At 73.0% G+C, this 56,486-nt stretch carries 48 protein-coding genes and 1 pseudogene; 27 read left to right on the forward strand and 22 right to left on the reverse strand.

All coding sequences use genetic code 11. The features are described from left to right. Positions 1 to 107 precede the first annotated feature (107 nt). Entirely contained in the window at positions 108 to 2,540 is a 2,433-nt protein-coding gene (locus ACFCZF_RS19255) for a beta-glucosidase (protein WP_376672662.1), read from the forward strand. A gap of 359 nt (positions 2,541 to 2,899) precedes the next feature. Here ACFCZF_RS19255 and ACFCZF_RS19260 read toward each other — a convergent pair whose 3' ends face one another. Then, the gene (locus ACFCZF_RS19260; RefSeq protein ID WP_376672663.1) at positions 2,900 to 4,222 is read right to left on the reverse strand and encodes an ROK family protein; all 1,323 of its coding nucleotides are present in this window, start codon (positions 4,220 to 4,222) and stop codon (positions 2,900 to 2,902) included. A gap of 183 nt (positions 4,223 to 4,405) precedes the next feature. Between ACFCZF_RS19260 and ACFCZF_RS19265 the strand changes: the two genes are divergently transcribed. The 4 genes from ACFCZF_RS19265 to ACFCZF_RS19280 are packed head-to-tail and all read left to right on the forward strand — an operon-like array spanning position 4,406 to position 9,013. Next, positions 4,406 to 5,722 carry an ABC transporter substrate-binding protein gene (locus ACFCZF_RS19265; protein WP_376672664.1) on the forward strand — a complete coding sequence of 439 codons (1,317 nt, stop codon included), beginning with the start codon at positions 4,406 to 4,408 and terminating at the stop codon, positions 5,720 to 5,722. A 14-nt stretch (positions 5,723 to 5,736) separates the two neighbouring features. Beyond that, positions 5,737 to 6,732: a carbohydrate ABC transporter permease gene (locus ACFCZF_RS19270; protein WP_375910223.1), complete on the forward strand. Its 996-nt coding sequence runs from the start codon at positions 5,737 to 5,739 to the stop codon at positions 6,730 to 6,732. Positions 6,733 to 6,760: 28 nt separating this feature from the next. Further along, positions 6,761 to 7,600, forward strand: coding sequence for a carbohydrate ABC transporter permease (locus ACFCZF_RS19275; protein ID WP_375910383.1), 840 nt, complete (start codon positions 6,761 to 6,763; stop codon positions 7,598 to 7,600). Positions 7,601 to 7,657: 57 nt separating this feature from the next. Beyond that, on the forward strand, positions 7,658 to 9,013 hold the full coding sequence (locus tag ACFCZF_RS19280; RefSeq protein WP_376672665.1) for a GH1 family beta-glucosidase: 1,356 nt from the start codon (positions 7,658 to 7,660) through the stop codon (positions 9,011 to 9,013). Between the two features lie 99 nt (positions 9,014 to 9,112). On the opposite strand, the gene ACFCZF_RS19285 is transcribed toward ACFCZF_RS19280, so the two are convergent. Then, positions 9,113 to 10,132, reverse strand: coding sequence for a LacI family DNA-binding transcriptional regulator (locus ACFCZF_RS19285; RefSeq protein ID WP_376672666.1), 1,020 nt, complete (start codon positions 10,130 to 10,132; stop codon positions 9,113 to 9,115). A 388-nt stretch (positions 10,133 to 10,520) separates the two neighbouring features. Here ACFCZF_RS19285 and ACFCZF_RS19290 point away from each other — a divergent pair, with 388 nt between their 5' ends. The 3 genes from ACFCZF_RS19290 to ACFCZF_RS19300 all read left to right on the forward strand — a co-directional run bounded on the left by ACFCZF_RS19290 (position 10,521) and on the right by ACFCZF_RS19300 (position 13,521). Further along, positions 10,521 to 10,991 (forward strand): phosphopantetheine-binding protein, encoded by a 471-nt coding sequence (locus tag ACFCZF_RS19290; RefSeq protein ID WP_376672667.1) that lies wholly within the window; start codon positions 10,521 to 10,523, stop codon positions 10,989 to 10,991. Between the two features lie 16 nt (positions 10,992 to 11,007). Then, complete coding sequence (locus tag ACFCZF_RS19295) at positions 11,008 to 11,757, forward strand: nucleotidyltransferase domain-containing protein (RefSeq protein WP_376672668.1); 750 nt, start codon at positions 11,008 to 11,010, stop codon at positions 11,755 to 11,757. Between the two features lie 360 nt (positions 11,758 to 12,117). Next, complete coding sequence (locus ACFCZF_RS19300) at positions 12,118 to 13,521, forward strand: MFS transporter (RefSeq protein WP_376672669.1); 1,404 nt, start codon at positions 12,118 to 12,120, stop codon at positions 13,519 to 13,521. A gap of 42 nt (positions 13,522 to 13,563) precedes the next feature. Here ACFCZF_RS19300 and ACFCZF_RS19305 read toward each other — a convergent pair whose 3' ends face one another. The 4 genes from ACFCZF_RS19305 to lnt form a co-directional block, all read right to left on the reverse strand. Next, the gene (locus ACFCZF_RS19305) at positions 13,564 to 15,549 is read right to left on the reverse strand and encodes a helix-turn-helix domain-containing protein (protein WP_376672670.1); all 1,986 of its coding nucleotides are present in this window, start codon (positions 15,547 to 15,549) and stop codon (positions 13,564 to 13,566) included. A 100-nt stretch (positions 15,550 to 15,649) separates the two neighbouring features. Next, positions 15,650 to 16,450 carry a 3-hydroxybutyrate dehydrogenase gene (locus ACFCZF_RS19310; protein WP_376672671.1) on the reverse strand — a complete coding sequence of 267 codons (801 nt, stop codon included), beginning with the start codon at positions 16,448 to 16,450 and terminating at the stop codon, positions 15,650 to 15,652. A gap of 55 nt (positions 16,451 to 16,505) precedes the next feature. Next, positions 16,506 to 16,985 (reverse strand): NUDIX domain-containing protein, encoded by a 480-nt coding sequence (locus tag ACFCZF_RS19315; RefSeq protein ID WP_376672672.1) that lies wholly within the window; start codon positions 16,983 to 16,985, stop codon positions 16,506 to 16,508. Between the two features lie 67 nt (positions 16,986 to 17,052). After that, positions 17,053 to 18,666, reverse strand: coding sequence for an apolipoprotein N-acyltransferase (lnt, locus tag ACFCZF_RS19320; RefSeq protein ID WP_376672673.1), 1,614 nt, complete (start codon positions 18,664 to 18,666; stop codon positions 17,053 to 17,055). 220 nt (positions 18,667 to 18,886) lie between these two features. Between lnt and ACFCZF_RS19325 the strand changes: the two genes are divergently transcribed. Beyond that, entirely contained in the window at positions 18,887 to 19,969 is a 1,083-nt protein-coding gene (locus ACFCZF_RS19325) for an O-antigen ligase family protein (RefSeq protein ID WP_376672706.1), read from the forward strand. 75 nt (positions 19,970 to 20,044) lie between these two features. Here ACFCZF_RS19325 and ACFCZF_RS19330 read toward each other — a convergent pair whose 3' ends face one another. Both ACFCZF_RS19330 and ACFCZF_RS19335 read right to left on the reverse strand, forming a co-directional pair. Beyond that, positions 20,045 to 20,587: a hypothetical protein gene (locus ACFCZF_RS19330; RefSeq protein WP_375910317.1), complete on the reverse strand. Its 543-nt coding sequence runs from the start codon at positions 20,585 to 20,587 to the stop codon at positions 20,045 to 20,047. Between the two features lie 79 nt (positions 20,588 to 20,666). After that, positions 20,667 to 21,452, reverse strand: a complete 786-nt coding sequence (locus ACFCZF_RS19335) for a glutamate racemase (RefSeq protein ID WP_376672674.1) — start codon at positions 21,450 to 21,452, stop codon at positions 20,667 to 20,669. A 39-nt stretch (positions 21,453 to 21,491) separates the two neighbouring features. Here ACFCZF_RS19335 and ACFCZF_RS19340 point away from each other — a divergent pair, with 39 nt between their 5' ends. Then, positions 21,492 to 22,700, forward strand: coding sequence for a glycosyltransferase (locus tag ACFCZF_RS19340; RefSeq protein WP_376672675.1), 1,209 nt, complete (start codon positions 21,492 to 21,494; stop codon positions 22,698 to 22,700). Between the two features lie 21 nt (positions 22,701 to 22,721). Here ACFCZF_RS19340 and ACFCZF_RS19345 read toward each other — a convergent pair whose 3' ends face one another. After that, positions 22,722 to 24,032 carry a TerD family protein gene (locus tag ACFCZF_RS19345; RefSeq protein ID WP_376672676.1) on the reverse strand — a complete coding sequence of 437 codons (1,311 nt, stop codon included), beginning with the start codon at positions 24,030 to 24,032 and terminating at the stop codon, positions 22,722 to 22,724. Between the two features lie 296 nt (positions 24,033 to 24,328). Between ACFCZF_RS19345 and ACFCZF_RS19350 the strand changes: the two genes are divergently transcribed. From ACFCZF_RS19350 to ACFCZF_RS19365, 4 genes are all read left to right on the forward strand, one after another. Further along, the gene (locus ACFCZF_RS19350) at positions 24,329 to 24,769 is read left to right on the forward strand and encodes a DUF6643 family protein (protein ID WP_376672677.1); all 441 of its coding nucleotides are present in this window, start codon (positions 24,329 to 24,331) and stop codon (positions 24,767 to 24,769) included. Positions 24,770 to 24,811: 42 nt separating this feature from the next. After that, positions 24,812 to 25,639 carry an MOSC domain-containing protein gene (locus ACFCZF_RS19355; protein ID WP_376672678.1) on the forward strand — a complete coding sequence of 276 codons (828 nt, stop codon included), beginning with the start codon at positions 24,812 to 24,814 and terminating at the stop codon, positions 25,637 to 25,639. Between the two features lie 222 nt (positions 25,640 to 25,861). After that, positions 25,862 to 26,467 (forward strand): hypothetical protein, encoded by a 606-nt coding sequence (locus tag ACFCZF_RS19360; RefSeq protein WP_376672700.1) that lies wholly within the window; start codon positions 25,862 to 25,864, stop codon positions 26,465 to 26,467. A gap of 108 nt (positions 26,468 to 26,575) precedes the next feature. Next, positions 26,576 to 29,014, forward strand: coding sequence for a right-handed parallel beta-helix repeat-containing protein (locus tag ACFCZF_RS19365; RefSeq protein ID WP_376672679.1), 2,439 nt, complete (start codon positions 26,576 to 26,578; stop codon positions 29,012 to 29,014). A 52-nt stretch (positions 29,015 to 29,066) separates the two neighbouring features. Here the strand turns inward: ACFCZF_RS19365 and ACFCZF_RS19370 are convergent, their stop codons facing one another. Then, positions 29,067 to 31,316, reverse strand: a complete 2,250-nt coding sequence (locus ACFCZF_RS19370; protein WP_376672701.1) for a hypothetical protein — start codon at positions 31,314 to 31,316, stop codon at positions 29,067 to 29,069. A 498-nt stretch (positions 31,317 to 31,814) separates the two neighbouring features. Here ACFCZF_RS19370 and ACFCZF_RS19375 point away from each other — a divergent pair, with 498 nt between their 5' ends. Further along, entirely contained in the window at positions 31,815 to 32,636 is an 822-nt protein-coding gene (locus tag ACFCZF_RS19375) for a DeoR/GlpR family DNA-binding transcription regulator (protein ID WP_376672680.1), read from the forward strand. A 118-nt stretch (positions 32,637 to 32,754) separates the two neighbouring features. Beyond that, positions 32,755 to 33,228: an SRPBCC family protein gene (locus tag ACFCZF_RS19380; protein WP_376672681.1), complete on the forward strand. Its 474-nt coding sequence runs from the start codon at positions 32,755 to 32,757 to the stop codon at positions 33,226 to 33,228. 94 nt (positions 33,229 to 33,322) lie between these two features. Here the strand turns inward: ACFCZF_RS19380 and ACFCZF_RS19385 are convergent, their stop codons facing one another. Further along, a complete protein-coding gene (locus tag ACFCZF_RS19385; RefSeq protein WP_376672682.1) occupies positions 33,323 to 34,447 on the reverse strand; it encodes a PLP-dependent cysteine synthase family protein in 1,125 nt (374 codons plus the stop codon). Positions 34,448 to 34,817: 370 nt separating this feature from the next. On the opposite strand from ACFCZF_RS19385, the gene ACFCZF_RS19390 reads away from it, so the two are divergent. Beyond that, on the forward strand, positions 34,818 to 35,141 hold the full coding sequence (locus ACFCZF_RS19390) for a hypothetical protein (protein WP_375910347.1): 324 nt from the start codon (positions 34,818 to 34,820) through the stop codon (positions 35,139 to 35,141). A 184-nt stretch (positions 35,142 to 35,325) separates the two neighbouring features. Next, on the forward strand, positions 35,326 to 35,874 hold the full coding sequence (locus tag ACFCZF_RS19395; RefSeq protein ID WP_376672702.1) for an ATP-binding protein: 549 nt from the start codon (positions 35,326 to 35,328) through the stop codon (positions 35,872 to 35,874). 543 nt (positions 35,875 to 36,417) lie between these two features. Here ACFCZF_RS19395 and ACFCZF_RS19400 read toward each other — a convergent pair. Further along, a pseudogene (locus ACFCZF_RS19400) lies at positions 36,418 to 37,105 on the reverse strand (ABC transporter ATP-binding protein); the annotation flags it as partial. After that, positions 37,102 to 37,386 carry an SHOCT domain-containing protein gene (locus tag ACFCZF_RS19405; RefSeq protein ID WP_376672703.1) on the reverse strand — a complete coding sequence of 95 codons (285 nt, stop codon included), beginning with the start codon at positions 37,384 to 37,386 and terminating at the stop codon, positions 37,102 to 37,104. The gene ACFCZF_RS19405 and the pseudogene ACFCZF_RS19400, both read right to left, overlap by 4 nt. 219 nt (positions 37,387 to 37,605) lie before the next feature. Between ACFCZF_RS19405 and ACFCZF_RS19410 the strand changes: the two genes are divergently transcribed. Next, positions 37,606 to 38,004, forward strand: a complete 399-nt coding sequence (locus ACFCZF_RS19410; RefSeq protein ID WP_376672683.1) for a VOC family protein — start codon at positions 37,606 to 37,608, stop codon at positions 38,002 to 38,004. A gap of 18 nt (positions 38,005 to 38,022) precedes the next feature. On the opposite strand, the gene ACFCZF_RS19415 is transcribed toward ACFCZF_RS19410, so the two are convergent. Further along, positions 38,023 to 39,261 (reverse strand): ROK family protein, encoded by a 1,239-nt coding sequence (locus ACFCZF_RS19415; protein ID WP_376672684.1) that lies wholly within the window; start codon positions 39,259 to 39,261, stop codon positions 38,023 to 38,025. 40 nt (positions 39,262 to 39,301) lie between these two features. Beyond that, positions 39,302 to 39,952 (reverse strand): alpha-ketoglutarate-dependent dioxygenase AlkB, encoded by a 651-nt coding sequence (locus tag ACFCZF_RS19420; protein ID WP_376672685.1) that lies wholly within the window; start codon positions 39,950 to 39,952, stop codon positions 39,302 to 39,304. Positions 39,953 to 40,077: 125 nt separating this feature from the next. On the opposite strand from ACFCZF_RS19420, the gene ACFCZF_RS19425 reads away from it, so the two are divergent. Continuing rightward, on the forward strand, positions 40,078 to 41,211 hold the full coding sequence (locus tag ACFCZF_RS19425) for a methyltransferase (protein WP_376672704.1): 1,134 nt from the start codon (positions 40,078 to 40,080) through the stop codon (positions 41,209 to 41,211). Between the two features lie 77 nt (positions 41,212 to 41,288). On the opposite strand, the gene ACFCZF_RS19430 is transcribed toward ACFCZF_RS19425, so the two are convergent. Together ACFCZF_RS19430 and ACFCZF_RS19435 are read right to left on the reverse strand one after the other, a co-directional pair. Then, positions 41,289 to 42,149, reverse strand: coding sequence for a ketose-bisphosphate aldolase (locus tag ACFCZF_RS19430; protein WP_376672686.1), 861 nt, complete (start codon positions 42,147 to 42,149; stop codon positions 41,289 to 41,291). Between the two features lie 86 nt (positions 42,150 to 42,235). Beyond that, positions 42,236 to 43,117, reverse strand: coding sequence for an SIS domain-containing protein (locus ACFCZF_RS19435; protein ID WP_376672687.1), 882 nt, complete (start codon positions 43,115 to 43,117; stop codon positions 42,236 to 42,238). A 143-nt stretch (positions 43,118 to 43,260) separates the two neighbouring features. Here ACFCZF_RS19435 and ACFCZF_RS19440 point away from each other — a divergent pair, with 143 nt between their 5' ends. Beyond that, a complete protein-coding gene (locus tag ACFCZF_RS19440; protein WP_376672688.1) occupies positions 43,261 to 44,040 on the forward strand; it encodes a DeoR/GlpR family DNA-binding transcription regulator in 780 nt (259 codons plus the stop codon). A gap of 75 nt (positions 44,041 to 44,115) precedes the next feature. On the opposite strand, the gene ACFCZF_RS19445 is transcribed toward ACFCZF_RS19440, so the two are convergent. After that, positions 44,116 to 45,093 (reverse strand): hypothetical protein, encoded by a 978-nt coding sequence (locus ACFCZF_RS19445; RefSeq protein WP_376672689.1) that lies wholly within the window; start codon positions 45,091 to 45,093, stop codon positions 44,116 to 44,118. Between the two features lie 207 nt (positions 45,094 to 45,300). Here ACFCZF_RS19445 and ACFCZF_RS19450 point away from each other — a divergent pair, with 207 nt between their 5' ends. From ACFCZF_RS19450 to ACFCZF_RS19460, 3 genes are all read left to right on the forward strand, one after another. Continuing rightward, positions 45,301 to 45,546 carry a heavy-metal-associated domain-containing protein gene (locus ACFCZF_RS19450; RefSeq protein WP_376672690.1) on the forward strand — a complete coding sequence of 82 codons (246 nt, stop codon included), beginning with the start codon at positions 45,301 to 45,303 and terminating at the stop codon, positions 45,544 to 45,546. 77 nt (positions 45,547 to 45,623) lie between these two features. Beyond that, positions 45,624 to 47,888, forward strand: coding sequence for a heavy metal translocating P-type ATPase (locus ACFCZF_RS19455; protein WP_376672691.1), 2,265 nt, complete (start codon positions 45,624 to 45,626; stop codon positions 47,886 to 47,888). 366 nt (positions 47,889 to 48,254) lie between these two features. Next, complete coding sequence (locus tag ACFCZF_RS19460) at positions 48,255 to 48,938, forward strand: phosphatase PAP2 family protein (RefSeq protein WP_376672692.1); 684 nt, start codon at positions 48,255 to 48,257, stop codon at positions 48,936 to 48,938. Positions 48,939 to 48,957: 19 nt separating this feature from the next. Here the strand turns inward: ACFCZF_RS19460 and ACFCZF_RS19465 are convergent, their stop codons facing one another. The 4 genes from ACFCZF_RS19465 to ACFCZF_RS19480 form a co-directional block, all read right to left on the reverse strand. Then, positions 48,958 to 49,410 carry a phospholipase gene (locus ACFCZF_RS19465; protein WP_376672693.1) on the reverse strand — a complete coding sequence of 151 codons (453 nt, stop codon included), beginning with the start codon at positions 49,408 to 49,410 and terminating at the stop codon, positions 48,958 to 48,960. 356 nt (positions 49,411 to 49,766) lie between these two features. Further along, entirely contained in the window at positions 49,767 to 50,528 is a 762-nt protein-coding gene (locus ACFCZF_RS19470; RefSeq protein WP_376672694.1) for a cupin, read from the reverse strand. Next, a complete protein-coding gene (locus ACFCZF_RS19475) occupies positions 50,522 to 51,451 on the reverse strand; it encodes a PmoA family protein (RefSeq protein ID WP_376672695.1) in 930 nt (309 codons plus the stop codon). The genes ACFCZF_RS19470 and ACFCZF_RS19475 overlap by 7 nt, the downstream gene beginning before the upstream one ends. Continuing rightward, on the reverse strand, positions 51,448 to 52,563 hold the full coding sequence (locus ACFCZF_RS19480) for a Gfo/Idh/MocA family protein (protein ID WP_376672696.1): 1,116 nt from the start codon (positions 52,561 to 52,563) through the stop codon (positions 51,448 to 51,450). The genes ACFCZF_RS19475 and ACFCZF_RS19480 overlap by 4 nt, the downstream gene beginning before the upstream one ends. A gap of 233 nt (positions 52,564 to 52,796) precedes the next feature. Here ACFCZF_RS19480 and ACFCZF_RS19485 point away from each other — a divergent pair, with 233 nt between their 5' ends. From ACFCZF_RS19485 to ACFCZF_RS19495, 3 genes are all read left to right on the forward strand, one after another. Further along, entirely contained in the window at positions 52,797 to 53,366 is a 570-nt protein-coding gene (locus tag ACFCZF_RS19485; protein ID WP_376672705.1) for a Dps family protein, read from the forward strand. Positions 53,367 to 53,480: 114 nt separating this feature from the next. Beyond that, positions 53,481 to 54,545 carry an ABC transporter permease gene (locus ACFCZF_RS19490; protein ID WP_376672697.1) on the forward strand — a complete coding sequence of 355 codons (1,065 nt, stop codon included), beginning with the start codon at positions 53,481 to 53,483 and terminating at the stop codon, positions 54,543 to 54,545. Positions 54,546 to 54,725: 180 nt separating this feature from the next. Continuing rightward, positions 54,726 to 55,928 (forward strand): cysteine desulfurase-like protein, encoded by a 1,203-nt coding sequence (locus ACFCZF_RS19495; RefSeq protein ID WP_376672698.1) that lies wholly within the window; start codon positions 54,726 to 54,728, stop codon positions 55,926 to 55,928. Positions 55,929 to 56,486: the final 558 nt, after the last annotated feature.

Here is a 56,486-nt window from a genome sequence, read left to right on the forward strand (position 1 = left end):
ACCCCCTCCCCCTCGGCTCGTGCCCCCCAGCGACCCCCGCACACCCCCCCCGGGGGCAGCCCCCCCCCGGGCCCTTCCACGAGAGAACACGAGAGAAATGGGGGGGAATGAACGACGAGACACTCGATCGGCTCATCGACAGGCTGAGCCTGGAGCAGAAGGTGCGCCTGCTCACCGGCGCGACGACATGGCGCACCGCCGGCGAACCCGGCATCGGGCTGCGGGAGATGGTGACCTCGGACGGGCCCGCCGGGGTGCGCGGCGAGGCATGGGACGAGCGGCGCACCTCGGCCCTGCTGCCCTCCGCCTCCGCCCTGGGCGCGATGTGGGACGAGGAACTGGTCGAGCGGCTCGGCGGCCTGCTCGCCACCGAGGCCGTCCGCAAGGGCGTCGACGTGGTGCTGGCCCCCACGCTCAACCTCCACCGCAGCCCGCTGGGCGGCCGGCACTTCGAGTGCTTCTCCGAGGACCCGGAACTGACCGGCCGTACCGGGGCCGCGCTGATCCGGGGCATCCAGGCCCTCGGGGTGGCGGCCACCGCCAAGCACTACGTCGGCAACGACTCCGAGACCGACCGGCTGACCGTCGACGTCCGGGCGTCCGACCGCACGCTGCGAGAGGTGTACCTCGCGCCCTTCGAGGCGGCCGTCGAGGCCGGGGTGTGGCTGGTCATGGCGGGTTACAACGCGGTCGACGGCACCACCATGACGGCCAGCCCGCTCCTGGCCGAACCGCTCAAGGGGGAATGGGGATTCGACGGGGTCGCCGTCTCCGACTGGGCGGCCGTGCGCTCCACCGAGGAGACGGGCCGCGCCGCCCTCGACCTGGCGATGCCTGGCCCGGACAGCCCCTGGGGCGTGTCCCTGGTACGGGCGGTGAAGGACGGCCGGGTCGCCGAGGAGGCGGTCGACGAGAAGGTGCGGCGGCTGCTCCGGCTCGCCGGCCGGGTGGGTGCGCTGGAACCGCGTCGCTCACGCCGGGTACCGGTGACGGCGTCCCGCGACACCCGGGCGTTGCTGCGCCGCGCCGTCGGTGCCGGCTCGGTCCTGCTGCGCAACAGCGGCGTCCTGCCGCTCGACCCCGCCGGGCTGTCCAGCGTCGCGGTCGTCGGCGTGCACGCCGCGTCCCCGCGCGTCCAGGGCGGCGGCAGCGCGGGCGTCTTCTGCTCCGACGTGGTCACCCCGCTGGCCGGCATCCGCGCCCGGCTGCGGGGCCGGGCCCGGGTGGTGTACGAGCCCGGCCCGGCGCCGGGGGCCCCGCCCGCTCCCCTCGGCACCGACCGGTGCAGCGACCCACGCTCGGGCGCCCCCGGCGTGCTCCTCAGGGTGCTGGACGCGGCGGGGCGTGAACTGCGCGCGGAGCACCGGCTGTCGGGTCGGCAACTGGAGCCGGACCTGCCCCCGGGCGCCCACACGGTGGAGATCGCCGCCGTGCTGCGGCCCCATCGGGCGGGAGAGTGGACGTTCGGCGTCGGGGGCTTCGGACGCATGACGCTCACCGTCGACGACCACCTGCTCCTGGACGGGGAGTTCCCCGGTGACACGGACGACCCGGCCGTCGTCCACGTCAACCCGCCCGTGCACACGGCGCGGACGGTACTGACCACCAAGCGGCCCCTGCTCGTGGTGGCGCGGCGCGAACTGGTGTCCGGCCGAGGACGCGCCACCGTCGTCGCCGCCGCGCCGCCGGAACCGGACCCGACGACCGCGCTGGAGGACGCGGTGCGGGCGGCCCGCGACGCCGACGCCGCGATCGTGGTCGTCGGCACCACCGAGCACAGCGAGACCGAAGGGTACGACCGCGCCGGACTGTCGCTCGGCGGGCACCAGGACGAACTGGTCCGCGCTGTCGCCGCCGCGAATCCGCGCACGGTCGTGGTCGTCAACAGCGGCGGGCCCGTCGAGCTGCCCTGGCGCGAAGCGGCGGGCGCCGTGCTGCTCACCTGGTTTCCGGGCCAGGAGGCCGGCGCGGGGCTGGCCGACGTGCTGTTCGGCCTCACCGAGCCCGGCGGCCGGCTCCCCACCACCTGGGCGGCGACGCTGGCGGACGCACCCGTCACCCGCACCCGGCCGGTCGACGGCCGGCTCGACTACGCCGAGGGTCTGCACATCGGCCACCGGGCGTGGCTGCGAGCCGGACGCGAGCCCGCCTACTGGTTCGGCCACGGGCTCGGCTACACGACGTGGGCGTACGCGGCAGTGGAGGTCCCCACTCAGGTCGCTTCGGGTGAGCCGTTCACCGTTCGGGTGGAGGTTCACAACACCGGTGCCCGCGCCGGGCGCGAGGTCGTACAGGTCTACCTGGCCCGCCCCGGTTCGGCGGTGGAGCGCCCCGTCCGCTGGTTCGCGGGCTACGCGGCCGTGCGGGCGTCAGCGGGCCGGACCGCGAGCGCCGAGGTGGTGGTGCGCCCGCGCGCCCTGCGGCACTGGTCGGAGGCGGACCACCGCTGGACCACGGAGGCCGGGCCCTACCGGCTCATGGTGGGCAGGTCGTCGGGCGACATCCGTTGGGAGAGGACGGTCACGGTCAGCGGCTCCTGACGGGGGCCCGGGCAGCGCGTGCCCGGTGCTGTGGCGCTGGGCCGAGGCCTGTGCGGTGCCGTGAGGACCGTCCCGGGGCGCCGTCGCACCCTCGGCTGTTGCGTGGGCAGCATGCCTCTTGGCTCGCGGTGAGGGCCGCGCCGGGACCGTGGCGCATGACGCCGGTCTCGGCGTGCGCAGGTCTCGGCGTGCGCAGGTCTCGGCGTGTACAGGTCTCGGCATGCGCAGGTCTCGGCATGCACCGGTCTCGGCGTGCGCAAGTGCGGCGTGCGCAGGTCTCCGCCGAGGCAGCGCGGGGCACGGGCAGCGGCCGGTCCGGCTGTCCCTGGAGCACGCCGCCACTGAGCGACCCGCGCCGCTCACCGCATCGAGCGCTCCCGCAGGGCCGTCCGCCACGCTGGATCCGGTTCCACCGGTTCCGCTTCCTCCGGCCGACCGCCACGAGCGAAGAAGGCGGCGAGCGGCAGGATCGCGGCCCCTACGGTGACGGCGTCCGGCCCCAGGGTGCCGAGGTCGATGCGAACGTGGGCGGCCGGGTAGGTCAGGGCGTAGGCGGTGGCGTGGGATGTCACCGAGTCCAGGAAGCGCCGGCCGAGCTGCAGTCCGGCCCAGCCGCCGACCAGGATGCGTTCGGGCTGGAAGAGGTTGATCAGGTCGGAGAAGCCCGCGCCGAGGTACTCGGCGGTCTCCTCCAGAACGGCCAGCGCCGTGGCGTCGGGTTCCGGGTCGGCCCCCGACCCGTCCGGATCCGGGTACGCGGCCGCCAGCATCGCGGTGAGCGCGGTCTCCTCGTCCGCGCCCACGGGTGGCCGCCCGCCCGCCTCCGCCCAGCGCTGGAGCAGGGCCTCCGCCCCCGCGTACGCCTCCAGGCAGCCCTGCGCGCCACAGCGGCACCGGCGCCCACGCACCCGTACCGTCAGGTGCCCCCACTCCACGGCCCGGCCCGGTCGCATGTCGTCCCCGACGACGCAGGCGCCGACACCGGAGCCGAAGAGCACCACCGCCGCGCTCTGCGCACCCCGGCCCGCGCCGAACCACATCTCCGCCTGGCCCAGCGTCTTGGCACCGTTGTCGATGTAGTACGGCACGGTCTCGGGCAGGATCCGGGACGCGCGCAGCAACCGCTCCAGCGGAACGGCGTCCCAGCCGATCGTCTGGCCGTGCACGACCGCACCGTCCTCGGCGGTCCTGGCGACGATGCCCGGCACGCCGATCCCGACACCGAGCAGCCGCTCCGCCGCGATGCCGGCCTCGTCCAGGACCTCGAGGATGCCCTCGCGCAGATGCGTCATGACGACGCCGACGTCGTAGCGGTCGACGCGGCGCGGCCCCTTGGTCTCCAACGGTCTCTCGACCCGGGCCAGCTCGGTGAGGGCGAGGTCGAAGAGTTCGATCCGCACCCGGGTCTCGCCGATGTCGACGCCGATCATGTATCCGCTCCGCGCGCTGACGCGCAGCAGCGTGCGGGGACGGCCACCGGCGGAGTCGACGCTTCCGGCCTCCTCCACCAGTCCTTCGGCGACCAGCTCGGAGACCACGTTGCTGACCGAGCCGGAACTCAACCCGGTGACCGGCCCCAGCGAGAACCTGCTGAGCGGCCCGTCGAAATACAACCGTTGCAATACCGCGGTGCGGTTCTCCCGCCGCAGGTCACGCACTGTACGCCCGTTGCGCACCTTCACCCTCGCCCCCTCGTTCCGAAGTCCTCACCGCAACTTACATGTGGCCGGGCCCTTGACGCGACCTTCACTTGAGGTTTAACTCACATCCTAAATTAAGCCGTGGGGGGCTTCGGGGAACGCGGGGCGTTGCTCCAACCCCCCTCCGCGGGCGACCCCGTCACTTCCCGGAAGGCCTCTGGAGTCATGCGCAGAATCAGAGCCGCAGCCGTCGGCGCCGTCACCCTCTCGTTCGCCCTCACCGCGGCTGCCTGCGGCGGGGGATCGTCCGGCACGGAGGGTTCCAACGAGCAGCCGAAGACCCTCACCTACTGGGCCTCCAACCAGGGCGCGAACCTGGAGGTCGACAAGAAGGTCCTCCAGCCGGAACTCGACAAGTTCGAGAAGGAGACCGGCATCGAGGTGAAGCTGGAGGTCGTGCCCTGGGGAGACCTCCTCAACCGCATCCTCACCGCCACCACCTCCGGCCAGGGCCCCGACGTCCTGAACATCGGCAACACCTGGAGCGCGTCGCTGCAGTCCAGCGGCGCTCTCCTGCCCTGGGACGCGAAGAACTTCGAGGCCATCGGCGGCAAGGACCGCTTCGTGGAGTCCGCGCTCGGCTCCACCGGCGTACAGGGCCAGGACCCGGCCGCCGTACCGCTGTACTCCATGGCCTACGCGCTCTACTACAACAAGAAGATGTTCGCCGACGCCGGCATCGAGAAGCCGCCGGCGACCTGGGAGGAGCTGGCCGAGACCGGCAAGAAGCTCTCCAAGGACGGCAAGTGGGGGCTCGGCGCCGAGGGCTCCAACCTCTCCAACAACATCCACCAGGTCTTCGTCCTCGCCAAGCAGCACGGCGCGGACTTCTTCACCCCCGAGGGCAAGGCCGACTTCACCTCCGACGGCGCCGTCGCGGCGGTGAAGCAGTACGTCGATCTGATGGCCAAGGACAAGATCGTCGCGCCCGGCAACGCCGAGTACGCGCAGAACCAGTCCCTGAGCGACTTCGCCAAGGACAAGACGGCCATGGTGCTGTGGCAGACCGCGTCGGCCACCTTCAAGTCGCAGGGCATGAACGAGGACGAGTGGGGCGTCGCGCCCGCCCCCGTGCAGTCCGGCGAGCCCGGCCCGGGCAAGGCCACCAACTCCATGGTCGCCGGCATCAACATGGCCGTCTTCAAGAACACCAAGAACATCGACGGCGCCAAGAAGTTCGTGAAGTTCATGACCAGCGACGAGGAGCAGGTCATCCTCAACAAGGCCTACGGCTCCATCCCGCCGGTCAAGGCCGCCCAGCAGGACCCGGCCTTCAACACCCCCTCCCTCACCGTGCTCCGGGAGACCCTCGCGACCAGCGCCACCGCACTGCCGCAGGTCCCCGAGGAGTCGCAGTTCGAGACCGTCGTCGGCACCGCCGTCAAGGAACTCTTCGCCGACGCCGCAGCCGGCCGTGCGGTGACCACCGAGTCGGTGCGGGCCAAGCTCGAGAAGGCCCAGCAGCAGATGCCCAAGAAGTGAGCGCGGACACCGCCATGACTACCACCGCTGCCCTCAACGCAGGCGAGCGGACGGCACGGAAGAACGACCCCGGAGCGGCGCCGCGCAAGCGCCGCTCCGGGCGGCTGCGCCGCATCGGCCTGCCGTACCTGCTGCTGCTCCCCGCGATCCTCCTCGAACTACTGGTCCACCTGGTGCCGATGGTGATCGGCATCGTCGTCAGCTTCAAGGAACTGACCCAGTTCTACATCCGCGACTGGGGCACCGCGCCCTGGGCCGGCTTCGACAACTACGCGATGTCGGTCGACTTCGACGCCCCGGTGGGCGAGGCGCTGCTCAACTCGTTCCTCACCACCTGCCTGTTCACGGTCCTCTCCGTCGGCCTGTGCTGGCTCCTTGGCGTGGCCGCCGCGATCTTCATGCAGGAGTCGTTCCGCGGCCGGGGCTTCCTGCGCACGATCTTCCTCGTCCCGTACGCGCTGCCCGTCTACGCCGCCGTCATCACCTGGTCGTTCATGTTCCAGCGGGACAACGGGCTGGTGAACCACGTGCTGCACGACCAGCTCGGGCTCACCGGCAGTCCCCCGTTCTGGCTGATCGGCGACAACAGCTTCATCGCGCTGCTCGTCGTCTCGGTGTGGAAGGGCTGGCCCTTCGCCTTCCTCATCATCATGGCCGGACTGCAGAACATCCCGAGGGACGTCTACGAGGCCGCCGCCCTGGACGGCGCGGGCGTCTGGCAGCAGGTCCGCCGCATCACCCTGCCGGCGCTGCGCCCCGTCAACCAGGTCCTCGTCCTGGTGCTGTTCCTGTGGACGTTCAACGACTTCAACACGCCCTTCGTCCTGTTCGGCAAGGCGGCGCCGGAGGCCGCGGACCTCATCTCCATCCACATCTACCAGTCCTCGTTCCAGACCTGGAACTTCGGGACGGGCTCCGCGATGTCGGTGCTGTTGCTCCTGTTCCTGCTCGTGGTGACGGGCGTCTACCTCTGGCTCACCTCCCGAGGAAGGAAGGCCACCGATGCCTAGCCCCGCCGTCCGCCGGCCCCGTTCCCCGATGGCCGCTCCGCGGTCCTTCCTGTGGAGCCGTCGCGTCTTCCTGACCCTGCTCACCGTCTTCGTCCTGCTGCCGGTGTACGTGATGATCTCCAGCTCGCTGAAGCCGCTGGAGGACGTGTCGGGCAAGTTCGAGTGGTTCCCCTCGGGTCTCACCGTCCGCCCGTACTTCGACATCTGGGAGACGGTCCCGCTCGCCGACTACTTCATGAACTCGCTGATCGTGGCGGGCGCGGCGACCGTCTGCTCCGTCACCATCGCCGTGTTCGCCGCCTACGCGGTCAGCCGATACTCCTTCCGCGGCAAGCGCGTCTTCACGGTGACCGTGCTGTCGACCCAGATGTTCCCCGGCATCCTGTTCCTGCTGCCGCTGTTCCTCATCTACGTCAACATCGGCAACGCCACCGGGATCGCGCTCTTCGGCTCCCGGGGCGGCCTGATCCTCACCTACCTCACCTTCTCGCTGCCCTTCTCCATCTGGATGCTGATCGGCTACTTCGACTCCGTGCCCAGGGACCTCGACGAGGCGGCCAAGGTGGACGGCTGCGGACCGCTCGGCGCGCTCTTCCGGGTGATCGTGCCCGCCGCGATCCCCGGCATCGTCGCCGTCGCCGTCTACGCGTTCATGACCGCCTGGGGCGAAGTGCTCTTCGCCTCGGTCATGACCAACGACACGACCCGCACCCTCGCCGTCGGCCTCCAGGGCTACTCCACCCAGAACGACGTGTACTGGAACCAGGTCATGGCCGCCTCACTCGTCGTCAGCCTCCCCGTCGTCGCCGGCTTCCTGCTGCTCCAGCGCTACCTCGTCACCGGCCTCACCGCCGGCGCCGTCAAATAGCCGCCCGGGCCGTGACCCCCGCCCCACTCCCACCCGACCAACCCAGAGAGGCCCTCTGTGTCCGAATCGCCTGACCTCGCCGCCTTCCCCGCCGACTTCACCTGGGGCACGGCCACCTCCGCCTACCAGATCGAGGGCGCCGTCGCCGAGGACGGCCGGGCACCGTCGATCTGGGACACCTTCTCCCACACCCCCGGAAAGATCGACAACGACGACCACGGCGACGTGGCCTGCGACCACTACCACCGGTGGCCCGAGGACATCGCCCTGATGAAGCGGCTCGGCGCCGACGCCTACCGCCTGTCCGTCGCCTGGCCGCGTGTCGCGCCCGGCGGCGACGGGCCGGTCAACGCGGCCGGACTCGACTTCTACGACCGGCTCGTCGACGGCCTCCTCGACGCGGGGATCACCCCCAACATCACCCTCTACCACTGGGACCTGCCCCAGGCGCTCCAGGACCGCGGCGGCTGGACCGTGCGCGAGACCGCGGAACACCTCGCCGACTACGCCTCCGTGGTGGCCGGCCGCCTCGGCGACCGCGTCACCCAGTGGGCCACCCTCAACGAACCCCTGTGCTCCGGCTGGATCGGCCACCTGGAGGGCCGGATGGCCCCCGGCCTGACCGACCTGACCGCCGCCGTACGCGCCTCGTACCACCTTCTCCTCGCGCACGGCCTCGCCACTCGGGCGGTCCGCGCGGCGGCACCGGGCGCACAGGTCGGCCTCGTCACCAACCACTCCACCGTCGAGGCCGCCTCGACCCGCCCCGAGGACATCGCGGCGGCCACCCGCATGGACGGCCACACCAACCGCTGGTGGCTCGACCCGGTCTACGGCCGCGGCTTCCCCGCCGACATGCGCGAGCTGTACGGCGTGGAGCTGCCGGAGCGTCCCGGCGACCTGGACACGATCGCCGCGCCCCTGGACTGGCACGGCCTCAACTACTACTTCCCGGCGACCGTCACCGACGACCCCCAGGGCCCCGTCCCGTACGCCCGTGAGGTCCGGCTGCCCGACGTACCGCGCACCGGCATGGACTGGCAGATCGACGCCGGCGGCCTGGAGGCGCTGCTGCTGCGCCTGACCGACGAGTACGGAGTCCGCAAGCTGTACGTCACCGAGAACGGTTCCGCGTTCACGGACACCGTCTCGCCCGACGGCGCCGTCCACGACCCCGACCGGGCCCGCTACCTGGAGCAGCACGTGGGCGCCTGCGCCCGGGCGGTCCGCAAGGGCGCACCGCTGGCCGGCTATTACGCCTGGTCCCTGCTCGACAACTTCGAGTGGGCCTACGGATACGACAAGCGTTTCGGCCTCGTCCACGTCGACTACGCGACGCAGGCCCGGACCGTCAAGACGAGCGGCCTGCGGTACGCGGAGATCATCCGTGCCCACCGTGAGTCCGGCGCCTGACCGCGCCGATACCCGGTGCCCTGCCGCCGGCCCTCCCGCGCGGGCACCCGGCGGCAGGGTCGGGCGGTATCCGTCCGGCGGAAGGCTCGCCGGGTCAGGTCAGGCGGACTCTCGTACGACCAGCTCCGGTTCGAAGACGAGGGTACGGGGTTCGGTACGGGTGCCCTGGACCTGCTCGTCCAGCATCCTGGCCATGGCCGCCGCCATGTCCTCCACCGGCTGGCGCACGGTGGTCAGCGGTGGCCTGCACGTCACGGCGATACTCGAGTCGTCGAACCCGACGACGGCTACATCCTCCGGTATCCGCCTGCCCAGTTCCCGCATGACCTGACAGGCGCCCTGGGCCATCAGATCGTTGGCCGCGAACACGCCGTCCACAGCGGGGTGGTCCCGCAGCAGCGTGGCCATGGCCACCGCCCCGCTGTCCAACGTGAAGACACCTTCCGCCGCGGGAGGGCGGTCGTGCCCGGCGCGGGCCAGGGCGTCGTGGAATCCGGCGAGGCGTTCTTGGCCGGCTCTCAGATCCGGCGGAGCGCCGATCACCGCGATACGGCGGCAGCCGCGAGCCAGGAGATGTTCCCCGGCCAGGCGTCCCCCCGCGTAGTGGTCCAGATCGACGCAACTGACCGGTGTCGCCCGGGTGGGACGCGCGAACAGCACCGTGGGGACGTGGGCGGCCAGGAGCATGTCCGCCAGCGGGTCGTCCGGTTGCACGGAGACCACCAGCGCGCCGTCCGCACTGCCCTGCCGCACGTAGTCGACCACCTGCGTCCGGGCCGCCTCCGACTCGGCGAACAGCAGCACCGGTTGCATCATGCGTGCCCGGAGATACCCCACGACCCCGTTGACGACACGGCCGAAGAACGGGTCGGCGAACACGCGGCCCGCGAAGGCGTCGCCTGCGCCGGAGACGATGAGGGCCACCGTCCCGGTGCGTCGGGTGACCAACGCCCTCGCTGCGCGGTTCGGCGTGTAACCCGTGCGTTCGATCGCGCCGCGGACCAGGTCCTGGATGCTGGGATCGACGTTGCGCACGCCGTTCACGACCCGCGACACGGTGGCGCGGGAGACCCCCGCCTCCCGCGCGACATCCTCCAGCGTCGGGGCCTGCCTGTTCATAGGGGGAACTCTAACGCCGGGCACTCGCACGGCCACGGAGCGGCAGGCCCCGCTACGGCGTGCGCCCGACGCCGACCGAACGACCCGGCGCGGGACCGCCTGTCCGGACCCGAGGAAAGCACGACAGGGCCCTGTGCGACTCTCCCAGCCTTGACCGGTGCACCCCGCCGGGTGAGCGCCTGCGCTACACCGCCACCGGCTGGCCGCCGCTTCCACGGAAAGATCGTAATCAACCTCTAGCGCAAGACGACGGCCGGCCCCTGGGGCCCATTGGGCCGCTCCGAACCGCCCCGTTCATTTCAGCGACGCCGACTGGGCCGAGTACCAGCAGTGTCACCACGCCGCTGGGGGGCGCGGGCTGCCGTGCGACGTAGAGTCCGGCCTCGGTGTGGGTCGACATGCTCGGGAAGGAACTGGCCGTGGCCTGACAGCCGGGCCGGGCACCGGCGCGGAGGAGCTGCGCCGCTTCGCCGCAGGCGCTCTGCCGACGTACGCGGTGCCGGCGCACGTCTTCGTGCTGGACGAGCTGCCCAGGACCCGCAACGGAAAGGTCCGCAAGGAACGTCTGCCCTCGCTCCGGGACGTCGTCCCTTCGGACGGCGCTGCCCGGGTAGGGGTCGAGGCAGGGCTCGTCCGGGCCGTCTCGCAGGTTCTGGGCGAACCTACGGTCGACCGTAGCCGTTCGCTGCTGGAACTTGGCGCGACCTCGCTCCACATACTGCGTGTCTGCTTCGCCCTGGCCGAGGAGACGGGCGCCGACTTCGACGTCAATCTCCTCTTCCTCGGTGACTCCCTGGTACAGATCGCCCGGGACATCAGCGCCGCGACCACAGACCGCGACGCACAAGCCGGTACATGACGACAAGGAGGACGGCGTGACCGCCATCGACTGGAAGCGGGAACTGAAGCCGGCGCTGGAGAAGTGGGACCCGTATCCGGAGGCCGCGGTGCTGGTGGGCAGCCACGCCCGGGGGGAGGCCACCGCCTGGTCGGACATCGACGTGGTGTGCGTCGGCCAGGGCCCCGGCTACGTCTTCGAACTCACCGAACGCGGTCCGATGTCCTGGAGTTTCGCCACCTTCGACGAGCACCGCGCCAACATGATGAACCCCCACTCCTGCGGACAGGTGGTGCCCGCCTGGCGTGACGCCCACGTGCTGCACGACCCGCAGGGGCGTGCCGGAGAACTCGTGGCCTTCGCGAAGGCGTGGGACTGGGACCTCCTCGACCCCGCGCCGGAGGTGTGGGCGGCCCGGACGGTCTACGGCTATGCCGAGGAGGTGATGAAGCTGCACCGCGCCATCGCACTGGAGGACTGGGTGAACGCCCGCGTACAGGCGTCCATCCTGGCCGTGCACCTGGCTCCCGTCGTAGCCGGCGGCACCCGGACGTTCTTCACCTCCGAGAACCATCTGTGGCACCTGCTCGCGGAGCGACTCGGCGTCGAATGGGGCAAGCTCCAGGAGGCAGCACTGGCTACGGAGGGCGAGGCGCCCGCGGTGAGTTCAGCCGCCGCCATCGAGCTGTTCCGTCGTGCCTGCGCCCTCTTCGAGGCGAGCATGACGCCCGACCAGCGGACCGTCGTCCGGTACGCGCTCGAAGCGGGCGGACGGGGGCGGTCCTGAGCCGACTCTGCATCGTCAGGGTGCTGCCGGGCTCCAGCAACGGCAGTACCAGGCGCTGGCCGGGGACGTCCTGGAGGACGGCCAGAATGGCCTCGGTGCCGCGGGCCGGTCAGCCGCGGTACCTCGATGCGGCGCCCCTCAGCACCGCACCGTCAAACCATCCTGAACCACGCGTCCTGGACGGCACTCGTTTCGACCACCACTGGGAACCCTGAACCGCTCTTCCACGAGTCGGCATGGTGGCCAAGCGCATAGCCGACCCTCGAACTATGTTGCCCCACCACATGTGCTCCTGACCTGCGGATTCCTACGGTATGGCGACACGCAACCGTCCCCGCAGATCCCCAGGAAGTGGTGCCGATGTCGTCGCCCGCAACCGCTCCACCAGCACAGAACAAACTCAAGCGCATCGTCGCCGCGTCCCTCATCGGCACCACCATCGAGTGGTACGACTTCTTCCTCTACGGCTCCGCCGCCGCTCTCGTCTTCAACAAGCTGTTCTTCCCGGACTCCGACCCGCTGGTCGGCACGCTGCTGTCGTTCCTGACTTACGCCGTCGGGTTCGCCGCGCGTCCGCTGGGGGCGCTGGTGTTCGGGCACTACGGTGACCGGCTCGGGCGCAAGAAGCTGCTGGTGCTGAGCCTGTTGATGATGGGCGGGGCGACCTTCGCGATCGGGCTGCTGCCCACGCACGCGACCATCGGTACGGCCGCTCCCGTACTGCTGACCGTGCTGCGACTCGTCCAGGGCTTCGCGCTCGGCGGTGAGTGGGGCGGGGCCGTGCTGCTGGTGTCGGAGCACGGGGACGCGCGGCGGCGCGGGTTCTGGGCGTCGTGGCCGCAGACCGGGGCGCCGGCGGGGCAGTTGCTGGCGACCGGCGTGCTGTCGCTGCTGACGGCGGTGCTGTCGGACTCCGCGTTCAACAGCTGGGGCTGGCGGATACCGTTCCTGCTCTCCGGAGTGCTGGTCATGGTCGGTTTGTGGATTCGTCTGTCTGTCGACGAATCCCCCGTCTTCAAGCAGGCGTTGGCGCAGGCCGAGACGCGCAGGGCGAAGGCCGAGCCGCTTCCGATCGTCGCCGTGCTGCGGCACCACTGGCGTGACGTGCTGATCGCGATGGGCGCGCGGATGGCGGAGAACATCAGCTACTACGTCATCACGGCCTTCATCCTCGTCTACGCCACCACCGCCGCCGACGTCTCCAAGCAGAGCGCGCTCAACACGGTACTGATCGCCTCGGCCGTGCACTTCGCGGTCATCCCGGCCTGGGGGGCGCTGTCGGACCGGATCGGCAGGCGTCCGGTGTATCTGCTGGGCGCGGCCGGTGTCGGGCTGTGGATGTTCCCGTTCTTCATGCTGATCGATACCGGTGACTTCGGCAGCCTGCTCCTCGCGGTGACCGTGGGCCTGGTGATGCACGGCGCGATGTACGCGCCCCAGGCGGCGTTCTTCTCCGAGATGTTCGCGACCCGGATGCGCTACTCGGGTGCGTCCATCGGCGCACAGTTCGCCTCCGTCGCGGCCGGCGCCCCCGCGCCGCTGATCGCCACCGCACTGCTGGACAAGTACGACAGCTCCACCCCGATCTCCCTCTACGTCATCGCCGCGGTCTTCCTGACGCTGATCGCGGTGGGTGTGGCGAAGGAGACCCGCCACCGGGACCTCAACGAGGTCATGTCCTCCCCGAAGGACACGGACAGGGACGGGGACATGAAGGAGGCGGAGGGGAGTGCCTCCGGAGCGCCGGGAACGCGCGCCCTCTGACCTGCCCTGCCACCGGCCCCCGTACGCCCGTGCGTACGGGGGTCAGTGCTGTGCCGGGGTCGACAACCGGTGCAGTCTCAGAGCCAGCTGTATCTCCAGTGCGCGGTCGGGGCTCTGCCAGTCGTCGCCCAGGAGGCGGCCGACGCGTTCGAGGCGCTGGGCGACCGTGTTCACGTGGACGTGCAGGGCGTCCTTCGTGCGGGCGGGGCTCATGCCGCAGGCGAAGTACGCGTCGAGCGTGCGCAGGAGTTCGGTGCCGCGCCGCTCGTCGTAGGCGACGACCTGGCCGATGGTGCGCTCGACGAAGCCGGAGACGTTCTGGTCCCCGGCCAGCAGCAGTCCCAGGAATCCGAAGTCCTCGGCGGCCGCGCCGTCCCCGGAGCGGCCGAGCAGGCGCAGGGCGTCGAGGCAGCGCCGGGCCTCGATGTAGGCGGCGGCCACGGCGTCGGGGTGGGCGGCGAGATCCTCCACGGGGGCGGAGGCGCCGACGGTGACGGCCTCGTGGACGGCCGTGCCCAGCTGGCGGGCGGTGCGGCGGGCCAGGTCGGTGGCACCGTCCCCCGCGGTCAGGGGCAACAGCAGTACGGTGCCGCCGTCACGGGCGGCGGCCAGGCCGTGCCGGGTCGCCGCGAGGTGGGAGGCGGCGGCCCACAGGCGTCTGCGCGCGTCCGCCTCCTGATCGGCGTCGGACGCGGTGGCGTCGAGACGGGCGGCGAGTACGACCTGGGTGGCGTCCAGGTCGGCGCGCAGCCGTCGGGCACGGTCGCCCAGCAGGCGCGGGTCGCGGTCGCGGGCGTCGAGCAGGTCGTCCAGCAGCTCGCCGCGTACGCGCTGTTCGGCCTCGGCGGCGGAGCGCCGGGCGAGCAGGAGGAGGGAGGTGACCATCGAGGCGCGCTCCAGGGTGAGCTGGTCGACGGGGTCGAGCCCGGGGTGGCCGCGCAGGACGAGGGCGCCGAGCAGCTCGTCGCCGGCGGCGACGGCGGCGATCCAGTCGTCCTCGTGCCGCACCGCGTGCCCCTCGGCGCGGGATGTCTCCAGGGCGCGCGGCGGTGCCGCGCCGGCCTCCGTGAACTCGACGGTGCCGGCCAGGAGCTGGGAGACGGCGGCGGCCACGTCGTGGACACCACCGCCGCGCAGGACGAGCTCGGCGAGCCGGTCGTGGACGTCGGAGGCGCGCTCGATGACGCCGCTGCGGTCCCGGATGATCTCGTTGGCCCGCTCCAGGCCGGCGAGGGCCGAACGGGTCTCGGCGAGCAGGTTCGCGGTGTCGATGGCGGCTGCCGCGAGAGCGGCGAAGGAGCCGAGCAGGGCGATCTGCTCGCGTTCGAAGACGCGGGCGCGCCGGTCCGCGGCGAAGAGCACGCCGATGACGTGGTGGCCGAGCATGAGGGGCACACCGAGGATGGCGACCAGGCCCTCGTCGCGTACGCCCGCGTCGATGGTGCGGGTGTGCTGGAAGCGGGCGTCCTTGAAGTAGTCGTCGGTGACGTAGGGGCGGGCGGTCTGGGCGACGAGGCCGCCGAGCCCCTCCCCCATGCCGAGCCGCAGCTGCTGGAAGCGGGCCGCGACCGAGCCCTCGGTGACGCGCATGTAGGTGTCGCCGCGGGCCGTGTCGTTGAGGCTGAGGTAGGCCACGTCGGTGCCGAGCAGCGAGCGGGCCCGTTGCACGATGGCGCGCAGGACCGCGTCCAGGTCACGCAGACCGGCGAGGTCGTGGGCCGTCTCGAACAGTGCGGACAGCTCGGCCTCGCGCCTGCGCCGGCCCTCCAGTTCGGAGCGCACGCGCAGGGCGAGGTTCTTCGCCTGTTCGAGCGCGGTGATCCGCTCGGCCGGTCCTCCCTCGGCGCGGGCGAGCAGCACCGGCTGCTCGTAGGCGTCGGCGGACGCGCCCCGGGCCAGCAGCTCCAGGAACGGCGTCTCGACGGCGGCGGCCGGGTCCACGGCATCGCCGGCGTCGTCGGCGTCGCCGACCGGCGCTCCGGCATCGTGGGCGAAGCGGTCGGCGGACTGCACGTGATCGCGGGACATGCTCACAGGATTCCCCATCGCACGGTCGTCCCGGCAGCCCTGTGGAAAACCCCGGCCGCCGAGGGCACCACCCGGCTCGGTGAGCGGGCCGCCACCCTGGTCAGTGCGCGGTCCAGCCGCCGTCCAGGACGAGTGAGGTGCCGGTGACGAAGGACGCCTGCGGGCCGCACAGGTAGGCCACGGCGTCGGCGACCTCCTCCGGTTCGATGAGCCGGCGCACGGCGCTGTCCCGCAGCAGTACGTCGGTCAGCACCTGCTCCTCGGGGATGCCGTGGGCCCGGGCCTGGTCGGTGATCTGCTTCTCGACGAGCGGGGTACGCACGTAGGAAGGGTTCACGCAGTTGGAGGTGACTCCGTGGGCGGCGCCTTCGAGGGCGGCGGTCTTGGACAGTCCCTCCAGCCCGTGCTTGGCGGAGACGTAGGCCGCCTTGTAGGGCGAGGCACGCAGGCCGTGGACGGAGGAGATGTTGACGATGCGGCCCCAGCCCTGCCCGTACATGTGAGGCAGGGCGCCGCGGATGAGGCGGAAGGGGGCCTCCAGCATCACGGTGAGCACGGTGTGGAAGACGTCCGGCGGGAACTCCTCGATGGGCCGCACCAACTGCAGCCCGGCGTTGTTGACAAGGACGTCGGTGCCGGCGGCGACGAGCTCGGCGGCGTCCAGGTCGGTCAGGTCCAGGACGTGGGGTTCGACGCTGCCCGCGAGGCCCCCGCAGCTCTCGGCGAGCGCGTCAAGCCCGGCGGAGTCCCGGTCGACCGCTCTGACCTTGGCCCCGGCGGCGGCCAGCCGCTGTGCACAGGCACGGCCGATACCGCCGGCGGCGCCGGTGACGAGGGCGGTGCGGCCGCCGAGGTCGAGCGGGGAGGCGTGGGGGGCCGGGAGGACACTGGGCGAGGTCATATCCCCGACCCTAGGCAGCCTCCACCGCACCCCCCATGTGGGCACGCCCCATACTTCAGATGGAACCAGTGGGGTCGAACCATGTGGGGGCGTCGGACAGCGCCTGCTTGACCCGGTCCTGCCCGAAGTCCCTGAGGTCCGGCAGGGCGTCCACCGCGAACCAGCCCACGTCCAGCGACTCGTCGTCGTTGACCCGGGCCTCGCCGCCGACGGCCCGGCAGCGGAAGGTGATGTCCATGTACTGGCAGACGTCACCGTTGTCGTACTTGACCGGGTTCAGCGCCTGCACGAGGACCACCCGTTCGACGACGCACCGTACGGCCGTCTCCTCCTCGACCTCGCGCACGGCGCAGGCGGCGGGCTGCTCCCCCGGTTCCGGGATGCCGCCGATCAGTGACCAGCGCCGGTTGTCGGCACGCCGGTTCAGCAGCACTCTCCCCTCGTCGTCGAAGACGACGGCGGTGACTCCGGGGAGCCACAGCAGCTGGTGACCGGCCGAGGCGCGCAGGTCGCGGATGAAGTCGGGAGTAGCCATGCGCACGACCCTAACGGGCCGGTCGGGCCACTAAGGCGAGGCCGCGGGGTGTGCGGCGGGCGTACGGCTACACGCCACGGGCGCGTCGCCCGCGCACACCGGCACCGACGGCCCAGCCGATCCCGCCGGCCGCGACCAGCACCAGGGCGATCTCGGGCACCACGCCCAGTCGGGTGGCGGGCGTCTCGGAGGAACGCAGGGGCACCTCCTGGACCAGGGAGTCCGCCACGAACATGCCGGTCCGCTGGGTGATCCTCCCGTCCGGCATGATGATCGCACTGACACCGCTGGTCACCGGCACGGTGACGGTCCGGCTGTGCTCGACCGCGCGGATGCGGGACATGGCGAGCTGCTGGTAGGTCATCTCACTGCGGTCGAACGTCGCGTTGTTGCTGGGTACGGAGATCATCTGGGCGCCGTCGATGACCTCTGAGCGCACCGCCCAGTCGAAGGCGGCCTCGTAGCAGGTGACGAGCCCGACCTTGGTGCCGGCCATGGTGAACACGCCCGGTTCGGTGCCCCGGCTGAAGTCCTGGCTGACCATGGAGGTCCACTCGTCGTTGATCGCCCCGATGAGCGAGCGCAGTGGGAGGTACTCGCCGAAGGGCTGGATCTGCCGCTTGTCGTAGGTGTCGACCGGGCCCTTGTCGGGGTCCCACAGGATCTGTTCGTTGAGCAGCTTGCCGTCGCGTTCCACGACGGCGCCGACCGAGATGGGCGCGCCGATCGCCTTGGCGGCCCGGTCGATGACCGCGCGGGCGTCGGGGTTGGCGAACGGGTCGATGTCCGAGGAGTTCTCCGGCCAGAGCACGAAGTCGGGCCGGTCGACCTTGCCTGCCTTGATCTCGGCGGCCAGGCGCCGCGTCTCGCGCGCGTGGTAGTCGAGTACGGCCCGCCGCTGGGCGTTGAAGTCGAGGCCCGCGCGCGGCACGTTGCCCTGGATCACGGCGACGGTCGCGGTGCCGTCCTCCGCCTTGTCGCTGACCAGTGGCCGGGCGGCCACGGCGCCCACGACGGGTACGGCCACGCTGAGGAGGGCCACCGCCGCCGCGCTCCGCCGTACCTCCCGGGTGCGGCGCGCCAGGGCGGCCAGGCGCACGGCCTCGTAGAGGCCGAAGCCGCACAGGACGACGGCGAACCCGAGCACCGGTGTGCCGCCGACCGCGGCGAGCGGCAGGAACACGCCGTCCGCCTGCCCGAACGCGATCTTGCCCCAGGGGAAGCCCTCGAAGGGCACACGCGCGCGGGCGGCCTCTCCCGCGATCCACAGCGCCGCCGCCCACACGGGCCAGGCCGGCAGTTTCGACACGGCGGCGACGCCCGCGCCGACCAACGCGACGAAGAGCGCCTCGATCGCGACCAGGGCGAGCCAGGGGCCGGGGCCGACCTCCACGCCGGTCCACACCAGCAGCGGCAGCAGGAAGCCGAGGCCGAAGAGGTAGCCGAGGCCGAGACCGGCCTTCCAGCCGCGGCCGCGCAGCACCCAGCCGAGGACGGCGAAGGCGGGCGGGGCCAGCCACCACAGGGTGCGCGGCGGGAAGCTGACGTAGAGCAGCACTCCGGAGAGCGCGGCGGCGGCGGCCGGGAGGAGGCGCAGGAGCCGCGCGGCGACGCGCGAGGCGCGCGTGGCCTGCGACTGCGTCCGGTCCGACTCGCCGACGGAGGTTGCGGTGGCTGTCACCCCCCGGAGTGTACGGCGGGTGACCGCGCCGCCGACAGCACGGTCGGAGGTCGCCGCGCGGCCCTGGCGGCCGGTGCCGCATCGTTTCGGCACATCCGGGTGCCGAGCGGTCCACAATCCACCGACCAGCCGTTACGGTGTGCCGGAGCCTCAGTCGTCGGCCCGACCCGGCCGGGTGGCCGGGGCCCGTCAGGTCGGGGGCGACGCGGGCGGGGGACGCGTGGGTTCGAGGGGGACGACGGCTGCGGCCGGTCCGGACGCGGACGGCGGCAGACGCAGCGGTGCGGACACGGCGGGTGTGGTGATCCTCGGGGCCTGCGCCTCCTGGTCGCTGATCACGGCCGCCGCGGGGGGAGGGCGCCCGGAGGGCGTGCTGCTCGCGGTGCTGGCCGTGGCCGCCGGTTACGCCGCGGGACGGATCTGCGGGGCGCTCCTACCGGTCGCCGCCCCTTGCGGCGCGGCGCTGGCCGGGGTCGCCCTGACGGTGGCCGTCCCGCACCTCGCGCCCGGGCCACGGATCACCGCGCCGCTCGGAGACGCCGGTGCGACCGCCGCCCTGCTCGCGTTGTCGGCCGGCGCCGCGTGCTGCGGGGCCTGGGCGAGTCCGGTGCCGGCCGTGCGGGTCGCGCTGCGGCTGCTGGCCGCCGGGATCGCCGTGACCGCGGCCGTCCTGGGCTCGGCCGTCGGCTGCGCCGTCTGTGCGGTGGTGCTGCTGTGCTCGCTCGCCGCGGGCCGCGTGCGCCGCCGTGGTGCCGGGATCGCGGGGCTGGGTCTGGCCGCGGGCCTGGTGACCGGCCTGACCTGGGCGGTCCTCGGAAGCTTTGTGCCGGTCGGCCTGGCCGCCTCCCTGGAGGGGCAGCTGACCGCTCATCGTGTGCGGCTGTGGGGCGACGCGCTGGACCTGCTGCGCGGAGACCTCGCGCTCGGTGTGGACCCGGGTCGTTTCGGGTCGCTGAGTCCGACCGCGGCACAGTCCTCGGTGACCGACGGCAGACCCCACTCGGCGGTGTGGCAGCAGGCGGCCGAACAGGGCGTCGTAGGTGTGGTCCTGCTGGGCGCGGCCTTCGGCTGGATGCTGTACGCGCTGTGGCGCTCGTCGCGGCCCACGCCGGTCGTTCTCACCGCGGGCGTGGCCCTCACCGGGCTCGCGGCGATCGCGGCCGTCGGCAACGCGCTCAGTTTCACCGCGGTGTCGGTGGGCGCGGGGCTCCTCGCGGGACTGGCCACGGCCCGCCCCGTCGCCGACGACGCGCCGGCGCGCGCGAGCGGCGTACGACCGCGGGGCGACCGGATGCCCCGGTGAGGGCTGGGCGCTTCGGTGCTGGTGGGGGTGCGGCCGGGCCCGGTACCGCACGCGGTTCGGTGGCGCACCGCGCCCTCAGTGCGCCGGGCCGGGAGCCTTCGGGCGCAGTCGGTCCTTGATGACCTGGACGGCCGCTTCGGCGTCGTCCACGGTGATCGTGAAGGTGTGGCCGTCCCACAGGCGCAGGACCACGCCCTCCCCGCGCCGTACGACGACCGCGGTGCCCTTCTCCGGCCGCCAGCGGTAGCCCCAGCCGCCCCAGTGGCGCGGGGTGACGCACGGGGCGAACTCGGCGCCCGCGACGTGCGAGAGGGGGATGCGGCGACGGGGCACGCCGATGTGGCCGCAGCGCACTTCGAGGCATTCCTCGTCGACTCTCAGGGCGACGTGCACGAACGCCAGCGTGCCGAAGAGGACCAGCAGTCCCGCCGCGATGCAGCCGACGACCGCCATGGCCAGCGGGGCGACGCCGGACTCCCAGGCCGATTCGACGGCCAGCGCGATGCCGAGCGCCATGCAGGCGGCGCCGATGAGCGCCAGGAGCCACTGGACCCGGTTGGTGGCACGTCCGGTCCAGACGTCCGGCTGGGGGGTGGTCTCGCCGTGGCGATGCCTCATGGACAAGAGGTTACTCACGTTTCGCTGCGCGGGTACCTCGTCGCACGGTGTGACTGGGCCGACCGGGCGTGCCCGCCGGTCAGCGCGCGGGTGTGACCGCTCGCAGGAGCCGGCCCTCGTCGTAGGCCAGCGCGGGCGCGGGCAGCGTGCCCTCGCGTCCGCTCAGCAGCACGGTGAGGGTGCCCTCGGCCGGGGCCCCTGGGTCGGGGCGGGCGCCGATCCGGCGCAGCGCCTGGGCGGCGACCGCACCGGCGGAGCCGTGCAGGACGAGGCGCGGGGCGCCGGGGCGCTGAACGGCGGCGCGGATGCGTTCGGCGACCAGTTCGTAATGGGTGCAGCCCAGGACGACGGTCGTTACCGCGTCGGGCGTCAGGGCGGCCGCGGCGGCGACCGCAGCGGCGATCGCGCTCTCGTCCGCGTACTCGACGGCGTCGGCGAGCCCCGGGCACGGCACCTCGGTGACCGTCGCGTCGCCGGCGAACTCCTCGATGAGACCGCGCTGGTAGGGGCTGCCGGTGGTGGCGGGCGTCGCCCAGATCGCCACGGGACCGCCACCGGCCGCGGCGGGCTTGATCGCCGGGACGGTGCCGATGACCGGCAGCGTGGGCTCCAGCCGGGCGCGCAGCGTGGGCAGCGCGTGCACGCTGGCGGTGTTGCAGCCGACGATCAGGGCGTCCGGATTGTGCGCGGCGGCGGCCTCGGCGACGGCGAGGGCCCGCCCGGTCAGGTCCTCGGTGGTGCGCGGGCCCCAGGGCATGCCGTCGGGGTCCAGGGAGAGGATGAGATCGGCGTCCGGTCGCAGGCGCCGTACCGCGGCGGTGGCCGCCAGCAGACCGATTCCGGAGTCCATGAGCGCGATCTTCACCCGGCCACCATAGACGATGCGCCGCTGCGGGCCCGTGTCGTGGGGCAGACTGCGCACGTGAGCGCCGATGCGTGGACCTCCCCCGTGACCGTCGTGTCCGCCCTGTCCCTGGCCGCCTGGCTGTGGCTGCTGCTCGCCCGGGGCTTCTTCTGGCGTACGGACGTCAGACTGCCTGCCCTGGAGGAACCCGGCGCCTGGCCCTCCGTGTGCGTCGTCGTCCCGGCGCGCGACGAGGCGGCGGTCCTGCCGGCGAGCCTGCCGTCGCTGCTGGCCCAGGACTATCCGGGGCGGGCGGAGGTCTTCCTGATCGACGACGGCAGCACGGACGGCACGGGTGAGCTGGCGTGCGAGCTGGCCCGGCGGCATGAGGGCCTGCCCCTCACCGTGGCCTCGCCCGGGGAGCCGCCCGCCGGCTGGACGGGCAAGCTGTGGGCGGTGCGGCACGGCGTCGACCTGGCACGCGCGCGTGAGCCCGAGTACCTGCTGCTGACGGACGCCGACATCGCCCACGCGCCGGACAGTCTGCGCCGGCTGGTGGCCGCTGCCCGCACGGGCGGTTTCGACGTCGTCTCGCAGATGGCCCGGTTGCGGGTGGAGAGCGTGTGGGAGCGGCTCGTGGTGCCGGCCTTCGTCTACTTCTTCGCGCAGCTGTACCCGTTCCGGTGGATCGGCGGAAAGGGGGGAACGGCGGCGGCCGCGGGCGGCTGCGTGCTGCTGCGCGCCGAGACCGCCGAGCGGGCGCGGATCCCGGACGCCATCCGGCACGCCGTCATCGACGACGTGGCCCTCGCCCGGGCGGTCAAGGGCGGCGGCGGCCGCGTCTGGCTGGGTCTGGCCGACCGGGTGGACAGTGTGCGTCCGTATCCGCGGTTGCACGACTTGTGGCGCATGGTCTCGCGCAGCGCGTACGCGCAACTGCGGCACAACCCGCTCGTGCTCGCCGGAACGGTCGCCGGCCTGGCGCTGGTGTATCTGGTGCCGCCGGCGTCGCTGGTCGTGGGTGCGGCGACGGGGAGTTCGGCGGCGGCCGTACTCGGCGTCGCCGCCTGGTTGGTGATGACGGGGACGTACGTGCCGATGCTGCGCTACTACCGGCAGCCGCTGTGGCTCGCTCCGCTGCTGCCGTTCACCGCGTTCCTGTACCTCCTGATGACGGTCGACTCGGCGGTGCAGCACTACAGGGGGCGCGGTGCGGCCTGGAAGGGCCGCACCTACACCCGTCCGGACGCCGTGCCCGAGAAGGGCTGAGCGCCCCGGCCGGCAGGGGGTTCACTTCCGGCCGGGGGTCCAGTTCATGCCCCACCCGTAGGCGTAGTCGACCGTTCGCTGCGGGCTCACGCCGCGTTCGGGCACCAGGTAGCGGGCCTCGCGCTGGACGACCAGGTCGCTGCCGGTGTTGGTGATCAGCGCGAGGGCGCACACCGTCGAGGGCACCGTGCACTCGTCGAGCGAGAAGTCGATCGGGGCGCCGTACTGCGGCTGGAGGGTGACCGTGGCGTGCAGGTCGGCGAAGGAGCGGGCCCCCTCGTAGATGGTGACGAAGACGAGGACGCGCCGGAAATAGTGCTTGTGGTCCAGGTTGACGGTGAGGTTCTCGCCGCTCGTCACGGCGCCGGTGCGGTCGTCGCCGTCGAGGTGGATGAACGGCGGTTGGTGCAGGGATCCGAAGGCGTTGCCGAGGGCCTGGACGACTCCCTTGCTGCCGTCGGTGAGTTCGTACAGACAGCACAGGTCGAGGTCGAGGTCGTCGTGCATGGCGACCGGGCGGCCGAGCTTGCGGGCCCAGCCCGAGAACTGCTTGCGCACCTGCCAGTTGAGGTTGACGCGCATGGCGCCCGAGGTGCCGCCCTGCTTGGTCAGCGAGACGGAGGGTGCCGCCTTGGTGAGCGTGACCTTGGTCAGGCGGACCGGCTCCGCGGCGGGCGCCGACGGGGGCGGGGCGGCGGCCGGCCGCGTCGTGGGAGGGGTCGGCCGCGTCGTGGGAGGGGCCGAGGGTGCCGGCGGCGGCACGGTGACCGCGGGGGCGGGCGGCGCCGGCGGGGCGGCCGGGGCCGCCTGCTGCGGCTCGTCCACCGAGATGCCGTAGTCCGTGGCCAGGCCTTCGAGCCCGCTGTCGTAGCCCTGGCCGACGGCACGGAACTTCCAGGCGCCCTGGCGGCGGTAGAACTCGCCGAGCACGAAGGCCGTCTCCACGGTCGCGCCCGGGTTGTCGAAACGTGCCGCCACCGTGTTCTGCGCGGCGTCGCGGACCTCGATGTACAGACCGGGGACCTGCCCGAACGAACCACCGTCCGAGGAGGCCGCGAGGATCACGGTCTCGATCGCGGGCTCCACGCGCGCGAGGTCGACCAGCAGGCTGTCGGTCACCCGGCCGCCGGCGTCCCGCTTGCCCTCGTGGCGGACCGCGCCGGAGGAGTGCGCCGACTGGTTGTAGAAGACGAAGTCCGCGTCGGAGCGCACCTTCCCACCCACCAGGAGCAGGGCAGAGGCGTCCGCGTCGGGCACGCCGGGACCCGAACGCCAGCCCAGTTCGACCCGCAGCGCCGTCGTCGGCACCGGGGTGTTCGATCCTTTCGACATTGGCATGTCCGCCCCCATCACGTGTCACCGAACCGGGCTGCGTCCCGGCGGTTCGCCAAGTTTTACGCGCCCAACCTATTCCCCCCGTCACCCGCCCCTGACGAGGAGTGCGGCAAGACGTCCGGACAACCGCCGGTAACCCGCCCGGAACTCGGCCTTTACCGCAAGATCGCGTTTCGCGACGCCCCATTTTGCCAAGTTCGCTCGCATTGGGGATCCCAGGTCACTGCGGACACGGAAAACAACCCTCTTATCGGTCTCCCCAACCAGCACATCGTGGGCTTAACTTATGTGCCATGACCTCCCCCCGCTCCACTTATGGCGGCGGCTATTACTCCGCCTCCTTCCCGGACACCCCGATCTACGACTCGCTCGTGGCCGAGCGGGGCACCCCGCAGATCGCCCCGATCCGGGTCCCCGCCGCGTACGACGCGCCGGGCAGCCACCTGCCCGCGCTCCCGTCGGCTCTGCCCGCCCTCCCGGCGGGCCCGTCCCAGCCCTCCTACGGCTACCCGCAGCAGGTGCCACAGCCCGCCCCGCTGCAGCAGGCCCCCGCCGCGTACATCCCGCACCAGGCGACCGCGCCGCGCGGGTACCCCGGTCCCCATCAGCCGCAGCAGCACCGCCCGGCCGCGCCCGGCCCCGCGGGATACGAGGCGATGCGCCCCGCGGCCCCCCGGCCGGCCCCGGCGCCGTATCAGGACCCGTACAACCAGCAGCAGTACCGCGGCTACTGAGCCGTCCGCGGCGTTGTCGGTGCCGCCTGGCACGATGACCTCATGGGAAACGCGCGGCTGCAGTCGATCCACGTCCATCCGGTCAAGGCGCTCCGGAGCCTGGCGCTCCGGGAGGCCGTCGTGGAGCCCTGGGGGCTGACCGGAGACCGCCGCTGGATGCTGATCGACGACGGGGGAAAGGTCGTCACACAACGCCGGCAGCCGCGCCTCGCCCTGGCCGCCGCCGAGTTTCTGCCCGGCGGCGGCGTCCGGCTGTCCGCGCCCGGCCGGGAGCCGCTCACGGTGCCGGTCCCTCGCGCGGTGGGCACGGTCGTGGTGCAGATCTTCCGCGACAAGGTCGATGCGCTCCCCGCGGAGGGGGACGCCGTGCACGCCTGGTGCAGCGCCTTCCTCGGTACGGACGTGCGACTGGTGTACCTGGACGATCCCGCCACGCGCCGGCCCGTGGACCCGCGGTACGCGCTCCCGGGCGAGACCGTCTCCTTCGCCGACGGCTTTCCGCTGCTGCTCACCGCCACGGCCTCCCTGGACGCCCTCAACTCCCTGATCGCCGAGGGCGAGCACGCAGACGAGGGCCCGCTGCCCATGAACCGCTTCCGGCCGAACGTGGTCGTCTCCGGCACCGACGCGTGGGCCGAGGACGGCTGGTCGCGCGTCGCCGTCGGCGAGGTCGACTTCCGGGTCGCCAAGCCGTGCGGGCGGTGCGTGGTGGCGACGACCGACCAGGGCACCGCCGAGCGGGGCAGGGAGCCCCTGCACAGCCTCGGGCGGCACCGCCGCCTCGACGGCGGGCTGGTCTTCGGACAGAACCTGATCCCGGTCGGCCGCGGCACGATCCGGGTCGGCGACCCGGTGCGGATCGTCGAGTGAGATGCCGATACCTCCGGGGGCGGGTTCCGGACAGGGGCGAATACCCCGGGAACCGGGTCCGCGGCCCGCGCGTTGGGCTTTGTGAGACGTTCATGAGAAACAGACGTTCATGAGAAACCCGGCCGCGAGCCCCGTCGAAAGGCGATGACGCGCTCTCCCGGACCGGCCCGCGCATGGACGGCTCGACCGGGGGCGGTACGGAGCGGGAAGGGGGTGCGGATGGTGCGGGCGATCAGCGGGCTGTGGCGCTGGCGGCACAATCCGCTGTGCCGCGCGACCGACCTCGCCGAGGCGTGGGTGGCGCTGGCGGGGCTGCTGTTGATCCTGTCCGTGGCACCCCTGGTCGGCGCGCGCGTGGGCGGCGCGGCGCAGGACGCCATGCAGCGGTCGGTGCGCGACCAGCACGAGTCCCGGCACCGGGTGACGGCCACCGTGGTCCGCGCTCTGAAGCGTCCGCCGGTGACCGTCGACCCCGACGGCGCGCCCGCCGGGGGACTGCGCAGCCGTGTCCTCGCCGACTGGACCGCGCCGGACGGATCGAGACACGAGGGCGCCGTCGTGGCGAGCATCGCCGACCCGGGCCCCGGCGACCGCTTCGCCATATGGACGGACGGACAGGGCCGGACGGTGGCCCGTCCACTGGACTCCGCGACCGCGACGACGCACGCCGTGCTCGCCGGGTTCGGCGCCGCCGTCGTGGCCGCGGCCCTGGTCGAGGCCGGCCGACGGATCGTCGTGTGGCGCATGGTCCGCCGCAGGTACGCCCGCTGGGAGCGGGAGTGGGACCGGGCGGGCCCGGACTGGGGCAGGACCGGCGCGGGCAGTTGACGGGCTTCCGCCTCCGGTCAACTCACCACCTGTGCGCACGCTACGGTGGACCGGCCGAACCCAATCGGCGACGACCCGCGTACGACGAGGTGGGGGCACAGCAACGCCATGGCACAGGGCACGGTCCAGGTGACGCACACCGGCACCTCGCGGTGGCGGCGCCGCACAGGTGAGTACGCATCGCTCGCCGCCGCCCTGGAGGCCGCGGCCGACGGTGACGTCCTCACCGTCGCCCCCGGGACCTACCGGGAGAACCTCGTCGTCCAGCGGGCGGTGACCCTGCGCGGGCCCGAGGGAGCCCAGGGTTCGGTACGGATCGCGCCGGTCGACGGCGTACCGCTGACCGTGCGCGCCTCGGCGGTGATCCAGGATCTGCACGTGGAGGGCCAGGACGCGGCGGCGCCCGCGGTGCTCGTGGAGGACGGGACGTCGGAGCTGCTGGATCTGCGGGTGGTCACGCGTTCCGCGTCCGGGATAGAGGTGCGCGGCAACGCGCGGCCGACGGTGCGGCGTTGCACCGTCGACAATCCGGCGGGTGTCGGCATCGCCGTTCTCGACGGTGGGGGCGGCGTGTTCGAGGAGTGCGAGGTCGTCTCGGCCGGTCAGGCGGGCGTCGCGGTGCGCTCCGGCGCACACCCCCGGCTGGAGCGCTGCCGGGTCCACCACGCCGCGGGTTCCGGCCTGACGGCCACGGGCGAGGGGTCCTCGCTGGAGGCCGTGGGCTGCGAGGTCTACGAGGTGCGGGGCAGCGGCGTGCAGGTCACCGGCCGGGCCACCGCGCACCTGACCGACTGCGACGTGCACCGCACCACCGGTGACGGCGTCACGCTCGACACGGACGCGGTGCTCACGCTCGCCGACTGCCGTATCCACGACATCCCGGAGAACGCGGTCGACCTGCGCTCCCGTTCCGTCCTCACCCTGACCCGCACGACCGTGCGGCAGTTCGGCCGCAACGGCCTGTCGGTGTGGGACCCGGGCACGCGGGTGGACGCCAACCAGTGCGAGATCTTCGACAGTACCGGCGACTATCCGGCGGTCTGGGTCAGTGACGGCGCCACCGCGGTGCTCGACTCCTGCCGGGTGCACGACGTGCCGGACGCGCTGTTCGTCCTGGACCGCGGTTCGCGCGCGGACGTCGTCGACAGCGACCTGTCCCAGGTGCGCAACACAGCGGTCTCGGTGAGCGACGGCGCCACCGCGCAGCTCGACGACTGCCGCATCCGGGACGCGGCCACGGGCGCCTGGTTCCGCGACCACGGCAGCGGCGGCACCCTGAACAACTGCACCCTGGACGGCAACCGCACCGGCGTGATCGTCACCAAGGGCGCCGACCCCACCATCGAGCGCTGCACGGTCGACTCCCCCTCGGAGGCCGGCGTCTACGTGTCGGCCGGCGGCCGCGGCAGCTTCCTGAACTGCCGGGTGACCGGCAGCGCCGGCTACGGCTTCCATGTGATCGACGGCTGCCGTACGACGCTGCGGAAGTGCCGTACGGAGCGGTGCGCGCGCGGCGGGTACGAGTTCGCGGACGGTGGCCCGGACACGGCATACGACTCCGGTCCACTCGTCGAGGACTGCACCAGCGACGAGAGCGGCGGTCTGGCGCCGCCCCCCGCGCCGGAGCCCGTCGTGCAGACGGTGAGCCGGTCCCCCGGCCTGCTGGGCTCGATCCCCGGGCAGCGCAGCACCGAGCAGGAGCCCCTGATCGCGGGCGCCGCGCCCGAGGAGCCGGCGCGCACCTCCAAGGACGTCCTCGGCGAACTGGACGCGCTGGTGGGCCTGGACAGCGTCAAGCGCGAGGTCCGGGCCCTGACCGACATGATCGAGGTGGGCCGGCGCCGGCAGCAGGCGGGCCTGAAGGCCGCGTCGGTCAAACGCCACCTGGTCTTCACCGGCTCCCCCGGCACCGGCAAGACGACGGTCGCCCGGCTGTACGGCGAGATCCTCGCCTCCCTCGGCGTACTGGACAAGGGGCACCTGGTCGAGGTGTCCCGGGTCGACCTGGTCGGCGAGCACATCGGCTCCACGGCGATCCGCACCCAGGAGGCGTTCCAGCGGGCGCACGGCGGCGTGCTGTTCATCGACGAGGCGTACGCGCTCTCTCCCGAGGACGCGGGCCGCGACTTCGGCAAGGAGGCCATCGACACGCTGGTGAAGCTGATGGAGGACCAGCGGGACTCGGTCGTGGTGATCGTCGCGGGCTACACGGCGGAGATGGAGCGTTTCCTGTCCGTCAACCCGGGTGTGGCGTCCCGCTTCTCGCGGACCATCACCTTCGGCGACTACGGCGCCGAGGAGCTGCTGCGGATCGTGGAGCAGCAGGCCGACGAGCACGAGTACCGGCTGGCGCCGGGCGCGGCCGAGGCGCTGACGAAGTACTTCACGGCGATCCCGAAGGGCCCGGCCTTCGGCAACGGCCGTACCGCGCGGCAGACCTTCGAGGCGATGGTGGAGCGGCACGCGAGCCGGGTCGCCCAGGTCTCCGACCCCAGCACGGACGACCTGACCCTGCTGTACGCCGAGGACCTGCCGGAACTGCCGTAGACGGACCCACCGGAGCCGCGGCGGAAACTCCGGTGGGTACGGTCCGTACCTCTCAGCAGTCTTCGGGTCCGCCGTCCGCGGCCGGGACGGGTGCCGTCCGGCCGGTGTGGCGCGGTGCCGGTACCTCCGGGCGCAGCCGGGCCAGCAGCCGCTGCCGCTCCTCGGCGAAGGCCGGGTCGGCCTGGTAGTCGGAGTGGCCGAGGAGCGGCGCGGGCAGCGGGTGGAGTTCGGTGCGGCCGTAGGTGAGCGGGTCCTTGAGGGGTGCGCGGTCGACCGCGGGGCCCGAGTCGCCGGGCAGCCGCATCGGGCCGCCGATGGGGTCGGTGCGCCGGTAGAGGTTGCGCCAGCAGTCGACCTCCTCGTGCAGCGAGGAGAGCTCGGCCGGTCCGAAGTGGGCCGGGAACCAGCGGCCGTACAGCCGCTCCAGCGGGGAGCCGTAGGTGAGCAGGGCGACCCGTTTGCGGGCCGACGGCTCCAGCTGCCAGGCCGCCGCCGCGGCGAGGACGCTGCCCTGCGAGTGCCCGGAGATGACCAGCCGCCCGCCGGTGGCCCGGGTCCAGGTCGCCATGCGCCAGGTCAGGTCGGGCACCGCGCGCTCGGCGTAGCAGGGCGGTGCGAAGGGGTGGGCGGCGCGCGGCCAGAAGGTGCCGACGTCCCACAGGATGCCGATCGTGCGCCGCGCGGAGGCGTCCTTGTAGGCGCGCCTGCCCCAGGTGACGAACAGTATGAAGCCGAGGCCGATGAGCCAGGAACCCAGCGCCTGCGCGGTCTGCGCGGCGCCGTGCACGACGGCGTACGTCCCGCGCGTGGCGTCGCCGGGCACCTGGTCGGTGGTCAGGGCTCCCACCAGGGCTCCGGCGCCCAGCAGCAGGGTGGCGGCGGAGGTGATGGCGACGAGGAGGGGGGCCCGATCGGTGAGGGTGGCCAGGGCGCGGGTGAGCGCGATGCGCCGGGTGCGTCCCGGGTCCCCGGCCTCCCCGGGGTGATCGCCCTCCACGGCCTCCCGTTCGGCGCGGGCGAGGCGCCAGGTGCGCCGGGCGAGCGCGGCGCAGAGCAGCAGGACGACGACGAGCAGCGGCGGGATGACGGACGCCTGCCAGGTCAGCAGGACGGGCGGGCCGTCGATCGAGGTGCCGGTACCGTCCAGCCAGTCCGACACCCGCTGGGAGACACCGCCGGACATGACGCCGCCCAGCGCGCAGGCCAGCATGGCGACGGCGGGGCCGCCGAGGCCCCGGATCGCGGCACGGGCGTCGGGGAGGCCGCGGTGGAGGCTGTGGGCGACCACGGCGAGGACGATGACCAGCAGACCCTGGACCAGGGCGATGCCGCCGAAGGTCATGTCCCCCGGCAGCCGACCGCCCGACGCCCACTCCGGGCGGGTCCAGCCGCCGTACAGCAGGGCGAGGACGAACAGGACGAGGGCGGCGAGCGGCAGGCGTCGTACGAGGTGCTCGTCGAGTGTCCGGTCGAGGCGGTTCTCGCTGCGGCCCCGGCGGCAGACCACCGCGACCACGGCGACCGCCCCGGCGGCCAGCACGGCCTCCAGGGCCCAGCCCAGCGCGTCGAGCAGGGCCGGTCCGCCCGGCCGGCGGTCGAAGCGGGCCGCCGGTGCGCCGACCGCCGCGGCGACCGTCAGCAGCGCGGCGGCGGTGTGCGCGGCACGCAGCCGGGCCACCAGACGGCGTCCGTACCAGAACCCGGGCCGGCCGAGGGCGGTGCGGGCGGCGTCCTCCTCGGGGTCGGCCTCCCGGTCCATCGGCTGCTGGGACTCGTACGCCCGCCAGGTGCGCAGCGACAGGTACCACAGCAGGCCGGTGAGCGCGGCGGGCACGGCGGCCGCGAGGGCGAGCCTGCGGCCGGGCGTGCTCCACCAGCCGCCGTCCGACATCACCGGCGACAGAAAGCCCAGCCAGGAGTGCCGTTCGGCGCACGCGCGCGTACCCGCGCACTGCCAGGCGACGAGGTCGAGGGCGACCTCGCAGGCCGCGGCGACCAGCAGCACCGTCAGGGTCAGTCCGACGAGCCGCACCAGCAGTCCGTACAGGCGGACCGTCCGGGTCCGGCCGTGCGCGGTGGGCCGCATCCAGTGGGCGAGGTTGACCACCATGAACGGCAGGAGCAGCAGCCACAGGGCGCGGGTGCCGTTGCCGGAGGTGAGGTTGCACCAGACGTAGGCCTCGGGCACCGGCCGGCCCCGGTAGTCCTCGGGGCGGGACTCGGCGTCGGCGTCCTCGGTGCGCCGGAAGACGGCCGCGATGTGGTCGCCGGTGATCCGCACGGTCCGCGGGTCGTCCAGCATCTCGGCGGGTGTCGTGCCGCCCACTCCGTGGACCAGGAGTTCCAGGGCGGTGCCGGTTCTCCCGCCCGTCTCCTCTGTTCTGTTCGTTCCGCCTGTTCCGCCTGTTCCGCCTGTTCCGCCTGTCTCGTCTGTTCGGGCTGTTCCGGCTGTTACGTCGTTCGGTCCGGGGGCGTCCTGTCCGCCCGTCCCGGCCCGATCCTGCGCCTGTTCCACTGTCCGCACTCCCCCGTGACGCGCCGTCGGCTCTGTCCGTGCGGGCACAAGGATCTCCGCTGAGCGGGCGGCGTGCACCCCTCGGCACGGAATCTCCCCGAACCGTGCGACAGGTGACACCGGGACGGGGCGGAAGTGACATGTGCGCGGCGGACAGGCGGTGGCGCGGCCCGTGTCGGGGCGTGCGAGGATGGGATGTCCACGCACCGGAGCGGGAGAACTCCTCGTCGTAGCGGGTGCGCCGGGCATGTCGGGCGGTTTCGCGGCGAAAGGACCGAAGCGTACGTGAGTGAGAATCCGAACCTCCTCGCGGAGCAGCGGCGCGCCCTGATCCTCGACGAGGTGCGCCGCCGGGGCGGAGTCCGGGTCAACGAGCTGACCCGCAAGCTCGGCGTGTCGGACATGACGGTCCGCCGCGACCTCGACGCCCTGTCCCGGCAGGGCGTGCTGGAGAAGGTGCACGGCGGCGCGGTCCCGGTGGTCGAGGCGAGCACCCACGAGCCGGGGTTCGAGGCGAAGTCGGGTCTGGAGCCGACCGCCAAGGAGGACATCGCACGGGCCGCGGCGGACCTGGTCGCGCCGGGAGCCGCGATCGCCCTGTCGGGCGGTACGACCACGTACGCGCTGGCGCACCGGCTGCTGGACGTGCCGGACCTGACGGTGGTCACCAACTCCGTGCGGGTGGCGGACGTGTTCCACGTGGCGCAGCGCACCTCGGGGGCGCGGCAGGGTGCGGCCACGGTGGTGCTGACGGGCGGGGTGCGTACTCCCTCCGACTCGTTGGTGGGCCCGGTCGCCGACCAGGCGATCGCGACGCTCCACTTCGACGTGCTGTTCCTCGGCGTGCACGGGATATCGGCCGAGGCCGGCCTGTCGACGCCGAACCTCGCGGAGGCCGAGACCAACCGGCGGCTGGTGCAGTCGGCGCGGCGTGTCGTGGTGGTCGCCGACCACACCAAGTGGGGTGTGGTGGGCTTGAGTTCGTTCGCGGCACTGGAGCAGGTGGACACCCTGGTGACCGACGCCGGCCTGCCGGCGGACGCCCGCGCGGAGATCTCGGAGCACCTGGGGCTGGTCGTGGCGGGCGAGCCGGAGACGGCAGACTGATCCCGGCGGACGCCGGCGCGCACCCCTGGCCCCGCTGACACCCGGCGTACCTCCGGCTATCGTGGCGCCTCCTGGCCGATCGTCCGCATTCGCGGCTTCGCTCAAGGGGGTTGCGACCATGGCTCGCCGTCTGCGTCCGGTGGGTCTCGACTTCGTCGAGACGGCTCCGGTACGCCTGGTCTTCGCGCGGGAGATCTCCGCCGCCCCGGACGCGGTCTTCCGCGCGCTGGCCGAGGACGTACCGGGCTGGACCGCCTGGTTCTCGGCGGTGACGTTCGCCCGGCCCATCGGTGAGGGCGCTGGTCGCGAGATCCGGCTCAGGGGCGGTACACGCTTCGTGGAGACGGTGCTGGCGGCCGAGCGGCCCGAGGTGTACGCCTATCGCGTCGACGTCACCAACGCGCCCGGCGCCCGGGCCATGGTCGAGGAGTGGCGGCTGGCGCCGGCCGGGACCGGCACGCGCGTGCGGTGGACGTTCGCCGCGGACGGCACGGCGCCGTTCCGGTTCGTGCTGAACCGCGCGCGTCCGGGTCTGGGGCGGGCCTTCCGGGACGCGGTCACCTCGCTGGACCGGCGGCTCACCCGCCCGTAGCGCGCGGCCGAACCGCCCGCCGCGTGCGGCCGAACCGCCCACCGCGCGCGGCCGAACCGCCCACCGCGCGCGGCCTGCGCCTCGTCGCCCCGGGTCAGCCGGGCCAGGTGCCCGTGTGCAGCAGGGACTCGATCGCCGCCGTGTACGGGCCAATGTCGAGGCCCTGTTCGGCGAGCCAGGCGTCCGAGTAGTACTTGTCGAGGTACCGGTCCCCCGGGTCGCACAGCAGCGTCACCACGCTGCCCCGGCGTCCCTCGGCCACCATCTCGGCGACGATCTTCAGCGCGCTCCACAGTCCGGTGCCCGTGGAGCCGCCCGCCTTGCGGCCGATGGCCTGTTCCAGGGCCCGGACGGCGGCGACGCTCGCCGCGTCCGGCACCTTCATCATGCGGTCGATCGCGCCGGGCACGAAGCTCGGCTCCATACGGGGCCGGCCGATGCCCTCGATCCGGGAGCCGCGGTCGCAGGAGACGTCCGGATCGCCGGTGGTCCAGCCCTCGAAGAAGCAGGAGTTCTCCGGGTCGGCGACGCAGACGCGGGTGTCGTGCTGCATGTAGTGGACGTAGCGCGCGAGGGTCGCCGAGGTGCCGCCGGTGCCGGCCGTGGCGACGATCCACGCCGGTTCGGGGAACCGCTCCAGCCGCAGCTGACGGAAGATCGACTCGGCGATGTTGTTGTTGCCGCGCCAGTCCGTGGCACGTTCGGCGTAGGTGAACTGGTCCATGTAGTGGCCGCCGGTCTCGGCCGCGAGGCGTGCGGACTCCTCGTACATCCGGCGGGAGTCGTCCACGAAGTGGCAGCGTCCGCCGTGGAACTCGATCAGGCGGATCTTCTCGGCGCTGGTCGTGCGCGGCATGACGGCGATGAAGGGGACGCCGATCAGCTTCGCGAAGTACGCCTCGGACACGGCCGTCGAGCCGCTGGACGCCTCGATCACCGGGCGGTCCGGCCGGATCCAGCCGTTGCACAGGCCGTAGAGGAAGAGTGAGCGGGCGAGGCGGTGTTTGAGGCTGCCGGTGGGGTGGGTGGACTCGTCCTTCAGGTACAGGTCGATGCCCCACCGCTCGGGCAGCGGGAAGAGGAGCAGGTGGGTGTCGGCCGAGCGGTTGGCGTCGGCCTGGACCTTGCGCACGGCTTCTTTCAGCCAGGCGCGGTAGGCGGTGTCGCTGTGGTCGACGTCGAGGGTGGCGCCGGTGCGGGTCTGCTGGGGGGTGCTCACGACGGGGCTCCTTAGGCTGCGCGCCGACGGCGCGTCGCGCGGCCGACGCCTCGATCATAAGCACCTTCCATACGCTTCTCACCTGCATAAACACACCTTTGGGGAGTCCAAAGGCTGCCCTGGGGCCCGGTGTCCGGCCCGATGCCCGGCCCGGTGTCCGGCCCGGTGGGGGCGCATTCGCGCGAGTGCTCCGGTCGCCACCGGAAAGGGCGGGTGCGTACTGGTGCTCGGCGCGTGGTGCGGGCAGACTGCCAGCGGGCGGGACCGGGTTCCCGCCGCGGGCGCACACTGCAGCACGACACGAGCCGGCCGGTACCGGGCCCAGCGAGGTGCACGGTCCGGCAACCGACGCGCACGAGGGGGCGACGGCATGGCGGAGCCGGAGTTCAGGGCCACGGGGGTGCGGATCGGCAAGCGGCTGCGTTCACTCACCCGGGCCGGAACGGTCCGGATCAGCGGTGGCCGAGTGGAGTTGCTCACCAGCTACGGCAGTGAGATCGACAGCGCTCCGGTGCAGGCGGTACGCGCGTCCCGGCCCTGGTTCGCCCCGGAGGGCCGGGCCCTCGCCGACCTCAACGGCGAGCGGTACCTGCTGACGCTCGGCGAGCGGGACCCCGCGCCGGGCGAGCCGGGTCCGCCCGCGGCTCGCCGCTTCATCGAGGCGGTGCGCAGGGCGGCCGGGCACCGCGGTTGAGATGTCCGTAAGTTGCGGTGCCTCACCCCTTGCGTCACGCTGGTCTCACGTCACTCTGGGTTTACCGGCGATAACGCTGCGAACCAGCCCGCCGGCCATGACAGCAGGCGGCGATGCGCCGCGTGCGCCCTGCTGGATCCGAACTCCGTGTTCTTCCGGACCTCTATGTCGGGGAGTCGCAGCCGTGATCAGTCACCCAAGCAGACACTGCACGGTGGAGCTCCAAGCCCTGCCGTCGCGGATCGGCCAGGTCCGCAGAATCGTATCTGCGCAATTGCGCTACTGGCATATGGATTCCCTGATCGACCGAGCCGCGCTCGGCGTGACGGAGTTGTTGACCAACGTCCACCTGCATGCCCGGCCCGACAAGACGTGCATCGTGGAGATAGAGCTGGTCCTGGACCGGCTCACCGTCTCCGTGCGCGACCACGATCCGCGTCTGCCCGTGGTGGACGACGCCGAGCCGCTCGCGACCTGCGGGCGCGGGCTCTCGATGGTGGCCGCGATGAGCGAGAGCTGGGGTGCCCGGCCGGACGGCGAGTCCGGCAAGGTCGTCTGGTTCACGCTCCCGACGGCCGTCACAGCCGCGCCGGTCACCGCGCCACCCGCCTCCGCGCGCCCGCCGCGACGCCTGGTCGAGGAGGTGCCGGCCGCCGCGTTCGCGGAGGTCGAGCACGCGGTCGACCTGGGCAGACCCCAACCCGCTCCCGCCCGGTCGGCCGTTGCCGGCTGACCGGGCGGTGACCCTTCGCTGCCGCGGGCCGTGCGGTCGGGTACCGGTCTCGCCGCCGGCGCGCGGTCCGGCGCCGGATCCGGTCGGCGCCGGGTTTCGGTTGGCGCCGAGTTCCGGTCGGCTCCGGGTTTCGGTCGGCTCCGGATTACGGTCGGCTCCGGTCTGCGCCGGCCGGGCCCGGCGACGCCTATCGGCCATCCTCGACCGCCAGTTGGGCCGGTCGACGGTCATCGCCGCCCGCTGGACGCGCCCGGCGCCAGGTACCGGCCGTCGCCCTCCGGCGACCTGACGCGCGGAGCCTGAGCCTGACCGGGGACCGGGGCTCCGCTTCTGTCGCCGACCCACCGACCGCCGACAGACGGGCGGCGGCGTCCGGAACGCACCCATGAGGCCATCGCCACCCGGGTACCCGCCGGGTGGGTCGGCCGCCGGGACGGCAGCGTGGGCAGCCGACGCGATCCCGCTCGGTCGCCGTCGAGTGAGCGGGTCGGCGACCGGGCGGGAGGCAGCATGTGCCCGTCCCGTTCGGTCATCGTCGAGTGCCGCGTGGGCTGCGGCGACGGGGTCGTGGGTGACCATGACGACCGTGCGGCCCGTCTGCCGCACGGTGCGGCCCAGGAGTCCCAGCACCTCGCCGCCGGAGCGGGAGTCGAGGTTGCCGGTGGGCTCGTCGGCGAAGACCACGTCCGGCCGCCCGGCGAAGGCGCGGGCCACCGCGCCCCTCCCCCAGTGCCTGAACGGCGCCTGAACGGCCTGGGGGGACCCCCAGCTGCTGTCCGCCGGAGAGTTCGGCGGGCCGGTGGTGGAGGCGGTCGCGCAGTCCGACGACGTCGATGAGGGCCTCGACCCACTCGGTGTCGCCCCCGCGGCCCGCGAGGTCGAGGGGGAGGGTGATGTTCTCGGCGACGGTCAGCGTCGGCACCAGATTGAACGCCTGGAACACGAAGCCCACGCGGTCGCGGCGCAGCAGGGTGAGGCGGCGGTCGTCGAGGGTGCTCAGGTCGGTGTCGCCGATGCGGGCGGTGCCCGAGGTGAGGGTGTCCAGTCCTGCGGCGCAGTGCATCAGGGTGGACTTGCCGGAGCCCGAGGGCCCCATGATGGCGGTGAAGCGGCCGGCCGGGAAGTCCACGCTGACCCCGTCCAGGGCGCGTACGGCGGTGTCGCCACCGCCGTACACCTTCACGGCGTCGACGACCCGGGCGGCGGCCCGGACGGTGGTCGTCGTGGTCATGCCGCACCGCCCTTGCCCGTACGACCGAACTGCTCGTCCAGCACGGACAGCCGGCGCCAGTACTCGTCCTCGTCGATCTCCCCGGAGGCGAAGCGGTGGCCGAGGACGCTGATGGGTGAGTTGTCGTCGACGGTGGTCGGGCGGCCGGGACCGCGGCGGCCGCGCCAGACGGTGCGGCGCAGCAGGGTGACGCCGCCGGCGATGACCAGCGCCCAGATCACCGGGAAGAACAGGATCCACGGGCCGGGCCCGCCGTCGCCGAAGTGTGCCAGGGTATCCATGTCGTCCAACTCCTCGGTAGCGATGTCCTTGGTGACGTCCGTGGTGTTGTCCTGACGTCGTCCTTGTTCGTGCTTCCGAGCGTCCTCCCGGGGCGGGGCCGGGTCGTCGTACGGCCAGCGGCAGTGTGCGTACCTCGCGGGGAGTACGCGCACGTTCCGCTCCTGCTTCCGGGAGCCGGCCTCGCCCATCGGGATCGCCCAGTACGTAGGCTCGGGGCCATGCTGAGACTCGGTATCCCCGTCATCGGCGTCACGGACGTGCCCCGCGCGGTGGCGTTCTGGACGGCTGCTCTGGACCTGGTCGCCTCCGAGGAGTGGAGGAGCGAGACATGGCGCACGCTCGACCACGCCGACGGCTCCGGGCGGGCCCTCGGCCTGCTGCGCAGCGAGTCACCGGCCGAGCCGCGCCCCCGGCTCCACCTCGACCTGTTCACGGACACGGCGGAGGAACAGCGGGTGGAGGTGCGGCGGCTGATCGGTCTCGGTGCGCGGACCGTCGACTGGGACCTCTACCCGCCCGACCCCGACTTCGTCGTCCTCGCCGACCCGGACGGCAACATCTTCTGCGTCGTCGACCTCAGCCACGCACCGAGCGGCGGCAACCGGCCGACGGCCTGAGGAGAGCGGACGCGTCGCTCACGCCAGCGCGCCCAGCGGGTCGTCGAGGACCGGCTGCCAGGCCAACTCCGCCGCGCCGACCAGGCTGTTGTGGTCCAGGCTGCACGGCAGGATCGGCACGCCTCCGCTCTGGCCCCACAGGCTGCGGTCGGCGACGACCGCGCGCAGGCGCTCGGGGTCGGCGTCCAGGAGTGCGCGGTGGAGTCCGCCGAGGATGATGCGGTCCGGGTTGAGGATGTTGACCAGGCCGGCGAGTCCCAGGCCTAGGCGGTCGATGAGGGTCTGGGTCGCGGTGCGGACGGCCGGGTCGGTGTAGTGGCCGCGGATCAGGTCGATGGACTGCTGGAGCAGCGACACCTCGGGTCCTGGCTCGCGGCCGGCCGCGGTGAGGAAGGCCAGCGGGTCGGTCTCCACGTCCAGACAGCCCTGGCCGCCGCAGTAGCAGGGGCGGCCCTCGGGGTTGACGGTGAGGTGGCCGACCTCCAGGGCGAGACCCGAACTGCCCATGTGCAGGCGGCCGTCGAGGACCAGGGCGCCGCCGACCCCGCGGTGGCCGGTGGCCACGCACAGCAGGTCGCGGGCTCCGCGCCCGGCGCCGTGGCGGTGCTCGGCGAGGGCGGCGAGGTTGACGTCGTTCGCGGCGAACGCGGGCCCCTCGATACCGGCGGCGCGCACCTGCTCCGCGAAGATCCGCCGCACGGGCGCGCCCGCCGGCCAGGCCAGGTGGAGCGGGTTCAGCGCCAGGCCCTCCGGTTCCGCGACGGCGGACGGTACGGCGAGTCCCGCGCCGACGCAGCGCCGCCCGGTCTCCCGGAGCAGTTCCGCGCCCGCCTCGACGACGGAGCCGAGCACCTTCGCCGGGTCGGCGTCGACGACCTCGCAGCCGGGCGCGGTGGCGACGATCCGGCCGCCGAGGCCGACCAGTGCCGCGCGGAATCCGTCGGCGTGGACCTGGGCGGCCAGGGCGACGGGCCCGTCCTCGGCGACCGCGAGGCGGTGCGAGGGACGGCCCTGCGAACCGGCCGCGGCGCCGGGCCGGGCGTCCACCCGGATCAGGCCCAGCGCCTCCAGTTCGGCGGCGACCGCGCCGGCCGTGGCCCGGGTCACGCCGAGTTCCGCGGTGAGGACGGCCCGGGTGGGGGCGCGTCCGGTGTGCACGAGCTCCAACGCGGGTCCGAGCGCACCGCGCCCCCGGTCCAGCCGCGTCCTCGAGGTGGTCCCTTCCCCCGCCGCCCGGGGGTCCGCCTTGCCGCTCATGAGGGGGAGTCTCCCATGATCCGCAGGCAGGTGCAGGAGCCTAGAGGCCGCTGACCCTCAGCGTGATGTTCAGCCGTCCGGTGAGCCCCAACTCGGGCGGCGCGGTGCCCGCGTGCACCCGGGGCACCCCGTGGTGGGCGAGCCGGGACGGCCCGCCGAAGACGAACAGGTCGCCGCTGCGCAGCTCGACGTCGGTGTACGGGCGGGTCCGGGTTTCCGGGTTCCCGAAGCGGAAGACGCAGGTGTCGCCGAGGCTCAGGGACACCACGGGCGCGTCGGACCTCTCGTCGGCGTCTCGGTGCATACCCATGCGGGCGTCGGACGCGTAGAAGTTGATCAGTGCGATGTCGTACGGCGTCTGCGCCACCGCGTCGGCGCCGAGCGCGTCGGTCACCGCCCGGCGGGCCAGGTCGCCGAGCCAGTCCGGGAAGGGCTTCACCGGCGCGCCGTCGCCGTCGACGACGGTGCGGGCGTAGGCGTACGGGTACCAGTGCCACCCGAGGCAGACCTGCCTCGCGGTCATGGTGCCGCCGCCGGGGGTGCGGACCGTGCGCAGTCCGGCCGGTGGGCGGGCCCACTCGCGGCAGGCGTGCAGCAGCTCGCGCTGCCGTCCGGTGTCCAGCCAGTCCGGCACGTGGACGGCGCCGGGCGCGGTCTCGGTACGGGCCCTGGGGAACAGCTCGGCGTCCATGTCTCCCATCCTGCCCGCCATCCCCTTCGCTCCGCTCCAGCCCGCCGTCCCCTTCACTCCGCCCGGCGCGGCCTGAGCTGCGGCTCGGCTAGCCTGGACGCACGATGAACGACCGCAGCGACCGTATGACGACGCCATGGGGCGAGCACGTGCCGGCCCGTTTCCCCGAGGACCCGCGCGACCGGCTCCGGGCCTGGGACGCCTCCGACGAGTATCTGCTCGGGTACCTCGCGGAGCAGGACGTCCCGCTGTCCGGCACGGTCGTGGTCGTCGGCGACCGCTGGGGAGCGCTCGTGACGGCGCTGGCGGCGCACCGGCCGGTGCAGATCACCGACTCGCACCTCACGCGGGAGGCGACGCGCGCCAACCTGGAGCGGGCCGGCGTCGAGCCGGGTTCCGTGCGCCTGCTGACCACGCAGGACCCGCCGCCGGACCGTGTCGACGTGCTGCTGGTGCGGGTGCCGAAGAGCCTGGCGCTGTTGGAGGACCAGTTCCTGCGGCTGGCGCCCGCGCTGCACGAGGGCACGGTCGTCGTCGGTACCGGGATGGTCAAGGAGATCCACACTTCGACGCTCAGGCTGTTCGAGCGGATCGTCGGGCCGACCCGGACCTCGTTGGCCGTGAAGAAGGCGCGGCTCGTCTTCGCCACGCCCGACCTCTCGCTGAAGCGGCCGGCCAATCCCTGGCCTCTCACCTACCGGCTCCCCGACGACGTCGGGCCGCTCTCCGGCCGGACGGTCGTCAACCACGCCGGTGTCTTCTGCGCCGACCGGCTCGACATCGGCACCCGGTTCTTCCTCCAGCACCTGCCGGACGCCGGCGGCGCCCGCCGGGTGGTGGACCTGGGCTGCGGCAACGGTGTGGTCGGTACGGCGGTGGCGCTGGCCGACCCGGGGGCCGAGGTGCTGTTCACCGACGAGTCCTTCCAGGCCGTGGCCTCGGCGGAGGCGACGTACGAGGCGAACGGGGCGGCGGCACAGGCCGAGTTCCGGGTCGGTGACGGGCTGGCCGGGGTGCCGGACGGCAGTGTCGACCTGGTGCTCAACAACCCGCCCTTCCACTCCCACCAGGCGACGACCGACGCCACCGCGTGGCGGATGTTCACCGGGGCGCGGCGCGTGCTGCGCCCCGGCGGCGAGCTGTGGGTGGTCGGCAACCGGCACCTGGGCTACCACGTCAAGCTGCGGCGGCTGTTCGGCAACAGCCACCTGGTGGCGGGCGACCGGAAGTTCGTGGTGCTGAAGGCCGTCATGAAGTAGTCCGGTGACCGTCAGGACGTAGTCCCGTGACCGTCAGGGCGCAGTCCCGTGACCGTCAGGGCGCAGTCCCGTGACCGTCAGGGCGCAGTCCTGGCGACCACCTGGATGATCGTCGCCACCGTCCGCGCCATGGCCTCCCGTCCCACCGTGAGGTAGCCGCGCGAGTCGACCGCTTCGGGGCGGGCGGCGAGGTACTCCCTGATCGCGCCGGTCATGGCGATGTTGAGCGCGGTGCCGACGTTGACCTTGGAGATGCCGCCCGCGACCGCCGCGGCGAGTTCGCCGTCCGGCACTCCGGAGGAGCCGTGCAGGACGAGCGGCACGTCCAGCGCGCCCGACAGTTCCTTGAGCAGGTCGTGGTCGAGGGCGGCGGTGCGCGTGGTCATGGCGTGGGAACTGCCGACGGCGACGGCCAGGGCGTCCACGCCGGAGTCGGCGACGAAGGCGCGCGCCTCGGCGGGGTCGGTGCGGGCTCCGGGCGCGTGGGCGTCGAGCGGCGGTGCGCCCTTCTTGCCGCCGACCTCCCCCAACTCGGCCTCGATCCACAGCCCCTGGGCGTGCGCCCAGTCGGCGGCGGCCCGGGTCGTCGCGAGGTTCTCCGCGTACGGCAGCCGGGAGGCGTCGTACATCACCGAACTGAACCCGGCGTCCCGGGCCTGGCGCAGCAGACTGTCGTTCTGGACATGGTCGAGGTGCAGGGCGACGGGCACGGCGGCGCCCTCGGCGGCGGCGACGGCCGCGCGGGCCAGCGGCAGCAGGCGGCCGTAGCGGTACTTCACGGCGTTCTCGCTGACCTGGAGGACGACGGGCATGTGCACGGACTCGGCGCCCGCGACGACCGCCTCGATGTGTTCCAGGGTGACGACGTTGAAGGCGGCGACGGCGGAGCGCGCGGCTGCGGCGCGGCCGACCAGGTCGCCGGTGGTGGCGAGGGGCACGGTCTCTCTCCCTTCCCACGCGTCGGAGCGCGGGGTCGGAGCGCGGGTGTCGGGGGTCGGTGTCGGGGTCGGTGTCGGGGCGGGCGTCAGGGGGCGAGGATCACCGAGCGGGTGAGGTGGCGGGGCCGGTCCGGGTCGAGGCCGCGGGCGGCGGCGACGGCGACGGCGAGGCGCTGGGCGCGGACCAGTTCGGCGAGCGGGTCGAGGCCCCCGGGCACCCACAGGGCGCCGGTGTCGCGGACCTGGTCGGCCAGGCCCTCGGGCGCCTCGCCGAACATCCAGGTCGCCGTGGAGGCGGTGCTGATGCTGATGGGGCCGTGTCGGTACTCCATGGCCGGGTATGCCTCGGTCCAGGACAGGGAGGCCTCACGCATCTTCAGGCCGGCCTCGTTGGCCAGTCCGACGGTCCAGCCCCGGCCCAGGAAGGTGAACTGATTGCACTCGACGAGCCCTTCGGGCAGTTCGGCCGCGAGTGCGGTGCGCGCGTCGGCGACGACCGCGTCCGTGTGCAGGCCCAGGTGGGCGCGGAGCAGGGTGAGGGCGGTCGTCGCGAACCGGGTCTGCACGACCGACCGTTCGTCGGCGAAGTCGAGTACCACCACGTCGTCCGCGGCCGTCATGACCGGTGTCTCCGGGTCGGCGGTGAGCGCGACGGTGCGGGTACGGCCCCGCAACTCCGTGAGCAGTTCCAGTACTTCGGTGGTGGTGCCGGAGCGGGTGAGGGCGACGACACGGTCGTACGCCCGGCCCCGCGGGAACTCGGAGGCGGCGAACGCGTCCGTCTCGCCCTGGCCCGCGTCCTCACGCAGCGCCGCCGCCGACTGGGCCATGAAGTACGAGGTGCCGCACCCGACGATCGCCACCCGCTCCCCGGGCGCCGGAAGTGCCGCCGTGTGCCGTGCCGCCTGCGCGGCGGCGCGTGTCCAGCACTCGGGCTGGCTGTTGAGCTCGTCCTCGACATACGTCATGCCGCACACTCCCCGATCGCTCTATTACTCCAGCGCTCTGATTGTTCCTGCAAGATATAGCGAGATTTCGAGCACAATCAAGCAATCTGAAGAAGAGTGGGGGTGCGCTAGGGTCGGCGGAAGATCGAGGAACGGAGGCGCGGATGTCGCGCGACGCCCGCTGGAAGGCGCTGCTGGAGCTGCTCGTCGAGCGCGGCCGGCTGGACGTCGAGGAGGCGGCGACCGAGCTGGAGGTCTCGGCCGCGACGATCCGCCGTGACTTCGACCGGCTCGCCGAGCAGCAGATGCTGGTGCGCACGCGCGGTGGCGCGGTCGTGCACGGGGTGTCGTACGAACTGCCGCTGCGCTACAAGACGGCCCGCCGGGCCTCGGAGAAGCAGCGCGTCGCGCAGGCGGTCGCCGCCCTGGTGGCACCCGGCGAGGCGGTCGGACTGACCGGGGGCACGACGACCACCGAGGTGGCGCGCGCCCTGGCCGTGCGCGCCGACCTGGCCTCCGGCACCCCCGCGCTGACCGTGGTCACCAACGCGCTCAACATCGCGAACGAGCTGGCCGTCCGGCCGCAGTTCAAGATCGTGGTGACCGGCGGCGTGGCCCGGGCGCAGTCGTACGAGCTGATCGGGCCGCTCGCGGACGGGGTGCTGGGTCAGGTGACCCTCGACATCGCGGTGCTGGGCGTCGTCGCCTTCGACGTCGCGCACGGCGCCGCGGCCCACGACGAGGCGGAGGCCGCGATCAACCGGCTGCTGTGCGAGCGCGCCGAGCGCGTGGTGGTGGCCGCCGACTCCAGCAAGCTGGGCAGGCGGGCGTTCGCCCGGATCTGCGCGGCCGAGTCCGTGGACACGCTGGTCACGGACGGTGCGGCCGACCCGGAGCTGGTACGGCAGTTCGAGGAGGCGGGGGTCCGGGTCGTCACGGCCTAGGACGGACCACCCCCGCCGACAATCACCCCCGCCGTCCGCGGCCGTCAGTGCCCGTGGCCGTCACCGCCCGTGCCGTCAGTGCCCGTGGCCGTCACCGTGCTCGGTCGGAGCCGCCGGAGCCGTCGGAGCGGGGTCCTGCGCCGCGGGTGCCGATCCGGCCCGCACGGTGAACGCCGCGGTGTGGACCTTGCCCTGGTGCTGGAAGTCCAGGAAGAGGCGGTAGGTGCCGCCACTGGGCGCGGTGGCCGTGAAGGAGATCTCCGGGCCGGGCTCGGTGGTGCCGTCGCCGGGTTCGCCGTTCGGGTGGACGTGGAGGTAGGCGAGGTCGCCCGAGCGCAGGGCGACCAGGTGGCCGTAGGCGCCGAGGTAGGGCTGGAGGTCGTTGACGGGCTCCCCGTCCCGGGAGACCTTCAGCTTCAGCTCACTCGCCTTGCCGGGGAGCAGGGATCCGGCGAGTTCGACCTGGTAGCCGTCGGTCCGGGCGGTGTCGTCCGGGGCCGGCAGGTTCGCGGGCTCGTAGCGGCCGGAGGCGGCGAGGTCGGCGCCGAGGGTGAGGTTCTCCGCGTTCTTCTCCGCCGGGGTGAAGTCGGCGAAGACCCGGTAGCCGCCCGCGCGAGGCAGGTCGACGGGGGTGCTCCAGGTGCCGTCGGCGGCGCGCGTGGGGTGCAGGTGGCGGTAGGTGACCAGGTCGCGTGAGGCCAGGATGAGGTGGAGTTCCTTGTCGTGCTCGCGCTGGTACGCGGTGACGGCCTCGCCGCTGCCGTCCCGGACGGTGAAGCGCAGCTCGGCGCGCTGACCGGCGGTGACGCGTGGGGTGGCGAGGTCGAGGGAGTAGCCGTTCTCGGAGATCTGCAGCCCGCCGGGCGTGGTGTTCTCATGCCCCCCGTGGCCGCCGCCCTCCTTCGGTTCCGGTGATGGACGGCTGTGCTCGTCGTGGGTCGCGGGCGCCTTCTCCGCGACGACCGGGTCCACTCCCCTGCCGACTCCGTAGGCGGTGCCGAATGTGGCGGCCAGCGCGGCGGCGAACGCGGTGATCCTCAGTCCGGTGTGCATGGCGGTCGTCTCCTCGGATTCCGGGTCTCCGGCTCGTGCGGAGGCCTCTCCATGCACTTCACAATACCCCCAGGGGGTACCTAGTCAAGACGAGTGCGGAAGTTGCCTTTGCTACCCCCCAGGGGTATACATGGAACTCGGCAGGGATACCCCCGCCCCGTATTTCCACGACATCACGCACGACATGACGACATCACGGAGGAACCCATGGCTTCGACCGTCACCACCCCCGTCACCCCGCCCGTCAGCACCACCTACGCCGTCGCGGGGATGAGCTGCGGTCACTGCAAGGCGACGCTCACCCGGGTGATCGGTGAGCTGGACGGTGTCACCGGTGTCGACGTCGAGCTCGACACGGGCCGGGTCACCGTCACCGGAACCGCCGAGCCGGACGACGCCGCGCTCGCCGAGGTCGTCGACGAGGCCGGCTACGAACTGACCGGCCGCGTCTGACCGACCCGCACTCCCCCGCCGCACCGCCGGGACCCGCTCGCCGGGTCCCGGCCGACGACCCCGCATCAGGAGCAGCCATGACCACGAGTACGACCAGCGCACCGGCCGAGGTGGAACTCGCCATCGGCGGCATGACCTGTGCCTCGTGCGCCGCCCGGATCGAGAAGAAGCTCAACCGGATGGACGGGGTCACCGCCACCGTCAACTACGCGACGGAGAAGGCGAAGGTGCACTACGCCGGTGACGTGTCCGTCCCGGAGCTGATCGCCACCGTCGAGGCGACCGGGTACACCGCCCGCGAGCCCGAGCCGGTACGCGCCGAGCCCGCGCCCGGCGCGGAGGGTGCCGGGTCCGCCGACGAACTGCGGCCCCTGCGGGAGCGGCTGGTCACCGCCGTGGTGCTGGCCGTCCCGGTCATCGCGACGGCGATGGTGCCGGCGTGGCAGTTCGAGTACTGGCAGTGGCTGTCGCTTACCCTGGCGGCGCCCGTGGTGACCTACGCAGCCTGGCCCTTCCACAAGGCGGCCTTCACCAACGCCCGGCACGGCGCTGCCACCATGGACACGCTGATCTCGGTCGGCACGTCGGCGGCGTTCCTGTGGTCGCTGTGGGCGCTGTTCTTCGGCACCGCGGGCACTCCCGGCATGACCCACCCGTTCGAGCTGACCATCGCCCGCACCGACGGCGCCGGGAACATCTACCTGGAGGCCGCCGCCGGGGTGACCGCCTTCATCCTCGCCGGGCGTTACTTCGAGGCCCGCTCCAAGCGCAAGGCCGGCGCCGCGCTGAAGGCCCTGCTGGAACTGGGCGCCAAGGACGTCACCGTACTGGACCCGGACGGCGGTGAACGGACCATTCCCACCGCCGAGTTGGCGGTCGGTGACCGCTTCCTGGTCCGCCCGGGCGAGAAGATCGCCACCGACGGCACGGTCGTGGAGGGCACCTCCGCGGTCGACGCCTCCATGCTCACCGGCGAGTCGGTGCCCGTCGAGGTCGGCGTGGGCGACCCGGTCACCGGTGCCACCCTGAACGCGGGCGGCCGTCTGGTGGTCGAGGCGACGCGGGTCGGCGCGGACACACAGCTGGCGCGGATGGCGAAGCTGGTCGAGGACGCGCAGAACGGCAAGGCCCAGGCCCAGCGGCTCGCCGACCGCATCTCCGGGGTCTTCGTCCCGGTCGTCATCGCCCTGGCGCTGGCCACCCTCGGTTTCTGGATCGGCAACGGATCCGGACTGACCGCCGCGTTCACGGCCGCCGTCGCCGTACTGATCATCGCCTGCCCCTGCGCCCTGGGCCTCGCCACCCCGACCGCGCTGATGGTCGGCACCGGGCGCGGCGCCCAGCTCGGCATCCTCATCAAGGGACCCGAGGTCCTGGAGTCCACCCGCAAGGTCGACACCATCGTCCTCGACAAGACCGGCACCGTCACCACCGGCCGCATGACCCTGCTCGCCGTCCACACCGCCGACGGCACCGACGAGACCGAAGTGCTGCGGCTGGCCGGTGCGCTGGAGCACGCGTCGGAGCACCCGATCGCCCGAGCCGTCGCGGACGGGGCCCTGGAGAAGCTGGGCGCGCTGCCCGCCCCCGAGGACTTCGCAGGCGTCCCGGGGCTCGGCGTGCAGGGCGTCGTCGACGGCCACGCCGTCCTAGTCGGCCGTGAGCAGTTGCTCGCCGAGTGGGCCATGGGCCTGCCGGCGGATCTGGCCCGGGCCAAGGCCGAGGCGGAGGCGGCGGGCCGGACCGCGATCGCCGTCGCCTGGGACGGCGAGGCGCGGGCGGTCCTGGAGGTCGCCGACGCGGTGAAGGAGACCAGCCCCGAGGCGATCGCGCGGCTGCGTGCCCTGGGGCTGACCCCGGTGCTGCTGACCGGTGACAACCAGGCCGTGGCCGCCTCCGTCGCCCGCGAGGTCGGTATCGACCCCGAGCACGTCATCGCCGAGGTCATGCCCGAGGACAAGGTCGACGTCGTCAAGCGCCTCCAGGGCGAGGGCCGTTCGGTGGCGATGGTCGGCGACGGCGTCAACGATGCCGCGGCGCTCGCCCAGGCCGACCTGGGGCTGGCCATGGGCACCGGCACCGACGCCGCCATCGAGGCCGGCGACCTCACCCTCGTCCGCGGCGATCTGCGCGCCGCCGCCGATGCCATCCGGCTGGCCCGCAAGACGCTGGGCACCATCAAGTCCAACCTGTTCTGGGCCTTCGCCTACAACATCGCCGCCCTGCCGCTCGCCGCGGCCGGGCTGCTCAACCCGATGATCGCCGGAGCGGCCATGGCCTTCTCCTCGGTCTTCGTCGTCGGCAACTCCCTGCGCCTGCGCGGCTTCAAGGCCGCGAGCTGACCCACCGCGACGCCGCCGAGCCGCCGGCCGCCCCTCACGGGTCGGCCGGCGGCTCACGCGCGTCCGCGGCGGCTCACGCGTCCGCGGCGGCTCACCGGTCACACCGGTGGGTGCCGACGACGGCCGGCGCGGTCGCCGCTCCGCGTGGGTGCCGACGACGGCCGGCTCCGTCGCCCCTCCGGGTGAGTGGCCGGGCCCGCGCGTCCCCCGGACGGGCCCCGCCGGCTCGCCGTACGCCGGGAGGTGGACCAGGCTGGTGCGGCGACGGATCACGCGCGCGGTGTGCCGACGGGCTCACGGCGCTCCCGGCGTTCCCGGCGCACCCGGGCGTCGCCCCGGCCCCATCGCCCCGCGGAGCAGGAGCCCATGACCGAACCGACCAACGCCGACGGGGACACCAGCGGGCCGCTCGCTCCGGATCCGGGCCCGGCGCTTCCGCGCGGGCGGGCCCTCACCGCCGTACTCGGTGATCTGCGTGCCGTGGACGGCGCCCTGTACGCGGCGGTGGCCGCCACATCCACGCCCACGCTCGACCGGGCGCTGCGCCGACTGTCCCACGCCGCCGACCACTCGAAGGTCTCGCTCGGGATCGCCGCCGTGCTCGCCCTGAGTGGTGCGCGGCCACGCCGGGCGGCCCTCGTCGGGGTGGGGGCGGTCGCCGTGGCCTCGGCCTCCGCGAACGTGCTGGGCAAGCGGCTGGTGCGCAGGGCGCGGCCCGACCGGGAGGCGGCGCGGGTCACGGTCGACCGGTATGTGCCGATGCCCGCGTCGGCCTCGTTCCCGTCCGGTCACACGGCCTCGGCGGTCGCGTTCGCCACGGCGGTCGGCGTGGTGCTGCCCGCGGCCGCCGTCCCGCTCGGCGCGCTGGCGAGCGCCGTCGGCTACTCCCGGGTCCACGTCGGCGTGCACTATCCCGGCGACGTGGCCGCGGGCGCCGTCCTGGGCATCGCCAGTGCGGCCGCCGCGCTCGCGGCAGCGGCGGCCACTCCGGTACCGGGCCTGCGGTCGGTCTGCTCGGCGGCGCCGGTGTCGTCCTCCGCGCCCGTGTAGGGCGCCGCCGCGCGAACCGTCAGCCGAAGGCCCGCACGGCCTGGTAGTACGTCCACGCCGTGCTGTTGCAGGCGGCCTTGGTGGCGCCGCCGTAGCGGGCGCAGACCCGCTTGAGGTCCTCGTAGAAGGCGCTGTCGAGGCGGGACTTGTTGGCGCTGAAGGAGCCGGCGTCCTTGTAGTTGCGGTAGCCGAAGTCGTGGCGCGCGCAGGAGGTGCTGAAGGGGAAGCCGAACGGGTTGTCCGGCGAGGAGGAGCAGTGGTCGGTGGTCCAGTCGAATCCGTAGGCGGCCCAGGCGGACTGGTTCGCCCGCGCGGCGGTCCAGGCGTTGTAGCTCGACGCGCTGGTCTGGGTCCAGCTCGCGAGTACCCGCGGTTTGTCGGCGGGAGCGGCGTCGGCGGTCGAGGCGGTGCCGAGGACGGCGGTCACGGCCAGGGCCGAGGTGGCGAGTCCGGTGGCGAGTCTGCGGTGCATTCCACACCTCCATGAGGCTGCGACCCGCCCCTCGGGCCGCAGGTTCATGTCAATATGATGCGCATTCAGGCCATCTCTTCACACATCCGGCGCCCTAATGGCCCATTAACTCTTCGGCCCGGCGGGAGATCAGGGCGTGAACGACCACCGCCCTGGCCTCCCTGCCGCTCAACTCCCCTGAATTCGCGGCACGTCGACGGCCGTGAGCGCCAACGCCATTGCCCCCCCCCGGTCAGGATCGCCCCTCGCGGTGGCTGCGGCGGCCCTTCCCGAGCCCCCGCCGCCGGTCAGCAGCGCGCGCGGTCGAGCGCGCCGCGGACGACAGGCGGAATCCTCTCCTCGGTCCGTTGCGTGCGCTACTCCCCCCGGTACGGCAGCGTCGTCCCCGGCAGCGCGTACTCGTCGCGCCGGCCGCACATGCCGTAGCCGCCGTGCCGGGTGGGCGCGGCCTCGTACGCGGTGGCGTCGGCGAGGTACGCCGGACCGCCGTCGACGAGCGCGTCGAGCTGGGCGCCGGTGCGCTCGGCGACGGCCAGCGCACCGGCCCGCCACAGCTCCCGCCAGCCGGGCACCTTGTCGCGCACCAGGTGGGCGGCGGCCCGCTGGAACTCCCGGTACGGGCCGGCGTCCCCGGCGACGAGGGTCTCGCGCAGGGCCAGGTAGCCCTCGACGGCGAGGTCCCTGCGGCGCCGGGCGGCCGCCTCCGTCTCCGGCCCGGTGCCGGGCGGCAGGGTGGCCGCGGCGGCGTACGCCTCCGGGTCGGCCAGTACCTCGGGCGGGAAGGTGAAGACGGCGTCCCCCGCCTCGGGCAGGCCGCTGTTCTGCATCAGCACCGTGATGCGCAGGTCGCCGCCCTGCACCATGCGGTGCACGGTGCCCGGGGTGAACCAGGCTAGGGAGCCGGGCTCCAGCGGGATGTCCCGGTAGCCGTCGGGGCTCAGCGTCTGCACCGCGCCGCGCCCGCCGGTGACGACGTACGCCTCCGTGCACACCAGGTGCAGATGCGGGCTGCCACCGCACACGCCGTCGGCGGCCGCCCAGTCGTAGGCGCTCAGGTGGGACAGGCCCACCGCGCCGGGCAGGGGGTGGGGAAGAACGGGCTCGGCGTCGCTCACCACGGCAGCCCCTTGAGGTACGTCCCGATGCGGTCGCCGTCCCAGGCGCCGTCGGCGACCACGACGCGGTAGCGGTAGGCGAAGGACTCGCCCGGAGGCAGCTCGAACTCCTCGAAGAACGCCCAGGAGAACGCCACCGACGGGATCGGCTCGGCGCGCACGAACCAGTGGGAGGGGTGGATCGCGGCCCTCTCGTCGAGGTTCTCGGGCGCGTGCGCGAAGACGAGCGTGGAGTGGGCGTCGACGTCGTCGTGCTCGGTGGTGAAGGCGAGCCACGGGCCCCGGGTGCCCATCAGACCGGCGGCGTCCGCGTCGGTGTCCGGGGCGAAGACGGTGCCGCCGGTGAAGTCGCGGGGGCCGCGCCACTGGAGGCCGGTGTAGCCGGCCATCTCGCGGCCGGCGGTGGTCGGCGAGCCGAACGCCAGCGGCTCGGCGCGGGTGTTGGTGAGGCGGATCGACCAGTCCAGGACCCAGGCATCCGCCGTCTCGTCGACCGAGTGGACGGTCAGGCCGCGCTCCTCACGGGCCCACTCGGCGCCGCCGTTCTCGATCCAGGTGAGGTTCTCGATGATCGCGAGCCGGTCGTCCTCGACCCCGAAGCCGGCGAAGCCGTCGTGCCGCATCGAGCCGACGCGCTCGGGCAGGGGCAGATAGCCTTCGCCGTGCACGTAGGAGTTGCCGCCCCAGAAGTTCTGGCCGGAGAGGTGACTGGCCGTCATCTGCAGGCCCTTGTGCCAGCGGTGGTCGCTGGGGCGGTACCCGGTCACCGGGCGTCCGGCGAGGGTGCGCACCGGGTGGGCGTAGGGCTTGCGGGACTCGAAGGCCTCGGGGTCGGGGCGGTAGACGTAGCGGAGGATCTCGGTACCGTTCGCCGCGGTGACCGCGACGTGGTCGCCGTGGGTGTGGCTGACGCTCAGGGTGCTCACGCGCGCTCCTTGGGTGCCCAGTCGGGGTGGTCGCCGTGCATGGCCGAGTGGAAGGGGTCGCCGGATGCGATCTCCCCCGCGGCGACGGGCCGTCCGGTGAACGCCGCCTTGTACAGGGCGGCGGCGAACTCCAGCGTGGCGCGGGCGTCCGGACCGCTGCCGGGGGGGAGATCGCCCGCGTCCCAGGCGTCCAGGACCGCGCCGAGCTGCGCGGTGTGGGAGCTGGGCACGTCCGCCGCCGGAGTGCGCCAGGCGATGGCGCGTTCCGGGGCGACGTGCCGGGCCGGGGTGTAGGTCCAGTCGTCGTTGCGGTGCCCGTAGAGGTGGGTCAGCTCCACGGTCGCGTCGGCGCAGTCGACGCGGACGCGGCTCACCTCGTCCGGGGAGAGCACGCTGTTGACGACGGTGGCGAGGACGCCGTTCTCGAACCGCACCAGGGCGGTGGAGACGTCCTCGCTCTCGGTGTCGTGGACCAGGCGCGACGCCATGGCCCGTATCTCCGCCCAGGGGCCGAGCAGGTGCAGCAGCAGGTCGTACTGGTGGATGCCGTGGCCCATGGTCGGGCCGCCGCCCTCGGTGGACCAGCGCCCGCGCCACGGCACCGCGTAGTAGGCGGCGTCGCGGTGCCAGGTGGTCTGGCAGTGGGCGACCAGCGGGGCGCCCAGCTCGCCGCTCGCGATCAGGTCACGGGCGTGCGCGGCGCCGGAGCCGTGCCGGTGCTGGAAGACCACGGACGCGTACGCGCCGGACGCCTCCTCGGCGGCGGCGATGTCGTCGTACTCGGCGAGCGAGAGGCACAGCGGTTTCTCGCACAGCACCCAGGCGCCCGCCTTGAGCGCGGCCACCGTCTGCTCCCGGTGCAGGGACGGCGGCGTACCGACGAGGACGAGGTCGGGGCGTACGGCATCCAGCATGGCGCCCGTCGACGTGTACTCGGCGACGTCGCCGCCCGCCCGAGCCCGGAAGGCGTCGAGCCGGGCCGGGTCCACGTCCACGGCGGCCACCAGTTCCGTGCGGTCGGCGTGGGCTCTGAGGGCGGTCAGATGGCTGCCGGTGACGATGGCACCGGTACCGACCACGGCGACCCGGCGGCGGGCGGGACGTGGGGACATGCGGTCCTCCTCGGACACCGGCGCACGACGGGCACGTGCGCCGTTAGAAAGCGCTTGCACTGCGGCAGACCCTAAGTGGCAGGCGAATGTCCGGACAACCCCCCAGCGTTTGCGGGCTCGGGAGACGGCTGGTCGACTGTCGCGGGGGGACGGGAGCCGGTCGCACCGCGCCGGCACACCCTTCAGTCCTCTCCAGAAGGAGTTCAGGCGTGAGCAACCCGAAGACGTCGTCCATGGAGCACCGGTCCGACGGCAGCCAGCCCTGGCTGCACCAGAAGGGCCGGACCATCCAGGAGTTCGGCACCGTCAAGCAGTTCCCCGTGGCGCTGACCATGGAGACCCGCCTCTACTCCTGTCAGCGGCTCAACAAGGTTCTGGCGGACACCCGGATCCTGCACGACCTGTACAAGAAGTACCACTGGCTCATGCGCGGGGCGACGTTCTACCAACTGCATCTGCTGCTGGACAAGCACGCGGGCGAGCAGCTGGAGCTGATCGACACCATCGCCGAGCGCGTCCAGACGCTCGGCGGCGTCGCGATCGGCGACCCCCGGCACGTCGCCGAGATCACCACCGTGCCGCGGCCGCCGGACGGGGTGGAGGAGGTGCCGTCGATGCTCTCGCGGCTCCTGGAGGCTCACGAGATGATCCTGGCCGACTGCCACGACGCCGCCGGCCGCACCCAGGAACTCGGCGACGACGGCACCAACGACCTCCTCGTCTCCGAGGTGGTGCGCACCAACGAGCTGCAGGCGTGGTTCGTGGCGGAGCATCTGGTGGACACCCCGCTGGTGCACGCCTGACCCGTTCCACGCGACCTCCGGCGCCCCTGCGAGGGCCCGCCGTCACGCTCCGTGCACCCCCGTGCGACGGCGCTCTTGGTGCCCTTCCGCCCCGGCTGTGGAAGCGTCCGGGACATGGCCCACATGTCCCACGGCGCCCATGCCCAGCCTCCGACGCGCGGGCAGCGGTGGTCCACGTTCCGGCAGTCGCCGTTCTGGCCGGCCACCGTCCTGGTGCTGATCCTCGCGGCGGCGGCGGGCCTCTTCGCGGGTTCGTACACCTACTCGATGGCGGACCCGACGCCGCACTCGATCCCCACGGCCGTGGTCGGTGCGTACGAGGAGGCCCGTGGCCAGGCCTTCCTGGACGGCTTGGAGAAGGCGCTGAACGCCTCGGTCAAGGTGCGTCCCTACGAAAGCGGGGCCGAGGCGCGAGAGGCGATGCAGGACCAGGAGGTCTTCGCGATCTTCGAGCTGCGCGACGACGGACGGACCGCCGTGCTCGACCTCTCCAGCGCGTCGGGGGCCTCCGTCGCGCAGGTGCTGGCCGACACGGCACCGGTCGTGGGGAGGAAGACCGGCGTCGAGGTCACCGTCCGGGACATCAACCCTCTGCAGGAGGGCGACCCGCGCGGACTGGCGATCTTCTACATCTCCCTGGCCGCGGTGATCATCGGCTTCGTCGGGGCGATCCAGCTGAGCGTGCACGCGCGCTCCCTCACTCCCCTGGAACGCATCCTCTTCACGGCCGCCTACGCGCTGCTGGGCGGCTTCGCCATCGCCGCGACGGTGGACTGGCTGCTGAACGCGCTCGACCTGCCGTTCGTCGAGTCGTGGCTGATCCTGGCGCTCACGATGTTCGCGTCCGGCATGGTCTTCACCATGTTCAACACCCTGTTCGGACGTTGGGCGATGCTGCCGACCTGGGGGTTGATGGTGCTCCTCGGCAATCCCTCGTCCGGCGGCGCGGTGTCCTGGCCACTGCTGCCGTCCCCGCTGGGGGCGATCGGCCAGTGGCTGCCGCCGGGGGCCTCGGTCAACGCCCAGCACACGGCGGTGTACTTCCAGGACCACCAGCACGCGTTCCCGTTCCTGGTGCTGGGCGGGTGGGCGCTGCTGTCCTGCGCGGTCTTCTGGATCTGGCGGCACCGTCATCCCGGCGGCCGCGAGAAGCAGCCGGCGCACGCCGCGGAGGCCTGAGCCGGCCGCATCCGTCCGTACGCGTCCGTCGGTACACGTCCGTCGGTACACGTCCGTCGGAACAGGTCCGCCGGAACAGGTCCGCCGGTACGCGTCCCCGTCCGTCACGCGCGCCTGTTCCGATCGGCGCCCTGATGCGATCATGAGGCGGGAGTTTCCGCCTTCGGTTGGAGTGTGCACATGGCCCTCGACGTCGACGCGATCCGCGCGCAGATACCCGCCCTGAAGTCCGGCTCCGCCCGCTTCGACGCGCCGGGCGGCACCCAGACCCCGCAGCCCGTCATCGACGCCATCGGCGAGGCGCTGGCCAACCCGCTGGCCAACCGGGGCCGGACGACCGAGGGCGAGCGCAACGCGGACGGCATCGTCGCGGACGCCCGGAGCGCACTGGCCGACCTGCTGGGCACCGAGCCGCGGGGCGTCGTCCTCGGCCGCAGCGCCACGCAGCTCGCCTACGACCTGTCCCGGACGCTCGCCAAGACGTGGGGGCCGGGCGACGAGGTGGTCGTCACCCGCCTCGACCACGACTCCAACATCCGGCCCTGGACGCAGGCGGCAGAGGCGGCCGGCGCGAGCGTGCGCTGGGCGGACTTCGACCCGGCCACCGGGGAACTGCTCCCTGAACACATCGAGGCAGTGCTCTCCCCGCGTACCCGGCTGGTCGCGGTGACGGCCGCGTCCAACCTCATCGGCACGATGCCCGACCTGCCGGCCATCGCCCGCCTGGCGCACGGCGTCGGTGCGCTGCTCCACGTCGACGCCGTGCACTACGCCTCGCACGCCGTGGTCGACCCGGCGGCACTCGGCGCGGACACACTGGTGTGCTCGCCGTACAAGTTCCTTGGCCCACACCTGGGGGTGCTGGCGGCCCGGCCCGAGTTCCTGGAGACCCTGCGCCCGGACAAGCTACTGCCCTCCAGCGACGCCGTCCCCGAGCGCTTCGAGCTGGGGACACTGCCGTACGAGCTGCTGGCCGGCGCCCGTGCCGCGGTGGACTTCCTCGCGGGCCTGGAGGCGGACGCGCGGGGCAGCCGCCGGGACCGGCTCGTCGCCTCCTTCGCGGCGCTGGAGGCCCACGAGGACGCGCTGCGCGAGCGGATCGAGCGAGGGCTGGCGGACGTCGGCGGGATCACCGTGTACTCGCGGGCCGCGCGGCGCACGCCGACCCTGCTGTTCACCGTGGCGGGCCTGCGCCCGGCCGACGTCTACCGGCAGTTGGCCGAGCGGGCGGTGGACGCGCCCGCCGGCTCCTTCTACGCGGTGGAGGCCTCGCGCAGGCTGAGGCTGGGCGACGAGGGCGGCGTACGGGTCGGGCTCGCGCCGTACAACAGCGCGGACGACGTGGACCGGCTGCTGACGGCACTGGCGGGCCTCGACCACTGACGGGCGGGACCGGGCTCGCGCCCCGCAGCAGCGCGGACGACGTGGACCGGCTGCTGACGGCACTGGCGGGCCTCGACCGCTGACGGGCGGGACCGGGCTCGCGCCTCACAGCAGCGCCGGACGACGTGGACCGGCCGCTGACGGCACTGACCGGCCTCGACCACTGACGCATCGGGCCGGGCTCGCGCCCCACAGCAACCCGGACGACGTGGACCCGCCACTGACGGCACTGACCGGCCTCGACCACTGACGCGCACGAGCCGGGCTCACGCCCCACAGCAACCCGGACGACGTAGACCCGCCACTGACGGCACTGACCGGCCTCGACCACTGACGCGCACGAGCCGGGCTCACGCCCCACAGCAACCCGGACGACGTAGACCCGCCACTGACGGCACTGACCGGCCTCGACCACTGACGCGCACGAGCCGGGCTCACGCCCCACAGCAACCCGGACGACGTAGACCCGCCACTGACGGCACTGACCGGCCTCGACCACTGACGCGCACGAGCCGGGCTCACGCCCCACAGCAACCCGGACGACGTAGACCCGCCACT

The sequence above is a fragment of the Streptomyces sp. NPDC056296 genome, from assembly GCF_042268605.1.
GTDB lineage: Bacteria > Actinomycetota > Actinomycetes > Streptomycetales > Streptomycetaceae > Streptomyces.

Coding starts and splice junctions, on each gene's coding strand:
- ACFCZF_RS19275 (WP_375910383.1), top strand. CDS start 6,761: ATGGCCGCTCCGCGGTCCTTCCTGTGGAGCCGTCGCGTCTTCCTGACC.
- ACFCZF_RS19495 (WP_376672698.1), top strand. CDS start 54,726: ATGGCCCTCGACGTCGACGCGATCCGCGCGCAGATACCCGCCCTGAAG.
- ACFCZF_RS19480 (WP_376672696.1), bottom strand. CDS start 52,563: ATGTCCCCACGTCCCGCCCGCCGCCGGGTCGCCGTGGTCGGTACCGGT.
- ACFCZF_RS19300 (WP_376672669.1), top strand. CDS start 12,118: ATGTCGTCGCCCGCAACCGCTCCACCAGCACAGAACAAACTCAAGCGC.
- ACFCZF_RS19455 (WP_376672691.1), top strand. CDS start 45,624: ATGACCACGAGTACGACCAGCGCACCGGCCGAGGTGGAACTCGCCATC.
- ACFCZF_RS19380 (WP_376672681.1), top strand. CDS start 32,755: ATGGCTCGCCGTCTGCGTCCGGTGGGTCTCGACTTCGTCGAGACGGCT.
- ACFCZF_RS19310 (WP_376672671.1), bottom strand. CDS start 16,450: ATGACCTCGCCCAGTGTCCTCCCGGCCCCCCACGCCTCCCCGCTCGAC.
- ACFCZF_RS19305 (WP_376672670.1), bottom strand. CDS start 15,549: ATGTCCCGCGATCACGTGCAGTCCGCCGACCGCTTCGCCCACGATGCC.
- ACFCZF_RS19445 (WP_376672689.1), bottom strand. CDS start 45,093: ATGCACACCGGACTGAGGATCACCGCGTTCGCCGCCGCGCTGGCCGCC.
- ACFCZF_RS19440 (WP_376672688.1), top strand. CDS start 43,261: ATGTCGCGCGACGCCCGCTGGAAGGCGCTGCTGGAGCTGCTCGTCGAG.
- ACFCZF_RS19420 (WP_376672685.1), bottom strand. CDS start 39,952: ATGGACGCCGAGCTGTTCCCCAGGGCCCGTACCGAGACCGCGCCCGGC.
- ACFCZF_RS19265 (WP_376672664.1), top strand. CDS start 4,406: ATGCGCAGAATCAGAGCCGCAGCCGTCGGCGCCGTCACCCTCTCGTTC.
- ACFCZF_RS19285 (WP_376672666.1), bottom strand. CDS start 10,132: ATGAACAGGCAGGCCCCGACGCTGGAGGATGTCGCGCGGGAGGCGGGG.
- ACFCZF_RS19255 (WP_376672662.1), top strand. CDS start 108: ATGAACGACGAGACACTCGATCGGCTCATCGACAGGCTGAGCCTGGAG.
- ACFCZF_RS19410 (WP_376672683.1), top strand. CDS start 37,606: ATGCTGAGACTCGGTATCCCCGTCATCGGCGTCACGGACGTGCCCCGC.
- ACFCZF_RS19370 (WP_376672701.1), bottom strand. CDS start 31,316: ATGCTGGACGACCCGCGGACCGTGCGGATCACCGGCGACCACATCGCG.
- ACFCZF_RS19350 (WP_376672677.1), top strand. CDS start 24,329: ATGACCTCCCCCCGCTCCACTTATGGCGGCGGCTATTACTCCGCCTCC.
- ACFCZF_RS19465 (WP_376672693.1), bottom strand. CDS start 49,410: ATGCACCGCAGACTCGCCACCGGACTCGCCACCTCGGCCCTGGCCGTG.
- ACFCZF_RS19450 (WP_376672690.1), top strand. CDS start 45,301: ATGGCTTCGACCGTCACCACCCCCGTCACCCCGCCCGTCAGCACCACC.
- ACFCZF_RS19435 (WP_376672687.1), bottom strand. CDS start 43,117: ATGACGTATGTCGAGGACGAGCTCAACAGCCAGCCCGAGTGCTGGACA.
- ACFCZF_RS19425 (WP_376672704.1), top strand. CDS start 40,078: ATGACGACGCCATGGGGCGAGCACGTGCCGGCCCGTTTCCCCGAGGAC.
- ACFCZF_RS19345 (WP_376672676.1), bottom strand. CDS start 24,032: ATGTCGAAAGGATCGAACACCCCGGTGCCGACGACGGCGCTGCGGGTC.
- ACFCZF_RS19490 (WP_376672697.1), top strand. CDS start 53,481: ATGGCCCACATGTCCCACGGCGCCCATGCCCAGCCTCCGACGCGCGGG.
- ACFCZF_RS19270 (WP_375910223.1), top strand. CDS start 5,737: ATGACTACCACCGCTGCCCTCAACGCAGGCGAGCGGACGGCACGGAAG.
- ACFCZF_RS19405 (WP_376672703.1), bottom strand. CDS start 37,386: ATGGATACCCTGGCACACTTCGGCGACGGCGGGCCCGGCCCGTGGATC.
- ACFCZF_RS19485 (WP_376672705.1), top strand. CDS start 52,797: ATGGAGCACCGGTCCGACGGCAGCCAGCCCTGGCTGCACCAGAAGGGC.
- ACFCZF_RS19315 (WP_376672672.1), bottom strand. CDS start 16,985: ATGGCTACTCCCGACTTCATCCGCGACCTGCGCGCCTCGGCCGGTCAC.
- ACFCZF_RS19330 (WP_375910317.1), bottom strand. CDS start 20,587: ATGAGGCATCGCCACGGCGAGACCACCCCCCAGCCGGACGTCTGGACC.
- ACFCZF_RS19355 (WP_376672678.1), top strand. CDS start 24,812: ATGGGAAACGCGCGGCTGCAGTCGATCCACGTCCATCCGGTCAAGGCG.
- ACFCZF_RS19365 (WP_376672679.1), top strand. CDS start 26,576: ATGGCACAGGGCACGGTCCAGGTGACGCACACCGGCACCTCGCGGTGG.
- ACFCZF_RS19390 (WP_375910347.1), top strand. CDS start 34,818: ATGGCGGAGCCGGAGTTCAGGGCCACGGGGGTGCGGATCGGCAAGCGG.
- ACFCZF_RS19460 (WP_376672692.1), top strand. CDS start 48,255: ATGACCGAACCGACCAACGCCGACGGGGACACCAGCGGGCCGCTCGCT.
- ACFCZF_RS19415 (WP_376672684.1), bottom strand. CDS start 39,261: ATGAGCGGCAAGGCGGACCCCCGGGCGGCGGGGGAAGGGACCACCTCG.